Origin of the sequence: Microbacterium sp. 1.5R (genome assembly GCF_001889265.1) — a bacterium.
In the GTDB taxonomy this organism is placed as follows: domain Bacteria; phylum Actinomycetota; class Actinomycetes; order Actinomycetales; family Microbacteriaceae; genus Microbacterium.
Genome location: NZ_CP018151.1, coordinates 796,871 through 853,640 on the forward strand (window position 1 = coordinate 796,871; position 56,770 = coordinate 853,640).

Annotated in this window: 54 protein-coding genes and 3 tRNA genes (2 of these 57 cut by a window edge); 46 read left to right on the forward strand and 11 right to left on the reverse strand. The window is 67.6% G+C overall.

The window, feature by feature from the left end; translation table 11 throughout:
- The 8 genes from BMW26_RS03725 to BMW26_RS03760 all read left to right on the forward strand — a co-directional run.
- Positions 1-855 carry the 3' portion of an AMP-binding protein gene (locus tag BMW26_RS03725; RefSeq protein ID WP_072590813.1) on the forward strand. 306 nt of this gene lie to the left of the window's left edge, so only the last 855 of its 1,161 coding nucleotides appear in the window; its start codon lies beyond the left edge, outside the window; it ends in the stop codon at positions 853-855.
- Positions 856-898: 43 nt separating this feature from the next.
- Positions 899-1,690 (forward strand): class I SAM-dependent methyltransferase, encoded by a 792-nt coding sequence (locus BMW26_RS03730; protein ID WP_072590814.1) that lies wholly within the window; start codon positions 899-901, stop codon positions 1,688-1,690.
- Positions 1,691-1,753: 63 nt separating this feature from the next.
- Positions 1,754-2,929, forward strand: coding sequence for an ATP-binding protein (locus BMW26_RS03735; protein ID WP_072590815.1), 1,176 nt, complete (start codon positions 1,754-1,756; stop codon positions 2,927-2,929).
- Positions 2,926-3,561, forward strand: a complete 636-nt coding sequence (locus BMW26_RS03740; protein WP_053098884.1) for a response regulator — start codon at positions 2,926-2,928, stop codon at positions 3,559-3,561. Before BMW26_RS03735 ends, BMW26_RS03740 begins: the two co-directional genes overlap by 4 nt.
- Positions 3,562-3,655: 94 nt before the next feature.
- Positions 3,656-4,417, forward strand: a complete 762-nt coding sequence (locus BMW26_RS03745) for an ABC transporter ATP-binding protein (RefSeq protein WP_053098885.1) — start codon at positions 3,656-3,658, stop codon at positions 4,415-4,417.
- Positions 4,414-5,886 carry an ABC transporter permease gene (locus tag BMW26_RS03750; RefSeq protein WP_072590816.1) on the forward strand — a complete coding sequence of 491 codons (1,473 nt, stop codon included), beginning with the start codon at positions 4,414-4,416 and terminating at the stop codon, positions 5,884-5,886. Before BMW26_RS03745 ends, BMW26_RS03750 begins: the two co-directional genes overlap by 4 nt.
- An 80-nt stretch (positions 5,887-5,966) precedes the next feature.
- Positions 5,967-6,623, forward strand: a complete 657-nt coding sequence (locus BMW26_RS03755; protein ID WP_072590817.1) for a 2-phosphosulfolactate phosphatase — start codon at positions 5,967-5,969, stop codon at positions 6,621-6,623.
- A gap of 137 nt (positions 6,624-6,760) precedes the next feature.
- Positions 6,761-7,279: a DUF3054 domain-containing protein gene (locus BMW26_RS03760; RefSeq protein ID WP_157557400.1), complete on the forward strand. Its 519-nt coding sequence runs from the start codon at positions 6,761-6,763 to the stop codon at positions 7,277-7,279.
- A gap of 51 nt (positions 7,280-7,330) precedes the next feature.
- Here the strand turns inward: BMW26_RS03760 and BMW26_RS03765 are convergent, their stop codons facing one another.
- From BMW26_RS03765 to BMW26_RS03775, 3 genes are all read right to left on the reverse strand, one after another.
- Positions 7,331-7,819, reverse strand: a complete 489-nt coding sequence (locus BMW26_RS03765; protein ID WP_053098888.1) for a SprT-like domain-containing protein — start codon at positions 7,817-7,819, stop codon at positions 7,331-7,333.
- 66 nt (positions 7,820-7,885) lie between these two features.
- Complete coding sequence (locus BMW26_RS03770) at positions 7,886-8,413, reverse strand: hypothetical protein (RefSeq protein ID WP_056277172.1); 528 nt, start codon at positions 8,411-8,413, stop codon at positions 7,886-7,888.
- A 100-nt stretch (positions 8,414-8,513) separates the two neighbouring features.
- Positions 8,514-9,374, reverse strand: coding sequence for a spermidine synthase (locus BMW26_RS03775; RefSeq protein ID WP_053098890.1), 861 nt, complete (start codon positions 9,372-9,374; stop codon positions 8,514-8,516).
- A gap of 222 nt (positions 9,375-9,596) precedes the next feature.
- Between BMW26_RS03775 and BMW26_RS03780 the strand changes: the two genes are divergently transcribed.
- Genes BMW26_RS03780 through BMW26_RS03800 form a run of 5 tightly spaced genes read left to right on the forward strand, consistent with a single transcriptional unit; the run spans position 9,597 to position 15,100 of the window.
- Positions 9,597-10,889, forward strand: a complete 1,293-nt coding sequence (locus BMW26_RS03780) for a sugar ABC transporter substrate-binding protein (protein ID WP_053098891.1) — start codon at positions 9,597-9,599, stop codon at positions 10,887-10,889.
- A gap of 14 nt (positions 10,890-10,903) precedes the next feature.
- Positions 10,904-11,881 (forward strand): carbohydrate ABC transporter permease, encoded by a 978-nt coding sequence (locus BMW26_RS03785; RefSeq protein WP_053098892.1) that lies wholly within the window; start codon positions 10,904-10,906, stop codon positions 11,879-11,881.
- On the forward strand, positions 11,878-12,711 hold the full coding sequence (locus tag BMW26_RS03790; RefSeq protein ID WP_053098893.1) for a carbohydrate ABC transporter permease: 834 nt from the start codon (positions 11,878-11,880) through the stop codon (positions 12,709-12,711). Before BMW26_RS03785 ends, BMW26_RS03790 begins: the two co-directional genes overlap by 4 nt.
- Positions 12,708-14,219 carry a glycoside hydrolase family 3 N-terminal domain-containing protein gene (locus BMW26_RS03795; protein WP_072590818.1) on the forward strand — a complete coding sequence of 504 codons (1,512 nt, stop codon included), beginning with the start codon at positions 12,708-12,710 and terminating at the stop codon, positions 14,217-14,219. The genes BMW26_RS03790 and BMW26_RS03795 overlap by 4 nt, the downstream gene beginning before the upstream one ends.
- A 14-nt stretch (positions 14,220-14,233) precedes the next feature.
- Positions 14,234-15,100: a MurR/RpiR family transcriptional regulator gene (locus BMW26_RS03800; RefSeq protein WP_056277179.1), complete on the forward strand. Its 867-nt coding sequence runs from the start codon at positions 14,234-14,236 to the stop codon at positions 15,098-15,100.
- Positions 15,101-15,169: 69 nt separating this feature from the next.
- On the opposite strand, the gene BMW26_RS03805 is transcribed toward BMW26_RS03800, so the two are convergent.
- The gene (locus tag BMW26_RS03805; protein ID WP_053098896.1) at positions 15,170-16,090 is read right to left on the reverse strand and encodes a sugar kinase; all 921 of its coding nucleotides are present in this window, start codon (positions 16,088-16,090) and stop codon (positions 15,170-15,172) included.
- Between the two features lie 169 nt (positions 16,091-16,259).
- On the opposite strand from BMW26_RS03805, the gene BMW26_RS03810 reads away from it, so the two are divergent.
- From BMW26_RS03810 to rpoC, 6 genes are all read left to right on the forward strand, one after another.
- On the forward strand, positions 16,260-17,933 hold the full coding sequence (locus tag BMW26_RS03810; RefSeq protein ID WP_053098897.1) for an ABC transporter substrate-binding protein: 1,674 nt from the start codon (positions 16,260-16,262) through the stop codon (positions 17,931-17,933).
- Between the two features lie 86 nt (positions 17,934-18,019).
- Positions 18,020-19,024: an ABC transporter permease gene (locus tag BMW26_RS03815; RefSeq protein WP_053098898.1), complete on the forward strand. Its 1,005-nt coding sequence runs from the start codon at positions 18,020-18,022 to the stop codon at positions 19,022-19,024.
- 34 nt (positions 19,025-19,058) lie between these two features.
- The gene (locus tag BMW26_RS03820; RefSeq protein WP_053098899.1) at positions 19,059-20,024 is read left to right on the forward strand and encodes an ABC transporter permease; all 966 of its coding nucleotides are present in this window, start codon (positions 19,059-19,061) and stop codon (positions 20,022-20,024) included.
- Positions 20,021-21,721, forward strand: coding sequence for an ABC transporter ATP-binding protein (locus BMW26_RS03825; protein WP_053098900.1), 1,701 nt, complete (start codon positions 20,021-20,023; stop codon positions 21,719-21,721). The genes BMW26_RS03820 and BMW26_RS03825 overlap by 4 nt, the downstream gene beginning before the upstream one ends.
- A gap of 268 nt (positions 21,722-21,989) precedes the next feature.
- Positions 21,990-25,493: a DNA-directed RNA polymerase subunit beta gene (rpoB, locus tag BMW26_RS03830; RefSeq protein ID WP_053098901.1), complete on the forward strand. Its 3,504-nt coding sequence runs from the start codon at positions 21,990-21,992 to the stop codon at positions 25,491-25,493.
- 85 nt (positions 25,494-25,578) lie between these two features.
- The gene (rpoC, locus tag BMW26_RS03835; RefSeq protein WP_053098902.1) at positions 25,579-29,454 is read left to right on the forward strand and encodes a DNA-directed RNA polymerase subunit beta'; all 3,876 of its coding nucleotides are present in this window, start codon (positions 25,579-25,581) and stop codon (positions 29,452-29,454) included.
- A gap of 91 nt (positions 29,455-29,545) precedes the next feature.
- Here rpoC and BMW26_RS03840 read toward each other — a convergent pair whose 3' ends face one another.
- Positions 29,546-30,136: a hypothetical protein gene (locus BMW26_RS03840; RefSeq protein WP_072590820.1), complete on the reverse strand. Its 591-nt coding sequence runs from the start codon at positions 30,134-30,136 to the stop codon at positions 29,546-29,548.
- Between the two features lie 85 nt (positions 30,137-30,221).
- Between BMW26_RS03840 and BMW26_RS03845 the strand changes: the two genes are divergently transcribed.
- From BMW26_RS03845 to BMW26_RS03875, 7 genes are all read left to right on the forward strand, one after another.
- Positions 30,222-31,151 (forward strand): carbohydrate kinase family protein, encoded by a 930-nt coding sequence (locus BMW26_RS03845; protein WP_072590821.1) that lies wholly within the window; start codon positions 30,222-30,224, stop codon positions 31,149-31,151.
- An 86-nt stretch (positions 31,152-31,237) separates the two neighbouring features.
- Positions 31,238-31,322, forward strand: a tRNA-Tyr gene (locus BMW26_RS03850).
- Between the two features lie 284 nt (positions 31,323-31,606).
- Positions 31,607-31,825, forward strand: coding sequence for a hypothetical protein (locus tag BMW26_RS03855; RefSeq protein ID WP_157557401.1), 219 nt, complete (start codon positions 31,607-31,609; stop codon positions 31,823-31,825).
- Positions 31,826-32,169: 344 nt separating this feature from the next.
- Entirely contained in the window at positions 32,170-32,622 is a 453-nt protein-coding gene (locus BMW26_RS17575) for a hypothetical protein (RefSeq protein WP_072590823.1), read from the forward strand.
- 155 nt (positions 32,623-32,777) lie between these two features.
- Complete coding sequence (locus BMW26_RS03865) at positions 32,778-33,257, forward strand: RNA polymerase sigma factor (protein ID WP_053098910.1); 480 nt, start codon at positions 32,778-32,780, stop codon at positions 33,255-33,257.
- The gene (locus tag BMW26_RS03870) at positions 33,254-34,228 is read left to right on the forward strand and encodes a hypothetical protein (protein WP_072590825.1); all 975 of its coding nucleotides are present in this window, start codon (positions 33,254-33,256) and stop codon (positions 34,226-34,228) included. The genes BMW26_RS03865 and BMW26_RS03870 overlap by 4 nt, the downstream gene beginning before the upstream one ends.
- Positions 34,229-34,294: 66 nt before the next feature.
- Positions 34,295-34,954 carry a hypothetical protein gene (locus BMW26_RS03875; protein WP_157557402.1) on the forward strand — a complete coding sequence of 220 codons (660 nt, stop codon included), beginning with the start codon at positions 34,295-34,297 and terminating at the stop codon, positions 34,952-34,954.
- A gap of 228 nt (positions 34,955-35,182) precedes the next feature.
- Here the strand turns inward: BMW26_RS03875 and BMW26_RS03880 are convergent, their stop codons facing one another.
- Positions 35,183-35,776, reverse strand: a complete 594-nt coding sequence (locus BMW26_RS03880) for a fasciclin domain-containing protein (protein ID WP_072590827.1) — start codon at positions 35,774-35,776, stop codon at positions 35,183-35,185.
- A gap of 218 nt (positions 35,777-35,994) precedes the next feature.
- Between BMW26_RS03880 and BMW26_RS03885 the strand changes: the two genes are divergently transcribed.
- From BMW26_RS03885 to BMW26_RS03895, 3 genes are read left to right on the forward strand one after another with little or no spacing between them, the layout of a single operon-like run.
- The gene (locus tag BMW26_RS03885; RefSeq protein WP_053098914.1) at positions 35,995-36,261 is read left to right on the forward strand and encodes a hypothetical protein; all 267 of its coding nucleotides are present in this window, start codon (positions 35,995-35,997) and stop codon (positions 36,259-36,261) included.
- A 12-nt stretch (positions 36,262-36,273) separates the two neighbouring features.
- Positions 36,274-37,137, forward strand: a complete 864-nt coding sequence (locus BMW26_RS03890) for an FHA domain-containing protein (RefSeq protein ID WP_072590828.1) — start codon at positions 36,274-36,276, stop codon at positions 37,135-37,137.
- Between the two features lie 26 nt (positions 37,138-37,163).
- Positions 37,164-37,637 (forward strand): heme-binding protein, encoded by a 474-nt coding sequence (locus BMW26_RS03895; protein ID WP_072590829.1) that lies wholly within the window; start codon positions 37,164-37,166, stop codon positions 37,635-37,637.
- A 528-nt stretch (positions 37,638-38,165) separates the two neighbouring features.
- On the opposite strand, the gene BMW26_RS03905 is transcribed toward BMW26_RS03895, so the two are convergent.
- A complete protein-coding gene (locus BMW26_RS03905) occupies positions 38,166-38,681 on the reverse strand; it encodes a gluconokinase (RefSeq protein ID WP_372984381.1) in 516 nt (171 codons plus the stop codon).
- Between the two features lie 10 nt (positions 38,682-38,691).
- On the reverse strand, positions 38,692-40,101 hold the full coding sequence (locus tag BMW26_RS03910) for a GntP family permease (protein ID WP_372984322.1): 1,410 nt from the start codon (positions 40,099-40,101) through the stop codon (positions 38,692-38,694).
- A 138-nt stretch (positions 40,102-40,239) separates the two neighbouring features.
- Between BMW26_RS03910 and BMW26_RS03915 the strand changes: the two genes are divergently transcribed.
- From BMW26_RS03915 to BMW26_RS03960, 10 genes are all read left to right on the forward strand, one after another.
- Complete coding sequence (locus tag BMW26_RS03915) at positions 40,240-40,947, forward strand: FadR/GntR family transcriptional regulator (protein ID WP_072590831.1); 708 nt, start codon at positions 40,240-40,242, stop codon at positions 40,945-40,947.
- Between the two features lie 120 nt (positions 40,948-41,067).
- Entirely contained in the window at positions 41,068-43,710 is a 2,643-nt protein-coding gene (locus BMW26_RS03920; protein WP_072590832.1) for a LuxR C-terminal-related transcriptional regulator, read from the forward strand.
- Positions 43,711-43,971: 261 nt separating this feature from the next.
- The gene (locus tag BMW26_RS03925) at positions 43,972-44,463 is read left to right on the forward strand and encodes an FBP domain-containing protein (protein WP_053098921.1); all 492 of its coding nucleotides are present in this window, start codon (positions 43,972-43,974) and stop codon (positions 44,461-44,463) included.
- 45 nt (positions 44,464-44,508) lie between these two features.
- The gene (locus BMW26_RS03930) at positions 44,509-45,303 is read left to right on the forward strand and encodes an enoyl-CoA hydratase/isomerase family protein (RefSeq protein ID WP_072590833.1); all 795 of its coding nucleotides are present in this window, start codon (positions 44,509-44,511) and stop codon (positions 45,301-45,303) included.
- 78 nt (positions 45,304-45,381) lie between these two features.
- Positions 45,382-46,401 carry a hypothetical protein gene (locus BMW26_RS03935; RefSeq protein WP_157538099.1) on the forward strand — a complete coding sequence of 340 codons (1,020 nt, stop codon included), beginning with the start codon at positions 45,382-45,384 and terminating at the stop codon, positions 46,399-46,401.
- Entirely contained in the window at positions 46,398-47,192 is a 795-nt protein-coding gene (locus tag BMW26_RS03940) for an inositol monophosphatase family protein (protein WP_072590834.1), read from the forward strand. The genes BMW26_RS03935 and BMW26_RS03940 overlap by 4 nt, the downstream gene beginning before the upstream one ends.
- A 123-nt stretch (positions 47,193-47,315) precedes the next feature.
- A complete protein-coding gene (locus BMW26_RS03945) occupies positions 47,316-48,599 on the forward strand; it encodes a peptidoglycan DD-metalloendopeptidase family protein (protein ID WP_072590835.1) in 1,284 nt (427 codons plus the stop codon).
- A gap of 67 nt (positions 48,600-48,666) precedes the next feature.
- Positions 48,667-48,738: transfer RNA gene (locus tag BMW26_RS03950), tRNA-Thr, on the forward strand.
- Between the two features lie 34 nt (positions 48,739-48,772).
- A tRNA-Met gene (locus BMW26_RS03955) sits at positions 48,773-48,846 on the forward strand.
- Positions 48,847-49,044: 198 nt separating this feature from the next.
- Positions 49,045-49,227: a hypothetical protein gene (locus BMW26_RS03960; protein WP_053098926.1), complete on the forward strand. Its 183-nt coding sequence runs from the start codon at positions 49,045-49,047 to the stop codon at positions 49,225-49,227.
- Between the two features lie 59 nt (positions 49,228-49,286).
- Here BMW26_RS03960 and BMW26_RS03965 read toward each other — a convergent pair whose 3' ends face one another.
- On the reverse strand, positions 49,287-50,966 hold the full coding sequence (locus BMW26_RS03965; protein WP_056277215.1) for an MDR family MFS transporter: 1,680 nt from the start codon (positions 50,964-50,966) through the stop codon (positions 49,287-49,289).
- Entirely contained in the window at positions 50,967-51,578 is a 612-nt protein-coding gene (locus BMW26_RS03970) for a TetR/AcrR family transcriptional regulator (RefSeq protein ID WP_072590836.1), read from the reverse strand. It abuts the gene before it with no gap.
- A 65-nt stretch (positions 51,579-51,643) separates the two neighbouring features.
- Here BMW26_RS03970 and BMW26_RS03975 point away from each other — a divergent pair, with 65 nt between their 5' ends.
- From BMW26_RS03975 to BMW26_RS04000, 6 genes are all read left to right on the forward strand, one after another.
- Positions 51,644-51,943 carry a hypothetical protein gene (locus tag BMW26_RS03975; protein WP_056277217.1) on the forward strand — a complete coding sequence of 100 codons (300 nt, stop codon included), beginning with the start codon at positions 51,644-51,646 and terminating at the stop codon, positions 51,941-51,943.
- Positions 51,940-53,133 (forward strand): M20 metallopeptidase family protein, encoded by a 1,194-nt coding sequence (locus BMW26_RS03980; RefSeq protein ID WP_072590837.1) that lies wholly within the window; start codon positions 51,940-51,942, stop codon positions 53,131-53,133. The genes BMW26_RS03975 and BMW26_RS03980 overlap by 4 nt, the downstream gene beginning before the upstream one ends.
- Positions 53,134-53,292: 159 nt before the next feature.
- Positions 53,293-53,760, forward strand: coding sequence for an Asp23/Gls24 family envelope stress response protein (locus tag BMW26_RS03985; RefSeq protein WP_082586538.1), 468 nt, complete (start codon positions 53,293-53,295; stop codon positions 53,758-53,760).
- A 131-nt stretch (positions 53,761-53,891) separates the two neighbouring features.
- The gene (locus BMW26_RS03990) at positions 53,892-54,458 is read left to right on the forward strand and encodes an RNA polymerase sigma factor (RefSeq protein WP_056277222.1); all 567 of its coding nucleotides are present in this window, start codon (positions 53,892-53,894) and stop codon (positions 54,456-54,458) included.
- Positions 54,455-55,078 (forward strand): Asp23/Gls24 family envelope stress response protein, encoded by a 624-nt coding sequence (locus BMW26_RS03995; RefSeq protein WP_072590839.1) that lies wholly within the window; start codon positions 54,455-54,457, stop codon positions 55,076-55,078. Before BMW26_RS03990 ends, BMW26_RS03995 begins: the two co-directional genes overlap by 4 nt.
- Positions 55,075-55,428 carry a hypothetical protein gene (locus tag BMW26_RS04000; RefSeq protein WP_072590840.1) on the forward strand — a complete coding sequence of 118 codons (354 nt, stop codon included), beginning with the start codon at positions 55,075-55,077 and terminating at the stop codon, positions 55,426-55,428. The genes BMW26_RS03995 and BMW26_RS04000 overlap by 4 nt, the downstream gene beginning before the upstream one ends.
- An 85-nt stretch (positions 55,429-55,513) precedes the next feature.
- Here the strand turns inward: BMW26_RS04000 and BMW26_RS04005 are convergent, their stop codons facing one another.
- Positions 55,514-56,359 carry an SDR family oxidoreductase gene (locus tag BMW26_RS04005; protein ID WP_056277233.1) on the reverse strand — a complete coding sequence of 282 codons (846 nt, stop codon included), beginning with the start codon at positions 56,357-56,359 and terminating at the stop codon, positions 55,514-55,516.
- 94 nt (positions 56,360-56,453) lie between these two features.
- On the opposite strand from BMW26_RS04005, the gene BMW26_RS04010 reads away from it, so the two are divergent.
- Positions 56,454-56,770 carry the 5' portion of a winged helix-turn-helix transcriptional regulator gene (locus tag BMW26_RS04010; protein WP_053098935.1) on the forward strand. 58 nt of this gene lie beyond the right edge of the window, so 317 of the gene's 375 nt are visible here — the first part of the coding sequence; it begins with the start codon at positions 56,454-56,456; its stop codon lies beyond the right edge, outside the window.

Consider the following 56,770-nt stretch of genomic DNA (forward strand, 5'->3'; position numbering starts at 1 on the left):
CTGATGGCAGGCACGCACCCTGTCGCGCTGAGCGGTCGGTTCTCGCCCGATTCGTTCGCCGACGCGACGCTGTCGATGCTCCGCCCGCTGCCGGGCGGTTCCGCCGGCATCCCCGAGCTGTACACCTCGCTCGTCCCCGCGCAGCTGTCGACACTTCTCGATGCGGCTGACGACCGACCTGTGCGTGCGGCCCTTCAGGCGTACCGGGCGATCCTCGTGGGTGGCCAGGCGCTGCCGGAACCGCTGCGCGACCGCGCCGCCGATCTCGGCATCCGACTCGTCCGCACCTACGGTTCCACCGAGACCAGCGGCGGGTGCGTCTACGACGGTGTCCCCCTCGACACGGTCGCTGTGCGCACCGTGGACGGAGAGCTGCGCATCGCCGGTCCGATGCTCGCAGACGGCTACCTCGGCGACGGGGAGCTGACGGCGAAGAACTTCTCGCGCGACGAACACGGCATCCGCTGGTACCACACCGGCGATCTCGGGCTCTTCGACGACGGCGTGGTGCGGGTGCACGGCCGCGCCGACAATGTGATCGTCTCGGGCGGAATCAACATCTCCCTCGACCGCGTCGAACGGCTGGTTCGCAGTGTCCCGGGACTCACCGGCGCGGTGGTCGTCGGCGTACCGGACGAGCGATGGGGTGAGGCCTCGGTCATCGTCGCACCCAGAGGCGAAGCTCTGCGACGAAGCGAGTCGGAGCAGCTCGCGCACGCACGAGACCTCGTCGCCGAAGAGCTGGGCAGGCACGCGAGGCCGGCGCGGCTGATCATGGTCGACGAACTCGCCGTGCTGGCCTCAGGCAAACCCGACCGCGAGTCGATCAGACGGGCCGTCGTCGAACTGCACTGACGGTCGATTCGCCGGAGTGGGAACTCTCCTGCCAGAGTGAGGCATGGCCACCTACACGCACGGACATCACGAGACCGTCCTCCGCTCTCACAGCAGCCGCACCATCGCGAACTCGGCGGAGTACCTGCGCCCCCACCTCACCGCGAACACCAGGCTTCTCGACGTCGGAGCGGGGCCCGGCAGCATCACGGTCGACTTCGCGGGTGTCGTCGCCCACGTGACGGCGACCGAGATCGATGAGAACGCGCTCTCACTCTCGCGCGATCTCGCGTCGAGCAGAGGGCTCACGAACCTCGACTTCGCGGTCGAAGACGTGCACGCGCTGAGCTTCGCCGACGACACCTTCGACGTCGTCCACGCGCACCAGGTGCTGCAGCACGTCGGCGATCCGGTGCAGGCGCTGCGTGAGATGCGCCGGGTCGCAGCGCCCGGCGGTGTCGTGGCGGCACGTGACGCCGACTATGCAGGCTTCATCTGGTTCCCCATTCTCCCTGAACTCGACCACTGGCTCGACCTCTACCGGCGAGCGGCGAGGGCCAACGGCGGCGAGCCCGATGCGGGGCGCCGCCTTCTCGCCTGGGCCCGCGCGGCCGGATTCGATGACGTCACCGCGACGACCTCCAACTGGACCTACGCGAATCCCGAGGATCGCGCCTGGTGGGGCGGCATGTGGGCCGATCGCATCCTCGAGTCCGCGCTCGCCCGGCAGCTGGTCGACGGCGAGATGGCGACGCGGCGCGACCTGCAGGAGATCAGCGACGCGTGGAAGCGCTGGGCCGACGACGGCGACGGCTGGTACCTCGTGCCGCACGGCGAGATCATCGCCCGCGCCTGACCGGACCGCGGATACATCTGCAGGCGGATGCGAGGCGGATGCCGTGCCGCGTAGCGTGGGGGAGTGATCCGCCCGCTCTCCCGTACGGCGCTCGTGCTCGACATCGTCGGGGCGACGCTGCTCTTCGTCATCCTCACGCCGTTCTCCGTCGTCTTCTACGGCCCGGGGGCGGTCGGCGAGGGGATCAGCGGTGCGGCGGTCGCGGCGATCGTCACCGCGGGCATCCTGATGTTCGGCGGAGTCGCGATCGGCAGGCTCGCCCCCGGACTCGCGCTCGCCGCGGCCTGGGCGGGCGCGATCGTGCAGATGCTGTCCGGATTCGGTCCGCTGCCGATCGATGTGGCGATCCTCCTGGTGCTCTACGCGACCGCCGCCTGGGGGTCCCGCGCGGTGCTGTGGTGGGGTTTCGGCTCGGCGCTGCTCGGTGCTCTGGTCTCGGCGGTCTACCTGGTCGTCGTCACGGGCGTCACCTCCGGCGCCAGCGGGTGGGATCAGCTGACGACCGGCACGCTGCTCCTGGTCGTCTCGGTGCTCGCGCTCGGATTCGCGTGGGTCTGCGGTCTGCTGTGGCGGGTGGTGCTGCGCGCGCGGAGCACCCGTTCGGCGCAGCTGAAGGCGGAGTCGCTCGCGGCGGAGGAGCAGGAGCGTGTGCGGATCGCCCGCGACATGCACGACATCGTCGCGCACTCGCTGGCCGTGGTGATCGCGCAGGCCGACGGCGCCAGGTATGCGGCCGCCGCGAAGCCCGAGATGGCCACCGAGGCCCTCGGGACCATCGCCCAGACCGCTCGCAGCGCCTTGAGCGACGTGCGTCTGCTGCTCACGCAGCTGCGCCACCGACAGGGGGACGGTCCCCAGCCGACGCTCGCAGACCTCGAGTCACTGTTCGCGCAGGTGCGTCAGGCGGGAGTCGAGCCCCGGATCACCGTCGATCCGATGCCGCCGGGGGAGCCGCCGGGAGCCATCCAGCTCGCGGTGTACCGGATCCTCCAGGAGGCGCTCACGAACGCCATCCGTCACGGCGACGGCGCGGTCGACGTGCACCTCGCGTGGCTTCCCGACCGTGTCGACATCCAGGTGCGCAACACCGTGGGACGGGATCAGCCGCAGATCGGCGGCGGTCACGGGGTGATCGGCATGCGTGAACGGGCGCAGCTCGTCGGCGGTAGCCTTCAGGCGGAGCGCCAGGGAGCGCAGTTCGTCGTCCGCGCCTCGCTCCCGATCGGAGAAGTCGCATGATCAGGGTCGTCCTCGTCGATGATCAGGCGCTGTTCCGCGCCGGAGTCCGCATGCTGCTCGCCTCGCAGCCCGACCTCGACGTCGTCGGAGAAGCGGGCGATGGCCGCGAAGCCGTCGCTCTCGTGCACGCGACTCGACCGGACGTGGTGCTGATGGACATCAGGATGCCGGTCATGGACGGGCTCGCTGCGACCGCCGAGATCCTCGCTCAGCCCGACCCGCCGCGCATCGTCATGCTGACGACCTTCGACCTCGACGAGGCCGCCGCTCGCGCGATCCGTCAGGGGGCGAGCGGATTCCTCCTGAAGGACGCCGACCCCGAGTTCCTCCTCGCCGCGATCCGCACCGTCCACGCGGGCTCGAGCGTCATCGCCGCGTCGGCGACCCGCGAGCTGTTCGAGCACTTCGCCGAGGAGCCGAAGCCGGTGCCCGTGCAGTTCTCCGCGCTGACCGAGCGTGAGCGCGAGATCTTCGCGCTCGCCGCCCGGGGGCTCTCGAACTCCGAGATCGCCGCTCGCGAATATCTCAGCGAGGCGACCGTCAAGACCCACATCAGCCGCATCCTGACGAAGCTCACCCTCCGCGACCGGGTGCAGCTGGTGGTCTTCGCGTTCGAGCACGGACTCGCCTGAGCCGATTCCTGTCCGCGGGATCATCCTTGCGATGTAGGCGGATGCGCCGTCAGGCCGACGCGGCGGAGCAGCCGGCGTCCGTAGCGTCGAAGGCATGGAGATCACGACCACCGACCTCGGGCTCGCAGCCCGCGTCCAGCACCTCAAGAAGACCTACGGCGCCGGCGAGGGCACCGTCCACGCGCTGGACGACGTCAGCGTCGGCATCCGCCGCGGACAGTTCACCGCCATCATGGGACCGTCCGGTTCGGGCAAGTCCACGCTCATGCACATCATGGCCGGCCTCGACACCCCGACGCAGGGGAGGAGCTGGATCGGCGACACCGAGATCACGGAGCTCGGAGACCTCGATCTCACGATCCTGCGCCGCCGCCGGGTCGGCTTCATCTTCCAGGCGTTCAACCTCGTGCCGACGCTCACCGCCCTCGGCAACATCATGCTGCCGTTCGAGCTCGACGGGCGGCGACCCAGCGCGATCGAGAAGGCGCGCATCGATGGACTGATCCAGACGCTCGGGCTCGGATCCCGTCTGCAGCACCGACCGCATCAGCTCTCGGGGGGCCAGCAGCAGCGCGTCGCCATCGCCCGTGCGCTCGCCACGGCGCCCGATCTCGTGTTCGCCGACGAGCCCACGGGCAATCTCGATTCCCGCACGGGGCGCGAGGTGCTGCAGCTGCTGGCCACCGCGAGCCGCGAGCACGGACAGTCCATCGCCATGGTCACCCACGACGCGATCGCGGCGAGCCACGCCGACCGGGTGCTGTTCCTCGGAGACGGCCGGATCGTCGCCGACCACCCGCGCCAGACCGCCGAGGAGATCTCGGCCTACATGCTCGCCGCCGAGGTCGCGGCATGAGCGCCGTCATCGAGTCTCCGACTCTCGCCGTCGTACCGCAGACGTCCGCGACCGGTCCGCGCCTCGCCTGGCTGCGCGACCGGGGCATGGGCGCCAGCATCCTGGTCGCAGCGCTCTCGGCCGCTTTCGGAGTGGTGCTGGTCGAGACCACGGCCTACCTCGGAGCCGTGCTGCAGGCCGACCCCTTCATCGGCGACAGCGAGACGCTCGCGTTCATCGTGGGACTGCTCTCGGTTCTGCTCACGGGCGTCGCGATGTACGTCGCCGCGATCGTCACCGCGAACACGTTCTCGACGATCATCGCCGGGCGCACTCGTCAGATCGCCCTGATGCGCCTCATCGGCGCGACCGCGAGGTCCCAGCGGGCCGTGGTCGGCCGGCAGGGCTTCGCGGTGGGGGTCATCGGCGCGGCACTCGGGCTTCTCGCCGGCCTCGTGATCGCCGCGGTCGGCGTGCAGATCGGTTCCGGACTGATCGAGAACGTGCCGCAGGGGTTCTCTCTCGCCCAGCCGTTCATCGCCTTGCCGGTCGTCGGCGTCGCGCTCACGACCTGGGCGGCGGCATGGGTGGGCTCCAGACGCGTCCTCGCCGTCACGCCGCTGCAGGCGATCGGCGGGTCGGTCGAGCGCACTCACGAAGAGCTGTCCCGCCCCGGGCGGCACATCGGCGCATGGATCCTGCTGGCTTCCGGCACCGTGCTGCTGGCGGCAGGGGTCGTCGTCGGCCTCGTGCACCCGCTCGGGGTGGTCGTCGCCTTCGTCGGCGGACTGCTCTCCTTCACCGGACTCGCGCTCGGATCGGTGCTGTTCATGCCTCCCGTGCTGCGTCTGGTCGGGCGGATGTTCGGATCGAGTGCCACGGCACGACTCGCGGCCGAGAACGCCCTCCGCTATCCCGAGCGCTCGTCGCGCATGGCGATCGGCGTCGTGATGGGGGTCACACTGGTCACGATGTTCGCGGTCGCGCTCGAATCGGTCAAGCAGATGCTGATCGGTCAGGTCGAGGGTGAGACGCCTGCGGAGTTCTTCACCCCGTTCGACGCCTTCGCATCGGTGATGATGGTGCTCGTGGCGGTGTCGGCGGTGATCGCCGCGGTCGGTCTCGTCAACCTTCTGACGATCGGCGTCGTGCAGCGTCGTCGCGAGCTCGGACTCCTCCGGTCCATCGGCCTGTCCAATGGGCAGGTGCGCCGCATGGTGCTGCTCGAGGCGGCGCACATCACGGTGGCCGCCACGCTGACCGGGTTGATCCTGGGCATCGCCTACGGATGGATCGCGGCGCAGTCGCTGCTCGGCTCCGTGCCGACCCTGCCCGACTTCGAGGCCGCCGGGCTCGTCGCACCGCACGTGCCCTGGCTGCCCGTGGTCATCATCGTCGCGGCGACCGCTGTGCTGACCCTGGTGGCTGCCGCGACGCCGACCCGCCTCGCCACCCGCGTGGCGCCCGTCGACGCACTGGCCGCCGACTGACGACGACGCCCGGGGATGCCCCGATGACCGAATCCGTCATCGGGGCATCGGCACCCGGGCGGTCGTTCTAGGCTGGACGGATGCCGTCTCCGTTCGACCAGTCCACGTATCAGGTGCGTCTCGAGTGGGGCGTCGACGGGCTCGATCGCCTCGCGCCCGCCGATGTCGTCGTCGTGGTCGACGTGCTCCGCTTCTCGTCGACGGTGGCAGACGCTGTCGCGTCGGGGTCCGCGGTCTCGCTCGACGACGCGCGTGAGTGGTCCCGCAATGGCGCCGCGGTCGCCGCCCGCGCCGGCGACGCGGTCGTGCTGATCGGAAGTCTCCGCAACGCGGCGGCAGTGGCACGAGCGATCGCGACGCTGCAGGAGCGCAACCAGTCACGCACTTCCGTGAGCGTGATCGCCGCGGGCGAAGCCGACGCCGCGGGCGCCGTGCGCTTCGCGGTCGAAGACCACCTGGGAGCCGGCGCGATCGTCGCCGCGCTCACCGAACTCGGCATCGACCACACGGCGCCCGATGCGGCCGTGGCCGCCGAGGGATTCCGCGCGCTGAAGAGGGCGCTGCGCCACATGGTCAGCGCGAGCGGTTCGGCGCGTGAGCTCGCGGACGGGGTCGCCGCGACCGAGCGGATGCGGGCATCCGGTGCTGCGCCGACGACGGTGTCGGACGCCGCCGAGCTCGACGCCCTGGATGTCGTCCCCGTGCTGCGTGATGGGCTCTTCGTCGCCTTCGACTGAGCGGTCTGCGGTCGTCCCCGGCGCGCAGGTCATCCCCGCTCGGGGGTGAGGCGCCTGTGGATCTCGTCCCTGCACGCGCTCGGCAACAGGCCGTGCATCCGGCACGGGTTTCGTGTTCCGCGACGTAGGGTCATGGCATGAGGTTCGTCCCCGCTTTCATCGTCGATGCCGTCCTGGTGCTCGTCTTCGCCGTGATCGGCCGTGCCTCGCACGGAGAAGATCCCGGCGGGTTCCTGTTCACCGCCTGGCCGTTCATCGTCGCCCTCCTGCTGGGTCACGTCGTGGCGGCGCTTCTGCCGGCGAGGCCGCGTCGACCGTGGTCGCTGGCCTGGGGTGCCGTCGTCTGGCTCGTCACCGTGGTCGGCGGGCTGCTGCTGCGCGTCGTGGCGGGGGACACCGCGCAGATCGCGTTCATCATCGTCACGACCCTCGTGCTCGGCGTCTTCCTCGTCGGGTGGCGAGCCCTGGCAGCGCTCCTGCGTCGGCGTGCGGGGCGTGCGAGCGATGCCGGTGCGGCGCGCGGGCGGCCTGAGGAGCGGGAGGATGACGACACTCCCGTCGACCGGGACGCACCCGCCGACGCGGCAGCCTCGGATCGAGCGCAGGAGGAACCCTCGCCCGAGGCCGATCCGGAATCAGGTCCTCACGCGCGCTGACCACACTCTGTGGGTTCGCGGCGCTCGGGGCGGGTCGACGTCGTGCGCGGATCAGCGCGACATCTGCGCCGCGAGCCTCGTGTCGGCCGTGATCTCGCGCCGAGTCCAGTCGAACAGGTAGCGCGCGTCGTACGAGCGGGAGCACCGCGCGCACGATGTGGCGCGTGACGGACGCCGGTGGCGGTAGGTCACGTGACCAGCGGGGCACTGGCCGACCCACGGCGCGAGTTCGACCGCCGTCTCGCCATGGTGGGTGGTTCCGCCGACGTAGCCCAGGTCTCGGGCCACGCGCTTCCAGGTCGGGCCGTGGGCCGCTTCATGACCCGCGAGGGCATGCGCCACCTCGTGCAGCAGCACCTGATGGATCTCGTCGTCCTCGAACCGCGCAGCCAGATACCGCGACACGGTGATGCGCTTCTTCGTGTAGTCGCACTGCCCCGCCCGACGCTTCGCGTGGTCGAAGCCGAATGACCAGCTGTCGTCGAGGTGCAGCGTGATCAGTGCCTCGCCCCAGACGCGCACCCGGTCAAGTTCCGCCATGCGATCAGGCTAAGCCATACCGCCGACATCGCCCCTCAGCGGGGCACCGGCGGGCGTGTGCTGCCGTCAGCCCGCGACGAGCTGCGTCGTGCGGCGCCGCTCGGCGGCTTCGATGGCGAGCAGCACCGTCTCGAGCTCTCGGTCCTCGGCCCCGGCCTCGCGGCGCAGGAAGAGGGACTGCTTGAAGCTCTCGCGAGCGGTCTCGTAGTCGCCGGCCTCGTAGGCGTTCCTGCCGTGATGGTGGTGCGCGAACGCGGCGATCGACAGCCAGCGCTGTCCCTCGGCTTCGGCGGCGCACGTCGCGAGCTCCTGCTCGGCGGCGGCGTGGGCGCCGCGGTGCTGCAGGATCGTGGCGTGCAGCACCCTCGAGCGCAGGACGTCCTTGCGTGTGCCCGCCATGCGCGACTGGCGCACGGCCTCATCGGCGAGGGGGAGCGCTTCGTCCAGACGGTCGAGGACCTTCAGCAGCCAGACCCGCTCCAGCAGTGCCGGAAGGCTCCGCTGGCTCTCGATCTCCTCCAGCCGTGCGGCGCATTCACCGAGGTCGACCAGCTCGCGAAGGCTCTCCGGGTCGTATCCCTGGATGAAACTCATTGCTCTCCTTCCGCAGCGTCCCCCGTCAAGTGTGCCTCGCGTCGGCGCAGTCGTCGGGGCGGCACGCCCCACGGCCCCGCATCCGATCTCGATCGAGGCCTCAGCGGAGGAACAGCGAGGCGTCCGGACGAGGGGAGGCGACGGCATCCGCATCGGTCACCACGCGCGCACCCTGCACGAAGGCGGTCACCTCGGCACCCTGCGCGATCTTGGCGGGATGTGGCCCCGCGGCGAGCATCCTGGGCAGCCATTCGGTGGGCAGGGGAGCCGCCGATGCGGCGATCACGAGGTTGCCGAACCTGCGCCCCTTCAGCACCTGGGTGTCGGCGAGGACGCCGATCTCGGGCAGAACCTCCGCGATCGTCGCGACCTGTCGCCGGGCGAACGCGAGGCCCGGCCCGTCGGCGACGTTCACGAGCAGCACGCCGGCGGGCGCGAGCAGTTCGGCGAGTTCGCGGTAGAACTCGATGCTGGTGAGGTGGGCCGGCGTCTGGGCTCCGGAGTAGACGTCGGACACCACCAGATCGCAGGTGCCGACGATCGCCGGGGGGAGGCGGCGGACGCCCTCGCGGGCATCTCCGATGCGGAGCCGGATGGCCGCGCCTCGCGGCAGGGGGAGGTGCTCGCGCACGAGGGTGGCCAGCGGTGCCTCGAGCTCGATCACCTGCTGCCGAGAACCGGGGCGGGTCGCTTCGATGTAGCGGGGGATCGTCAGTGCGCCCGCGCCGAGGTGCACCGCCGTCAGGGGACCGGCGGCGAGCTGGTCGATCACGGCGCCCATCCGCACGATGTACTCGAAGTGCAGGTGCGTGGGGTCATCCAGGTCGACGTGCGACTGCGGGGTGTCGTCGACGATGAGCTCGAATCCGCTGGTGAACTCCGACGGCACGATGCGGGCGATGCCTCCGTGGTCGAGACGGACCTGCGGGTGCTCGGTGTCCTTCGCTCGCGTCCTGCCCATGCTCCGAGACTACGCGCTCACTCCGCCTCGACATCGTGTGGTCGGCTCACGCGATGGGAGGATTGAGGGCTGCTGACTCGCCGCGAGTCTGCCGCGGAGGCTCGATGTTACGGCCGCATGACGTTTCCGAGAATAACTTGCAGGGAATTAGTTAGTGATGAATACTTTTTCCTACGTGGTAGGCACCCGATGCCGCCAGGACGTTCAAAGAGGAGATCCCTGATGCACAAGCGCATTCTTCCGGTCGTGGCGCTGGGCGCCGTGGCCACCCTGGGCCTGGCGGCCTGTGCCGGCGGCGGAGCCGACACCGGCGGAGCCGTCGACGGAGAGGGCCAGGAGCTCACCGTCTGGATCATGAAGGGCACGAACCCGGACGCGAGCGCGTTCTACGACGAGGTCTCGAGCGCCTTCGAAGACGAGACCGGCGCCACGGTCAAGATCGAGGAGATCCAGTGGGCGGACGCTCACGATCGCTTCGTCACGTCGATCGCCGGCGGCACCACGCCCGACATCGCCGAGACCGGAACCACCTGGACCGCGGAGTTCGCTGACGCCGGTGCCCTCGAGCCGCTCGACGAGTACGTCGACGCCGAAGACGGCCTGCGTGACGACCTCGTCGAGGGCCTCGCGGTCGCCGGCACCTACGAAGACGAGCTCTACGGCATGCCCTGGTACGCCGGAGTCCGCTCCATCGTCTACCGCACCGACGTGTTCGAGGAGCTCGGTCTCGAGGCCCCGAAGACGTGGGACGACATCGTCACCGCTGGCGAGGCCATCAAGGCCGCCAAGCCCGACATGCTGCCGTTCCCCGTCGCGGGTGACGCGGAGTTCCAGGTGTACCCCTGGGTCTGGGGCGCCGGCGGCGAGGTCGCGACCCTCGACGGCAAGACCTGGACGAGCGAACTCGACAGCAAGGAGTCGCAGGCCGGCATCGAGTTCTACACCGGACTCGCGACCGAGCACGGCTTCTCCTCCGCCGGGGCCACGACCTGGAAGGAGACGGACCTCCGTGACTCGTTCACGCAGGGCAACGTCGCCATGATGCTCTCGGGCTCCTGGACCCCGAAGGCTCTGATCGAGGCCAACCCCGAGCTCGAGGGCAAGATCGGCGCCGCCGTGATCCCCGGCGAGGACGGCGGCATCGCTCCGTCCGTGCTCGGCGGCTCGCACCTGTCGGTCTTCAACACGACCGAGAACGCCGACCTCGCATGGGAGTTCGTCAAGCTGATGACCACGGGCGAGTTCGCCGAGAAGTGGGCTGACGAGACCGGATATTTCCCGGGAGTGCAGTCCGCGATGGAGGAGGCCCTGGCCTCGACCGACCCGCTCGTCGCTCCGTTCGCGCAGCAGATGGTCGAGGGCGGCGCATCCGTGCCGGTCACCCCGAACTTCGGTGCCGTTCAGGCGAAGAAGACCACCAACTCGATGATCCAGGCGATCCTCAGCGGGCAGAAGGACGTCGCCACGGCGACGAAGGACGCCGCCGCTGAGATGACCGATCTGCTCAACCAGTAAGGCTGTATCCCTTCATGTCGATGGTGCAAGCGCCACTGCCGGTCACGAAGGCGGAGTCCACCTCCGCCTCCGTGGCCGGCGGCCGGCCGCCCAAGCGGGGTTTCTCGCTGATCACGGCCCGCCCCTGGCTTCTTCTCGCCCCCGGGCTGGTCATCCTCGCGGTGCTCATGCTCTGGCCGCTCATCCAGGTCGTCATCTTCTCGCTGCAGGACTACGGTCTTCGCGAGATCAACACCGGCGAGAACAACTGGATCGGCGTCGACAATTACGTCGAGGCGCTCACCAACCCGACACTGTGGACCGTCGTCCTGCCGAACACCGTCGGCTTCGCCGCCGTCGCCGTGTTCGTCACGGTCGCGGTCGGCACGCTCGTGGCGCTGCTGCTCGCGAAGCTGGGCACGGTGTGGCGCACCATCGTCTCGAGCTGCATCATGGTGGCGTGGGCGATGCCCGCCGTCACCGGAACCTACGTCTGGACGTTCATCTTCGATGCCGACCGCGGCATCTTCAACACCGTCCTGCAGGATCTCGGCCTGATGGACGACCCGGTGAACTGGTTCACCAATCAGTGGTCGTTCTACGCGATCGTGCTGCTGAACGTCGTGCACCACGGCTTCCCGTTCGTCGCCATCACGGTGCTCGCGGGCCTGCTCGGCGTCTCGAAGGAGATGCTCGAGGCGGCCGCGCTCGACGGCGCGAACGCGTGGATGCGGTTCTGGAAGATCATCTTCCCCACTCTCAAGCCCGTCTTCTCGGTCGTGATCATCCTGTCGACGATCTGGGACTTCAAGGTCTTCGCGCAGGTCTACCTGATGCCCGGTGGAGGCGGCGGCAACCGGTCGGTGCTGAACCTCGGCGTCTGGTCGTACGTCGAATCCTTCGGCCAGAACCGCTACGGCTTCGGTGCCGCGCTCGCCGTGCTGCTCACCCTCGTGCTGATCGGCATCACGATCGTGTACATCCGCTCCCTCATGAAGGAGGACGAGCTGTGAACCCCCGCCCGTCTGTCATGTCGCGCGTCGGCACCGGCATCGCGATCGCCGCCGTCCTGATCTTCACGCTGTTCCCCGTCTACTGGATGGTCTCCAGTGCGCTCGACGCCAAGGCGTCCAGCGGAGGGCAGTCGCTGCTGCCTCAGGAGTTCACGTTCGACAACTTCGCCTTCGTCCTCACCGACGGCGGTTTCGGCACCTACCTCCGCAACTCCGCGATCGTGGCTCTCGTCACCGTCCTGGTCAGCGCCCTCGTGTGTCTGCTCGCGGCTGTCGCAGTCGCCCGGTTCCGCTTCAAGTTCCGCACGACCATCCTGATGATGATCCTCGTCGTGCAGATGGTTCCGCTCGAGGCCCTCGTCATCCCGCTCTTCCTGCAGGTCAAGAGCCTCGGGCTGCTCAACAGCATCCTCGGCCTGATGGTCGTGTACGTCGCGCTCTCGCTGGCGTTCGGGATCTGGATGCTGCGCGGATTCGTCGCCGCCGTGCCCGTCGAGCTCGAGGAGGCCGCGTACATCGACGGCGCCAGCTGGTGGCGGATGTTCCGCTCGATCCTGCTGCCGCTGGTGATGCCCGGTCTCGTCGCGACCAGCATCTTCAGCTTCATCACGGCCTGGAACGAATTCATCTTCGCCATGACGATCCTCGGCAGCGCGACCGACCAGTACACGGTCTCGATCGGACTGAAGTCGTTCTTCGGCCTGCACTCCAACGACTGGGGCAGCATCATGGCCGCGTCGACGATCATCACGATCCCGGTGATGGTGTTCTTCGTGATCGTGCAGCGTCGTCTCTCGGCCGGCATGGTCGCGGGAGCGGTGAAGGGATGACCGACGACCTCGTCCGCCTCGCCAACGGGGTGCTCTGGCCGGGGTTCCTCGGCACGGAGGCCCCCGAATGGCTTCTCGACGAGCTGCGCGACGGCCTCGCGGGTGTCATGTACTTCAGTCAGAACGTCGGCGAGGGACTTCCGGCTCTGAGCGACGAGATCCTCCGGGCCAATCCGGACGCGCTGATCGGGATCGACGAGGAGGGCGGCAACGTCACACGCCTCGAGTCCGCAGCCGGCTCCACGCTTCCGGGGGCGGCTCAGCTGGGCATCGTCGACGACGTCGAGGCGACACGGGCATCGGGTGCCGAGCTGGCTCGACGAGTGGCCGCGATCGGCGGCAACGTCGTGCTCGGTCCCGTCGCGGATGTGAACACCGATCCGCGGAATCCTGTGATCGGCGTCCGTTCCTTCGGCAGCGACCAGAAGCTCGTCGCCCGACACGTGCAGGCGGCGGTGGAGGGACTGCAGAGCACGGCGGTCGCGGCGTGCGTCAAGCACTTCCCGGGGCACGGTGACACGCACACCGACTCGCACCACGCACTGCCCGAGATCTCGCTGGGGATCGAGGAGCTCGAGCGCGTGCACCTCGAGCCGTTCCGCGCGGCGGTGGCCGCAGGTGTCGACGCCGTCATGACCGCGCACATCGTCGTTCCCGCCTGGGGCGCCGAGCCGGCGACGCTGAACCCCCGAGTGCTCGGGCTGCTCCGTGGCTGGGGCTTCGACGGCGTGATCATCACGGATGCCCTCGACATGGCGGCCATCCGCGAGACCGTCGGCATCGGCGAAGGCGCCGCGCGTGCCCTCGCGGCCGGAGCGGATCTGCTGTGCATCGGCAACCCGACGAACCGCGGTGAGGCCACGCTCCCCGACCAGGACCGTCGAGACTTCCTCGCCGCGCGCGACGGGATCCTCGCGGCGGTGGACGACGGCTCACTCTCTCGCGAGCGACTCGCCGAAGCGGCCGGGAGGGTCTCCCGCCTGGCTCAGACGCTGAGCGTCCGTGCCGAGACTGCGACTCCCGTCGACTACGACGGATCGGACATCGTCCGACGCGCGATCACAGGAGTGACGCGCGATGCCGAGGCGCTCGCCGTCGTCGACGCTCGCCGACGTTCGACGCTCGCGGTCGACAGCGCGTCGGCGTACGTGGCTGAGACTCTGGCGGCAGACGGTCATCGCGTGCGCGTCGACGTCGCACGGACGACGATCGACGAGCAGGATGGGGCTCTCGACGCGGCTGTCGCGGCAGACGGACTGACGGTCGTCCTCGTGGATCGTCCAGACACCGACGACGGGCAGCGTGCGCTCGTCGAGCGCGCCGCTCTGCGTGATCCCGACGCGGTCGTGGTCAACGTCGGACTCGCGGCACGGCGGCCTCTGCCCCTCGCGCTCGTGGAGGTCGGATCCGCGAGCCGGATCGGAGCCCAGGCCGCCAGAGATCGACTGATCGGGGGCTCGTCGCGCCGCGCCGATCCGTCGCCCGACAGCGCAGGTGCCGCCGACTGAGGCAGGATGACACCGTGGACGCCGATGTTCTCGCGCTGGTGCGCCGATCCGTTCCCCGACTGAGTGCTGCAGAAGCACGGGTCGCGGAGACGATCCTCGGAGACCCCACGCTCGTCGTCGACCTCGCCATCAACGACCTCGCCCAGCTCTGTCACACATCGCTGTCGACCGTGGCTCGCTTCGCGCAGTCGCTCGGCTTCAGCGGATACCGGGAGCTGCGGGTCGCGGTCGCCCGCACGATCACGCTCGCCCAGGCGCAGCAGGCGCGCTTCGGCCTCGACACCACGGCGATCGATCCCGATGACGAGCCGTCCGCCATCGCCGCGAAGCTCGCGGCACAGGAGATCGACGCGATCGAGAAGACGGCGCTCGGACTGGACGCCGACGCGCTCGACCGCGTCGCCAGGGCCGTCGTGGCGGCGCGACACGTCGATCTGTTCGGGCAGGCCGCATCGTCGTTGACCGCTCAGGACCTTCAGCAGAAGCTCGCGCGCATCGGGTGCTCGGTCGCGCACTCCGCCGATCCGCACCTCGCCCTCACGACGGCGTCGCTGCGGACCCCGGAGGACGTCGTCATCGCGTTCTCCCACGGGGGCGAGACGCAGGAGGTCGTCCGGGCTGTCGAGATCGCCAGAGATGCGGGCGCCTTGTCGGTGGCCATCACCAGCGCGCCCGACTCGACGCTCGCGCTCGCCGCAGACGTCTCGCTGATCACCTACGCGCAGGAGTCGCCGTTCCGCATGGCCGCGATGTCGAGCCGCATCGCGCAGCTGGCGCTGGTCGACATCCTCTTCGTCCGGGTCGTCCAGCACCGGGGCGAACCCGTGGTCATCCCGCTGCAGCTGACGCACGACGCTGCGGCGCCGCGTCGACGTCGCTAGAGGCAGGCGATGAGATACCCGTCGACCGTCACCGGTGCCCGTGTCGACCGGCAGGAACAGCGCCGCTGATCAGTCGATGTGGTCTCGGGTGCTGACCAGTGCCCTGGTCGCGATCCGGTGCGCGCGAGCGAGGCTGCCGGTGAGCGAGAGTCCCGACAGGACGCCGGCCAGGAATCCGGCGGCGAACGCGTCTCCGGCGCCGATGGACTCCACGACGGGGACATCGAGCGACCTGCTGTCGGTGCGCTCGGCGCCGTCGAAGGCCACAGCGCCGTCTGGACTCGTGGCCAGCAGGTACCTCGGTTCGGGGAACAGCTCGCGCAGTCGATCGGGCTCGCCGGTGCCGAAGACCGCCTCGGCGTCGGGGCGTGTGCAGAACGCGATGTCGGCGCGGCGGACGTAGTCCGCGATCACCGCGCGCCCCTCCTCCTGTCGCCCGCGCCACAGCGCAGGTCGCCAGTTCACGTCGAAGCTGAGCAGCCGCCCGTCGCGCGGCGCATCGAAGAGGGCGTTCTGCGCTGCGTGGGCGGTGTCCGAGAGAGCAGGCGTGATCCCCGAGGTGTGCACGAGGGCGGCCTGTGACAGCAGCGCGGATGCCGCGTCGGAGTCGAGCGTCGCCGGCGACAGGGCCGCGGCCGCGGAGCCCGAGCGGTAGTAGTGCATGGTCCCGTCGACGGAGCCGTCCGGACGCGGTGACAGCTCCTTGACGTAGAGGCCGGTGGGCGCCTCGGCGTCGATCTCCACGGCGGAGTCGTCGACCTCGTGCCGGCGCAGCTCGGCGGTGAGGAAGCGCCCGAACCCGTCGTCGCCCACACGGGAGACGACGGCGGTGCGGATGCCGGCCGAGGCCAGTGCGATCGCCGTGTTCCACTCCGCTCCGGCGAGCGAGCGGTGGAACGTCCGCACGTCCTCGAGGGGCGCGGCGATGGCCGGGACGAAGGAGACGAGGCCCTCGCCGACGCAGACGGCGAGGGGAGACGTGTCGGGCACGCTCTGGAGATTACCGGATCGGCCACACCCCCGGACATCCGTAACAGGAATGAAACCTGCAGGTGTTTGGCATCGGTCTGCGCACTGGGTAGTTTCAAGGAATCACCGTTTCCGAAGTCGACGATGTCTTCGGAACGCGCACAGCAGCGCTCGACAGGAAGGTCACACAATGCACCACTCAGTCATGCGTCGGCGAGGTCTCATCGCCGTCACCGGAGCGGCAGTCGCCGCGATGGTCCTCTCAGGATGCGTCGCCAGCGAGCGCGGCGACGACGGCGGAGAGGCGTCCGGCGATGTCGACGGAACCTTCGTGTTCGCGGCGTCCTCCGACCCCGCGAGCCTCGACCCGGCCTTCGCCCAGGACGGCGAGAGCTTCCGCGTCTCGCGTCAGATCTTCGAGGGCCTCGTCGGCACCGAGCCCGGCACGGCCGACCCGGCACCGCTGCTGGCCGAGTCATGGGAATCGTCCGAAGACGGCATGAGCCACACCTTCACGCTGAAGGAGGACGTGACCTTCCACGACGGCACGCCGTTCAACGCCGAAGCCGTATGCGCGAACTTCGACCGCTGGTTCAACTGGACCGGCCTCGCGGCCTCCGAGGCGTTCGGCTACTACTACAACAAGCTCTTCAAGGGCTACGCGGAGAACCCGGCTGACGCCGTCTACAAGTCCTGCACCCCCGACGGCGACTACTCCGTGACGATCGACCTGAACAAGCCGTTCGCAGGGTTCGTGGCGTCGCTGTCGCTGCCGTCCTTCTCCATGCAGAGCCCTTCGGCCCTGCAGGAGTTCGGTGCTGACGAGGTCAGCGGCTCGGCCGAGGCACCCGTCCTCTCGGAGTACGCGATGGGGCACCCGGTCGGTACCGGCCCGTACCAGTTCGACGAGTGGGCGCCGGGCGAGCAGGTCTCACTCAAGGCGTACGACGACTACTGGGGCGAGGCGGGTCAGATCGACGAGATCATCTTCCGCACGATCGACGACCCGACCGCGCGTCGTCAGGCTCTCGAGTCCGGCTCCATCGACGGCTACGACCTCGTCGGTCCGGCCGACACGCAGGCACTCGAGGACGACGGCTTCACCATGGTCTCCCGTCCTCCGTTCACGATCCTGTACCTCGCGTTCAACCAGGCGCTCCCTGAGCTGCAGGACCCGAAGGTCCGCGAGGCGCTCTCGTACGCGGTCGACAAGGATGCATTGATCAGCCAGGTCCTGCCCGAGGGCACCGAGAAGGCGATCGAGTTCGTGCCCGACACCGTCAACGGCTACAACCCCGATGTCACGACCTACGACTACGACCCCGAGAAGGCCAAGGAGCTGCTGGCAGAGGCCGGCTACGACGAGGCCAACCCGCTGAAGCTGACCTTCAACTACCCGGTCAACGTCTCGCGTCCCTACATGCCGGACCCCGAGCAGATCTTCACGGTCCTCTCGTCGCAGCTCGCCGAGGTCGGCGTCGAGACCACCCCGGTCTCGGAGGAGTGGGTCGAGTACCTCGACCGCACCACCGGCACGTCGGACCACGGCATCCACCTGCTCGGCTGGACCGGTGACTACAACGACACGGACAACTTCGTCGGCGTCTTCTTCGGGCAGCAGAGCTCCGAGTGGGGCTTCGACAACCCGGAGCTGTTCCAGAAGCTCAACGAGGCTCGCGGCGTCTCCAACCTCGAGGACCAGACGGCCCTCTACGAGGAGATCAACGAGATGGTCGCGCAGTTCATCCCCGGTGTCCCGCTCGCGCACCCGGCGCCCACACTGGCGTTCGACCCGCGTGTCGAGAGCTACCCCGCCAGCCCGGTGAACGACGAGGTCTTCACGGACATCGTCCTCACCGAGTAGGTCTGACCGACTGAGTTGCCCACCCGGGTCCCCGCGCTCGCCGCGGGGACCCGGGCCCGGCGTACCTTCTGATCAACGGAGACCTCTTGCTGCGCACCATCGGCAGACGACTGCTTTTCCTCATCCCCACCCTGATCGGCCTCAGCATCCTGCTGTTCGCCTGGGTCAGGGCCCTCCCCGGCGGCCCGGCCGTCGCGCTTCTCGGCGAGAAGGCGACACCCGAGGCCATCGCGAGGGTCAACGAGCTCTACGGCTTCAACAAGCCCATCATCGAGCAGTACTTCATCTGGGTCGGCCGCCTGCTGCAGGGCGACTTCGGCACATCGATCCAGACCAACCGGCCGGTCACGGAGGAGTTCTTCCGCCGATTCCCGGCCACGATCGAGCTGAGCGTCGTCGCGCTCATCTTCGCGGTCGGCGTGGGCATCCCGCTCGGATACTGGGCCGCTCGCCGCCACGGCAAGTTCACCGACCACGCGTCGGTCGTGCTGAGTCTCATCGGCATCACCATCCCGGTGTTCTTCCTCGCCTTCATCCTCAAGTACGTGTTCGCCGTGCAGCTCGGCTGGCTGCCGTCGGACGGCAGGCAGAATCCACGAATAGACGCCACCCATCCGACGGGGTTCTATGTGTGGGACGGCATCATCACCGGCGAGTTCGACGCCTCCTGGGATGCCCTCATGCACCTGGTGCTCCCGGCACTCGCGCTCGGCACCATCCCGCTCGCGATCATCGTCCGCATCACCAGGGCGAGCGTGCTCGAAGTGCAGAACGCGGACTACGTGCGGACGGGGCGGGCGAAGGGCGTCGGCTCGTCGACGCTGCGCAGTCGCTTCATCCTCCGCAACGCGATGCTGCCGGTGATCACGACGATCGGTCTGCAGACCGGGCTCCTGATCTCGGGGGCAGTGCTCACCGAGACCGTCTTCGCGTTCCCCGGCATCGGGTCCTTCCTCGCGAGGGCGATCTTCACACGGGACTTCCCCGTGCTGCAGGGGTTCATCATCTTCATCGCGATCGCCTACGCGCTGATCAACCTGGCCGTCGATGTGTCGTACAGCTTCATCGATCCGAGAGTGCGGGTGCAGTGATGATCCGTCTCGTTCTCCGAAAGGGGGTGGCGTCATGACCATCTCGCTCCCACCCGCGCAGGGACCGTCCGCGGCGAGCGGCTCGGTCGTCGACACGGTCGCCGTGAATCAGGCCGGCCTCAAAGAGGGGCCCGGGGGGTTCTGGCGCGACGTGTTCCGCCGCCTCCGCCGCAACCCGACGGCCTGGATCGGCGCCGGCATCGTGCTGGTGTTCGTCCTCGTCTCGGTGCTCGCGCCATTGCTCGCCCCGTACCCCGAGACGGCGTTGCCCGGCGCGAAGTACATCACGCCGACGCACATCCCCGGTCCGGGGGAGCTGCCGGAGTTCCCCCTCGGGCTCGACCGCTTCGGCGGCGATGTGCTCTCCAAGCTCATCTGGGGCGCGCAGGCGTCGCTGCTGATCGGTGTGATCTCGACCGCGCTCGGTCTGGTCGGCGGAATGATCCTCGGACTCCTCGCCGGCACGTTCGGCGGATGGGTCGACACCCTCATCATGCGCATCGTCGACATCATCCTGTCGGTGCCGAACCTGCTGCTGGCGGTATCCATCGCCGCGATCCTGGGTCAGACGCCCTTCGCGGTGATGATCGCCATCGGAGCATCCCAGGTTCCGATCTTCGCCCGCCTCCTGCGGGCGTCGATGCTGCAGCAGCGATCGAGCGACTACGTGCTCTCCGCCCAGACGCTGGGGCTCGGTCGCGGGCAGATCACCATGTCGCACGTGCTGCCGAACGCCATCGGACCTGTCATCGTGCAGGGCACGCTCACGCTCGCGACGGCGGTGATCGATGCGGCGGCGCTGTCGTTCCTCGGTCTCGGCGGCGGTCGCCCCGAGACGGCCGAGTGGGGCCGCATGCTCACCTATGCGCAGGCCGAGCTGGCCATCGCGCCATGGCTGGCATTCCTGCCCGGCATCTGCATCGCGGTCACCGCGCTCGGCTTCACCCTGTTCGGTGAAGCCCTGCGCGAGGCCATGGACCCGAGGACGAGAGCACGATGAACGCTGCGAAAGAGACACGGACCACGGACGCTCCGCTGCTGTCCGTTGAAGGGCTGGCGGTCGACTTCGCCACCATGGACGGCGTCGTGCACGCCGTCGAGGGAGTCGACCTCGAGATCGCGCCGGGCCAGACCGTCGCGATCGTGGGGGAGTCCGGGTCGGGCAAGTCGACCACTGCCATGGCCATCATCGGGCTGCTCGCCGGTGGCGGGCGCGTGGCCGGCGGCAGCATCCGCCTCGACGGCAAGGACATCACCCGCGCTCCCGAGAGCGAGCTGCGCACCATCCGCGGGCGCGACATCGGCCTCGTGCCGCAGGACCCCATGTCGAACCTGAATCCGGTCGCGAAGATCGGCACCCAGGTCGCCGAGACCCTGCTCGCCCACGGACTCGCCACCAGGCAGAACGTGCAGCAGAAGGTCGTCGAGGCGCTGACAGCCGCCGGACTGCCGGATCCCGAGAAGCGCGCGAAGCAGTACCCGCACGAGTTCTCCGGCGGCATGCGCCAGCGCGCGCTGATCGCGATCGGCCTGGCGTGCAAACCGCGCCTGCTGATCGCGGACGAGCCGACGAGCGCGCTCGACGTGACGGTGCAGCAGACGATCCTCGACCAGATCGGCGACATGACGCGCGAGCTCGGCACCGCCGTGCTGCTCATCACGCACGATCTGGGACTCGCGGCCGAGCGTGCCGAGCGCGTCATCGTGATGCACCGCGGCAAGGTGGTCGAGCAGGGGCCGGCGAAGCAGATCCTCGAGAATCCGCAGCACCCCTACACGCAGTCGCTCGTGCAGGCGGCGCCGTCGGTGGCTGCCGCGCGTCTGCGCCCGGAGGCGTTCCACGCCGAGGAGCGTCCGTCCGATCCGAACGCAGCCGAGGACGCCTCGAGCGCGCTCGCCCTGCCGACAGCGGACAACATCGTCGAGATCGAGAACCTCACCAAGGTCTATCCGGTCCGTGGGCAGAAAGAGGACTTCGTCGCCGTGGACGACGTGTCGCTCGCCATCCCGCGCGGCGAGACGGTGGCGATCGTGGGCGAGTCCGGTTCGGGCAAGACGACGACCGCGCGGATGCTGCTGAAGATCATCGAGCCGACGAGCGGTCTCATCCGCTACGAGGGAAAGGACGTCTCCTCGCTGACCCGTGCGGAGACCCGGGACTTCCGGCAGAAGGTGCAGCCGATCTTCCAGGATCCGTACTCGAGCCTGAATCCGATGTTCACCATCGAGCGCCTCATCTCCGAGCCGCTGGACTTCTACAAGCGGGGGAGCGGCGCCGATCGGCGCAAGCGCGTCCGGCAGCTGCTCGACGACGTGGCGCTGCCGCAGTCGATGCTGCGCCGGTATCCGTCCGAGCTGTCCGGCGGTCAGCGTCAGCGTGTCGCGATCGCCCGTGCGCTCGCGCTCTCGCCCGAGCTGATCGTGTGCGACGAACCCGTGTCAGCGCTCGACGTCCTCGTGCAGGATCAGATCCTGAACCTGCTGGGCGACCTGCAGACCGAGTATGGACTCAGCTATCTCTTCATCTCCCACGACCTCGCCGTGGTCCGCCTGATCAGCGACTACGTGTGCGTGATGAAGGACGGCTCGCTCGTCGAGGCGGCATCCTCGGAGGAGATCTTCACGAATCCTCGAGACCCGTACACGCGACGTCTGCTGGCGTCGATCCCGGGGAACGAACTCAACATCGCCTCCTGACGACGACGATGCGTCCCGCCCCGAGCGCGAGCTCCGGGGCGGGCGCACCGGGTCGACGGACGACGCTTCCGGGTGCCATTACCGCAGCATCCGAAGAAGGTCAAGGATTGCGCTTGCCATGTCGCAAGATCGCGCGTATAGTTGGTAGTTGCGCTCGCTTCTCCGTGCCCTCATATGGTGGTCGGCATTTCGTTGAGTCTTTGAGCGCACACTCCACCTGACGACAAAGGAATCGAGAAGCCCTGCGGGGCTCACGGAGGTTATTCCCTTGGCTGCTGCTCGCAACGCATCCACATCCACCACCACCAAGAACGGACGCGGAGCTTCCCGTCTTTCGTTCGCCAAGATCTCCGACACGCTGACGGTCCCTGACCTTCTCGCTCTGCAGACGGAATCCTTCGGATGGCTCGTCGGCAACGACGCCTGGAAGGCTCGAGTCGCAGAGGCCAAGAAGGCCGGCCGCACCGACGTGAACGAGAACAGCGGTCTCGGCGAGATCTTCGAGGAGATCTCTCCGATCGAGGACCTCGGCGAGACGATGCAGCTGTCGTTCACCAACCCTTACCTCGAGCCGGAGAAGTACTCGATCGAGGAGTGCAAGGAGCGCGGCAAGACGTACGCCGCTCCGCTGTACGTCGAGGCCGAGTTCATGAACCACCTCACGGGTGAGATCAAGACCCAGACGGTCTTCATGGGCGACTTCCCGCTGCAGACCGACAAGGGAACGTTCATCATCAACGGCTCCGAGCGCGTCGTCGTCTCGCAGCTCGTGCGTTCGCCCGGTGTGTACTTCGACAAGACCCCCGACAAGACGTCCGACAAGGACATCGTGTCGGCTCGCGTCATCCCGAGCCGTGGTGCATGGCTCGAGTTCGAGATCGACAAGCGCGACCAGGTCGGCGTGCGCGTCGACCGCAAGCGCAAGCAGTCGGTCACCGTGTTCCTCAAGGCGCTGGGCATGACCAGCGAGGAGATCCTCACGGAGTTCGCCGGCTACACCTCGATCGAGGAGACGCTCGCGAAGGACACGATCGTCACGAAGGAAGATGCGCTCCGCGACATCTACCGCAAGCTGCGTCCGGGCGAGCAGGTCGCCGCCGAGGCCGCCCGCGCGCTCCTCGACAACTTCTACTTCAACCCGAAGCGCTACGACCTCGCGAAGGTGGGTCGTTACAAGATCAACCACAAGCTCGGTCTCGACGCTCCGCTGACCGACTCGGTCCTCACGGTTCAGGACATCGTCGCGACGATCAAGTACCTCGTGCGTCTGCACGCAGGCACCGAAGAGACCTTCCCCGGCATCCGCTCGGGCAAGAAGGCCGACATCCGCATCGCGACCGATGACATCGACAACTTCGGCAACCGTCGCATCCGCGCGGTCGGCGAGCTGATCCAGAACCAGGTCCGCACCGGTCTGTCCCGCATGGAGCGCGTCGTCCGCGAGCGCATGACCACGCAGGACATCGAGGCGATCACGCCGCAGACCCTGATCAACGTGCGCCCCGTCGTCGCCGCGATCAAGGAGTTCTTCGGAACCTCGCAGCTGTCGCAGTTCATGGACCAGAACAACCCGCTCGCGGGTCTGACCAACAAGCGCCGCCTCTCGGCTCTCGGCCCCGGTGGTCTGAGCCGTGACCGCGCAGGCGTCGAGGTCCGTGACGTCCACCCGTCGCACTACGGCCGCATGTGCCCCATCGAGACCCCTGAAGGCCCGAACATCGGTCTGATCGGTGCTCTCGCGACGTTCGCGCGCATCAACTCGTTCGGTTTCATCGAGACCCCGTACCGCAAGGTCGAGGGTGGCGTCGTCACCGAGCACATCGATTACCTGACCGCTTCCGAAGAGGTCGACTTCAACATCGCGCAGGCGAACGCCCCGCTCGACAAGAACGGTCGCTTCCGCGAGAGCCACGTCCTCGCGCGCCCCAAGGGCGGTAGCGGTGAGGTGGACCTCTTCCTTCCGGAGGAGATCGGCTACATCGACGTCTCGCCGCGCCAGATGGTGTCGGTCGCGACCTCGCTCGTGCCCTTCCTCGAGCACGACGACGCACAGCGCGCACTCATGGGCGCCAACATGCAGCGTCAGGCTGTGCCGCTGCTCCGCAGCGACTCGCCGCTCGTCGGAACCGGTATGGAGGGCTACACGGCCATCGACGCCGGCGACGTGCTCACGGCTGAGAAGCCGGGTGTCGTCACCGAGGTCTCCGCAGACCGCGTCACCGTCATGCTCGACGAGGGTGGAACGCAGGACTACCACCTGCGCAAGTTCGACCGCTCGAACCAGGGCACGTCGTACAACCAGAAGGTCGTCGTCAACGAGGGCGACCGCGTCGAGGTCGGAGAGGTCATCGCCGATGGCCCCGCCACCGAGAACGGCGAACTGGCACTCGGAAAGAACCTCCTCGTCGCGTTCATGACGTGGGAGGGCTACAACTTCGAGGACGCGATCATCCTGAGCCAGGACCTGGTCAAGGACGACACCCTCTCCTCGATCCACATCGAGGAGTACGAGGTCGACGCGCGCGACACGAAGCTCGGCAAGGAGGAGATCACCCGTGACCTCCCCAACGTCAGCCCCGAGCTCCTGAAGGATCTCGACGAGCGCGGCATCATCCGCATCGGTGCCGAGGTCCGCCCCGGCGACATCCTCGTCGGCAAGGTCACGCCGAAGGGCGAGACCGAGCTGTCGGCGGAAGAGCGTCTGCTCCGCGCGATCTTCAACGAGAAGAGCCGCGAAGTCCGTGACACCTCTCTCAAGGTGCCCCACGGCGAGCAGGGCACGATCATCGCCGTCAAGGAGTTCAACGCCGAGGACGGCGACGACGAGCTCGGCTCCGGTGTCAACCGCCGCGTCGTGGTCTACATCGCCCAGAAGCGCAAGATCACCGAGGGTGACAAGCTCGCCGGTCGTCACGGCAACAAGGGTGTCATCGCCAAGATCCTCCCGATCGAGGACATGCCGTTCCTCGCGGACGGAACCCCGGTCGACATCGTCCTGAACCCGCTGGGCATCCCCGGTCGAATGAACTTCGGCCAGGTGCTCGAGACCCACCTCGGGTGGATCGCGAAGCAGGGCTGGAAGGTCGAAGGCACCCCGGAGTGGGCTGCGCGACTCCCCAAGGACGCGTTCGAGGCTGCCCCCGGCACCAAGGTCGCGACCCCGGTGTTCGACGGTGCGAGCGAGGAGGAGATCTCCGGTCTCCTCGACGCGACCACCCCGACCCGTGACGGCATCCGCCTGATCGACTCGACCGGAAAGACGCAGCTGTTCGACGGCCGCTCCGGTGAGCCGTTCCCGGCGCCGATCTCGGTGGGCTACATGTACATCCTGAAGCTGCACCACCTGGTCGACGACAAGATCCACGCACGTTCGACGGGTCCGTACTCGATGATCACCCAGCAGCCGCTCGGTGGTAAGGCGCAGTTCGGTGGCCAGCGATTCGGTGAGATGGAGGTGTGGGCCCTCGAGGCCTACGGCGCCGCATACGCGCTCCAGGAGCTCCTCACGATCAAGTCCGACGACATCCTCGGCCGCGTCAAGGTGTACGAGGCGATCGTCAAGGGCGAGAACATCCAGGAGCCCGGCATCCCCGAGTCCTTCAAGGTGCTCATGAAGGAGATGCAGTCGCTCTGCCTGAACGTCGAGGTCCTCTCGGCAGACGGCACGCTCGTCAACCTGCGTGACACCGACGACGAGGCCTTCCGCGCTGCGGAGGAACTCGGCATCAACATCTCCAGCCGCTTCGAGGCCGCCTCGATCGACGAGATCTAAGGTCCAGGCCGCCGACCGCGCGTCACGCCCGGTCGGCGGCCCACCTCCCCGATTTCTTCAGAAGAATTCCTACACAGGAGAATTTGTGCTCGAGTCAAACACTTTCGATGAGCTTCGCATCGGCCTGGCCACCGCGGACCACATCCGCGCCTGGTCCTACGGCGAGGTCAAGAAGCCTGAAACCATCAACTACCGCACCCTGAAGCCGGAGAAGGACGGTCTCTTCGGAGAGCAGATCTTCGGCCCGTCCCGCGACTGGGAGTGCGCCTGCGGCAAGTACAAGCGTGTCCGCTTCAAGGGCATCGTCTGCGAGCGCTGCGGCGTCGAGGTCACCAAGTCCTCGGTCCGTCGTGAGCGCATGGGTCACATCGAGCTCGCCGCTCCCGTCACCCACATCTGGTACTTCAAGGGTGTTCCCTCGCGTCTCGGGTACCTGCTCGACATGGCGCCGAAGGACCTCGAGAAGGTCATCTACTTCGCCGCCTACATGGTCATCTCGGTCGACGAGGATGCTCGTCACCGCGACCTGGGCACGCAGGAGAACAACATCCGTCTCGAGCTGAAGACGCTCGGAGACCGCCGCGACGCGAAGATCGCCGAGCGCCTGGCTCGCCTGGAGGAGGAGCTCGCTTCCCTCGAGGCGGAGGGCGCCAAGGCCGACGCGAAGAAGAAGGTCAAGGACGCCGCCGAGAAGGAGATGTCGCTCATCCGCAAGGGTGCCGACGAGGCGATCGCCAAGCTCGAGCGCGTGTGGGAGGACTTCCGCACGCTCGAGGTCGGCGCACTGCGTCCCGAGGACGACGTCTTCCACGAGCTCCAGGACCGCTTCGGTCAGTACTTCGAGGCCTACATGGGCGCCGAGTCGATCCAGCGTCGCCTCGCGGCGTTCGACCTGGCAGCCGAGGCGGAGAGCCTGCACCTGCAGATCTCCGAGGGCAAGGGCCAGCGCAAGATCCGCGCGATCAAGCGTCTGAAGGTCGTCAACTCGTTCCTGGAGACCGGCATGAGCCCGGCCGCCATGGTCCTCGACGTCGTTCCGGTGATCCCGCCGGAGCTGCGCCCGATGGTGCAGCTCGACGGTGGCCGCTTCGCGACCTCCGACCTCAACGACCTCTACCGTCGTGTGATCAACCGCAACAACCGTCTTCGTCGTCTGATCGACCTCGGTGCTCCCGAGATCATCGTCAACAACGAGAAGCGGATGCTGCAGGAGGCCGTCGACGCACTGTTCGACAACGGTCGCCGTGGTCGTCCCGTCACCGGTACCGGTAACCGTGCCCTGAAGTCCCTCAGCGACATGCTGAAGGGTAAGCAGGGTCGTTTCCGCCAGAACCTGCTCGGCAAGCGCGTCGACTACTCGGGCCGTTCGGTCATCATCGTCGGCCCGCAGCTGAAGCTGCACCAGTGCGGTCTGCCCAAGCAGATGGCTCTGGAGCTCTTCAAGCCGTTCGTCATCAAGCGCCTGATCGACCTCGGTCACTCGCAGAACATCAAGGCGGCCAAGCGCGCCGTCGAGCGCACGCGTCCCGAGGTCTGGGACGTGCTCGAGGAGATCATCCGCGAGCGTCCGGTGCTGCTCAACCGTGCGCCCACGCTGCACCGTCTCGGCATCCAGGCCTTCGAGCCTCAGCTCGTCGAGGGCAAGGCCATCCAGCTGCACCCGCTCGTCTGCGCGGCGTTCAACGCCGACTTCGACGGTGACCAGATGGCTGTCCACCTGCCCCTGTCGGTCGAGGCTCAGGCCGAGGCCCGCGTGCTGATGCTCGCGTCGAACAACATCTTGAAGCCGTCCGACGGACGCCCGGTCACCCTGCCTTCGCAGGACATGATCATCGGTCTGCACCACCTGACCACGGTCAAGGCGGGCGCAGCCGGTGAGGGCCGTGCATTCGGTTCGGTGGGCGAGGCGATCCTGGCGAAGGACGAGGGAACCCTCGACCTGCAGGCCAAGGTCCGCATCCGCATCCCGGGTCTCACGTTCCTCGAGGGCGAAGCTCCCGAGGGCTACGAGCGTCACGGTCTCGTCGACGCATCGCTCGGTCAGGCGATCTTCAACGACACGCTGCCCAAGGGATACCCGTTCGTCCGCGAGCAGGCTGACAAGAACAAGCTGTCGCAGATCGTCAACAAGCTGGCCGAGGAGTACCCCAAGGTCGAGACGGCTGCGTCGCTGGACCGTATCAAGGACGCAGGTTTCTACTGGGCCACGCGCTCGGGTGTGACCGTCGCCCTGAGCGACATCCTCACGCCGCCGAACAAGGCTGAGATCGTCGCGGGCTACGAGAAGCAGGCCGCGAAGGTCCAGTCCCAGTACGAGAAGGGCCTCACGACCGACGTCGAGCGTCGTCAGGAGCTCATCAAGATCTGGACCGAGGCGACCGACGAGGTCCAGGCTGCGATGAAGGCCAACTTCCCCGAGGACAACACCATCAACCGCATGGTGTCGTCGGGTGCTCGTGGTAACTGGCTGCAGATCCGGAACATCGCCGGTATGCGTGGTCTGGTGAACAACCCCAAGGGTGAGATCATCCCGCGTCCGATCATCTCCTCGTACCGCGAGGGTCTGTCGGTTGCGGAGTACTTCATCGCGACGCACGGTACCCGTAAGGGTCTCGCCGACACCGCTCTGCGTACCGCCGACTCGGGTTACCTGACCCGTCGTCTGGTGGATGTCTCGCAGGACGTCATCATCCGCGAAGAGGACTGCGGCACGTCGAAGGGCCTCGAGCTCCCGATCGCCGCTCCGAACTCGCAGGGTGAGCTCGTGCGCGACGCGAACGTCGAGAACTCGGTGTTCGCTCGTACGCTGGCCTCCGACGTGGTCGACAGCAAGGGCGAGGTCCTCGCCTCTGCCGGCGACGACGTGGGTGACGTTCTCATCGACAAGCTGGTCGGTCTCGGTGTCGAGAGCATCAAGGTGCGCTCGGTCCTCACCTGCGACTCCGCCGTCGGTGTCTGCGCGCAGTGCTACGGCCGTTCGCTCGCGACGGGTAAGACCGTCGACATCGGCGAGGCCGTCGGCATCATCGCGGCACAGTCGATCGGTGAGCCCGGTACCCAGCTGACGATGCGTACGTTCCACACCGGTGGTTCGGCGTCGGCAGATGACATCACGCAGGGTCTGCCCCGCGTGCAGGAGCTCTTCGAGGCTCGCACCCCGAAGGCCGCATCGCCGATCGCCGAGGCCGATGGCCGCATCACGATCGACGAGACGGACAAGGCCAAGAAGGTCATCCTGACGCCCGACAACGGTGACGAGGAAGTGATCTACCCGGTCCTGAAGCGTGCGACGCTTCTGGTCGAGGACGGTCAGCACGTCACGGTCGGTCAGCCTCTCCTGGTCGGAACGCTCGACCCCAAGGAGGTCATGCGCGTCATGGGTGCCCGCGAGGTGCAGCGTTACCTCGTCGGCGGCGTCCAGGGCGTCTACCGCTCGCAGGGTGTGCCGATCCACGACAAGCACATCGAGGTCATCGTCCGTCAGATGCTCCGCAAGGTCACCGTCGTCGATCACGCCGATACGACCCTGCTCCCGGGTGAGATGGTCGACCTCAAGCGCTACCAGGCGATCAACCGCGAGGCTGTGGCAGAGGGCAAGCGCCCCGCGTCCGGCCGTCCGGAGCTGATGGGTATCACGAAGGCGTCGCTCGCGACCGAGTCGTGGCTGTCGGCCGCTTCCTTCCAGGAGACGACCCGCGTTCTCACGCAGGCCGCCATGGAGGGCAAGCGCGACCCGCTGGTCGGTCTCAAGGAGAACGTCATCATCGGAAAGCTCATCCCCGCCGGAACCGGTCTCTCGAAGTACCGCGACGTCACGGTCGAGGCGACGGAGGAAGCCAAGAGCGAGCGCTACCCGAACCGGATCTTCGCATCCGACGGTGCGTACGCCGACGGCGACTTCGGTTACGTCGACTTCGACGCGTTCTCGACGGACGACATCACGCCGGGTACGTACAACTGATCGAGTGAGTGAGTGAGAAGGCCCCGGGCGATTCGCCCGGGGCCTTCTTCGTGCCCGGATCCGGGGTGCCTGCCGTGGACAGGGGGACGGATCAGTCGAAGAGGTGCGCCACGATGCTCGAGGTGTATCCCTCGGGCGCGAGATTCGAGTACTGGGAGTCGATCAGCACGTCGTCCCGCCAGAAGAGGGTGCGACCGTCGGTGACAGGGTACTGCTCGTTCTGCCAGGTCTTCTCGCAGCGCGTGCCGCCGTCGGGAGTGAAGCACGTGTAGCCCTCGTCGGCCACGAGAGCGTTCAGCATGTCGAGGGCCGGCCCTCGGTTCATCAGGGAGACGGTGGTGACCAGCCGGGTGGTGTCCGCCTTCGGATCCGCCCAGATGCAGGTGAGCTCGCCGTCGTCTCCGACCCCGGACGGTCCGAACGCCGCGTCATTGAGTGGCACTCCCTCGAGCTGTGCGAGCACGTCGTCCGAGAGGATCGCCCTGCAGTCGGTCGGCAGAGCGATCGGAGTCTCTGTCGGTGTGGGGGAGGGCGACGGGCTCTCCGATTCGTCCGGTCCCGGACTCGACGACGGTTCAGCGGAATCGTTCGACGGAGTGGTGCCCGAACCGGTCGGATCGCAGCCGGTGAGCACGGCGAGGAGCAGGAGAGCCGCAGCGCCGGCGGCGATTCGAGCGTTCATGCGCTCACCGTAGCGCTGTGCCCAGCCCGCGCAGGGAGGCTGACCGAACCGCCGAAGAAGCCGCTCTCGCGGTAGTGTCGGCGGAATGAGTGATGATTCCTCCCGTATGCCCGGTGCAGTCGTCGTCGGAGACGCGCTGATCGACGAGATCCACGACGTCGGCGGGGTGCGTGAGCTGGTCGGCGGCGCGGCACTGAACGTCGCCGTCGGTCTTCGCAGGCTCGGCGTGCCGACCACCCTGATCGCGATGGTCGGGGACGACGAAGCGGGGGCGCACATTCGCGAATACCTCGACGATCACGACGTGCGGCTGATCGCCAGCGAGGCGCCGCTGGGCTCGTCCCGGGCGATCGTGCAGCGTGGTCCCGACGGCGAGCCCGTCTACGTGTTCAACGAGGCCGCGCAGCGGCGCAGCATCCGCTATTCCGACGAGGCTGTCCGTGCGATCGCCGATTCGGATCTCGTGGCCGTCAGCTGCTTCCCCTTCGACGTGCCCGGTGAGGTCGACGCCCTGCTCGACGCCGTCGGCGACACTCGCCTCGCTGTCGACCCGAACCCACGGTCGGGGATGCTGAGCGACGGTGCCGAGTTCGTGCAGGGCTTCGAGCGCGCCGCCGCAGGAGCGTCGATCGTCAAGATCGGCGCCGATGATGCGGCTCTCCTCTATGACGGCGATCTCGATGCGCTGAGGGCGCGGCTGCGCGCGCTCGGGGTGAGCGCGGTGCTCGCGACCGCAGGCGCCGATGGTGCAGCCCTCGAGTCGGATGCCGGCATCGTCACGGCGCCCATCTCGACGCTGCCCGGTCGCGTCGTCGACACCGTGGGAGCCGGAGATGCGACTCTCGCGGCCGTGGCGGCCGGCCTTGCTCAGGGGACACCCTCCGATGCGGAAGGCTGGCAGCACCTGCTCGATCGAGCCATGGATGTGGCCGCTGCGACGTGCCGGGCCGAGGGCGGCCTGCTCCGGACTCCGGAGTCGATCGCTGACGCCGATCGCGGCGTGTTCGGCAGCTGAGCGTTCGATTTCTCACGCTTGCCCTCGGCAGGTATGATTATCTATCGTGCCCCCGGTTGGCTGTCGAAGTCGGACGGGTGCGCTCTGGCGAGTTACCCAAGCGGCCAAAGGGATCTGACTGTAAATCAGACTGCTCAGCATTCGGGGGTTCGAATCCCTCACTCGCCACCATGGGGTATTCCCGGATCTCGAGGATTTTGTTCTCGTATCTCAGAATGCCAGGTCAAACGAGGAAAGCCCCCGGGAATACCGGGGGCTTTCCTCGTTTCGGTGCCAGTTCTGCTTCTTGCGTGAGCTGTCGGCAGGCCGCCCAGAGGTCCCTGGGCTGGCTGGGTCGCACTGTGCGCGACCGTCGGGCAGTGGCAGCTCACCCGATCAGACAACAAGCACGACGAGAGCGTCGCAAGGCGAGCTCAGTCTCGACGTAGCAGGTGTATGAAGCGGAGGGTGTCGAGGTGGAAATCAATCCGGCGGCTTTGCCCTACCTGCGTGTCCTCACTCCCACGAGAGCGCTCCTGTTCGGCTTCGTCGTCTGCGCGGTTCGGAGCCCGGCACTGACCGGCGCCCTCGAGGTCGCGTTCCGTGGCGAGAGCAAGGAGACACGAGACATCGTGAGGGGGATCGACGCGGAGCTGGACCGTCTCACGGGAGGCCTGTTTCGGTTCCCGGCTTGAAGACCGCGCCCCCGGTGCGTCGAAGCTGACGCTTGCAGGCAGCACAGCGCTCGCCTTGGACGAACGACTCACCGGACGAGGCAACCGTGTTGCCGCCGCGGATCCGATTCTGGCTTTTCTCACAGAACATCGTGTCGAGATGGGTTTTAGCGTCCCAGGTCTTCTCTGGACCGTTGTCCGGGGTGACACCCTCCGAAAATGTTTGTAAGGATTCTGCGGCAGCTGCAAGGGCGCCTCCTAGCCACCGGCTGCGAACACGCCTCGGCAGATACTGAATTCACGGGCGCACCCACGCCCTGACCCGTGTGTGTACGAGGTCCACGCCCGCCTGCCTCGGAGGCATCATGAAACGAATCCTCAGCGTCGCTGTCGCAGTGCTCGTCGCCGCGACTTTGAGCCCTGCCGTCGCGCACGCGTCCGACGACGTCCATCCCGATGTCGATTATGCGCTGGAGGCTGTGCCGGGCGGTATCGCCCTCAGTGACACCACGGTCGTGTGGCCCGAACTGGGGATGACACTCACCACCGAGTCGACCTCAGCCCGCGCAGTGGGAAACTGCGCCACGGGCACGTACTGCGCGTACAGCGGGAGCGGGATGAGTGGATCGAAACTGACGTTCACCATCTGCACGAACGTGAACACCTCGGCGCTTCGGTCGGTCGGGTCTATCGCGAATGGGCGCAGTTCTGGTTTGGTTCGCGCGCGCAACTCCGCCGCGACCGTCCTCGGGACCGCTGGTCCGAACAGTTCAACCGATGTGGGAACCGGCACGACGAACCTCCTCTGCACTCTTTAGTCGGGTTAGCCTGAAAGGTACGTGCGATGAGTGAGGCGGCTGCAGTGATGCGATGGGGGTTCGGGGACGGACTCCGTGTCGTCTTCGCTGTCGCTGAAGAGTTCCCATTCGTCCCGACACATATTGCTGCAGGTGCACCGGCCCCGAACAAGGCCGTGGTCTTCCGGTCGCTGTTCAACGAGTACTGGCCGAAGGTGCACCGGCATCTCGAGTGCTACCTCGACAACTCCGACGAGGTCAACGAGATCGCAGCTGAGGTGTTCGTCATCGCATGGCGGAAGTTGGACGCGGTGAAGCCGATGGGCTTGCGATGGTTCATCCGCACCGCCGACAACAAGCTACGTGACGTCGACCGAAAGGCTCACTCTCGCGCGCGGGCGATGGAAGCTCTCACCCGCGGACTGCGCAGCGCAGCTGACACCATCCATCCGCTGGACGCGTTGGCGCTGCAACAGGCGATGAAGTCGCTCAGCGCCCGAGAGCGACAGGTCGTTGTCCTCACCTACTGGGATGAGCTCAGCGCCGGAGAGATCGCCGATGTCCTTCGTTCCAGTCAGGCGGCTGTGTGGACGACCCTCACTCGCGCACGAGCGAAACTGCGGGCACAGCTTGAACCGAGGGAGCGGAGATCGTGATCATTCCTGACGACGAGATCGACCGCCTGCTCCGTGCTGTCAACCCCGCCACGGCGTCCGCTGACGAGCTCAGTGTTCAGGCCATCGCTGTGCGCGAGAGCATCATCCGAGGCACGTACGCCCCCGCGCGACAACGGCGAGGATGGGCGTGGGGGCGCTTTGCCGTCGCAGTGGCGGCCATCGTGGCCATTGTGATCGTCGCGACCAACGTTCTCGCACCGGCCCAGCGGGCCACAGCGCTCACACCTCCGCCGTTGCAGTATGACAACGCTCAGCCGCTTGCGACAGTCGTGCAGGAGGCGAAGGAGCGCCTCGGGTCGACGGTGAGCGTGGTCCAGGAACGTCGAGTCTCCTCGCTCGTGTGGGGGTGGAGTATCGACCTGGCGAAAGAACGCGTCGAGTCTGTGCCCCAGAGGGTCACATTCGAGTGGGCGCCCGAGACCGGGTCCCGCAGCAGCATCATCGCCGGGGAATCTCACTGGCCAGCCGGTGTGCGACCCGAAGGCATCGAGGAGAGCCCGTATCAACCGGGTGACACCATCACACAGCTGGTGACGGCACCACAGGATCTGAAGATCCCCGCCGATGTGATGAACCTGAATGACGGGTCTCGCGAGTCGATGGACAAGGCACTCACCAGCCTCGGCGCGACGGAGTCCTCATCATCGGGCGAGGTCCTCGTCGTCATCGGCCGGCTGTTGAGCTATTGGACCTTGACGAATGAGCAGCACAACATCCTCATCGACCGGCTGGTCGAGGCCGGTGGTGTCACCGTCCTGGGCGAGTCAACGGACCGACTGGGGCGCGATGTCATCGGATTGCGCGTCGCGGACCCGGCAACGACCTACCAAGACACGGTTCTCATCTCCCGCGACACCGGCCGGATCGTCGGCATGGAGAACGAGCTGACGGCTGCTCAGGATTTCATCCCCGCTGGCGTCATTGGATACACACTCTGGGACGCCAATTAGGCGCCTCTCGGTGACCGGTCCGGTTTCCTACCGAGCAACTACGGGACTTCGGGCATGGTGCTGCCGATGACTCTCAATCCGAACTTCGCGTTCTGGGAGCCCGAGATCGGCGACATGACGACCGCCAGTCACGCGGAGGTGTACTTCACCATCTCGTCGGTGCTGCATCGCGCACGTCACACAAAAGACGCCAAGTTCTCACTGTTCGAACAGCCCGGGTTCGGCCATGTCCTGTCGCCGGCGAACTTCGACCGATTCAACGACCCTGTCATCCAAGCTGCGATCCTCCACGGTGCCCGGGGAACAGAATTGCATTTCGACAACCTGGAGCAGCAGAGCCAACACATGGCCTCAGTCATCGAGCGCTCGCCCAGCTACACGGAGCTGGCGACCAACCTCCTGGAAGCGGCGGCACCAGACAATGGATCTCGCACCCGTTACTCCCAGCTGTCGGGTGTTGCCCACGGTGAGCTGAGTGCGCTGCAGATGTTCCTCACCACCGAAGGCTTCGTTCTGCCACGAAACCTGCTGGTGGAGGCCGCCGCGATGGTGAGCGCGGCCTGCATTCTGGTCGGTGACAAGCTCCGCGATGTCGCGACATCGTTCGGGTCGCAAGAAGCGGCGAGGTGGACGGCCGCCCGAGACCGTGCCATCGCTGCGGCCCTCGCGCTGCAGCCCTGGGGAGAGCCAGAACCTGAGGACGACGGCACCGCGGCCGAATCCTGAGTTTCGCCCGCTGGCACCTCAAGCAGGAGTAGGGCAGTCGGGGGTATCCGTGGGAATCGCGAAAGGAACGCGTGGGAAACGCGTAGGAATCGCGGGCCCCGATCCCTGTAAAGGGTAGGACTCGGGGACACGGGAAAAGCCCACCCTCTGTTCGTTGTTCTCGATCACGAGATCCACGAGCCGGAGAAACGCCCCCGTCCTCGGGGGCGTTTCCTTTTCACGGCGTGCTCACATCGCAGGAACCAGGACGCGATCGATCGTGTGGATCACTCCGTTGTTCGCGGTGATGTTCACGCGCCACAGCACCAGGGCCGGGTCCCGCAGGGTGGGGCTCTCGTCACGCAAGAAGACGCCGCGCGGCCGGACGACCCCGCCGTTGGCCATGGTGAGCGACTTCGACGTGATGACCTTGATCGGGCCCAGCTTCTTGCCCGCGACGACGTGGTACAGCAGGATGTCGGCGATCTGGTCGGTGGTGAAGGCGGTCGTGAGCGTGGTCAGTGCCGCCACCTCGGATGCGGGTGCGGTGCCCGTCAGGTCGGACACCAGCCGCAGGAAGGCTCGATCGTTCGGAGCGAAGACGGTGAACGTTCCCGCCGGATCTGCGAGCGTGCTGTCGAGGCCGGTGGCGAGCACCGCCTGGACGAGCAGGTCGTAGTCGTTGGCGTTTCGGTCTGGAGCGCCTCCTCCTGAGGCGGTGGCGAGAACATCGACGATGTTCCCCGAGGGGCGTGCTGTCTCTGCGGCCTGTGCGGGCGCGGCGGTCAGGACGAGGGCGAGTGCGGCCACCCCTGCGAGGGAGGCGCGGATCTTTCCAGTCATCGTTCAACTCCATTGTCGATCGGAGTCACGGCGAGGGTCGTGACACAGGGTTATTCCGCTGGTCACCACCGTTCGGATGCACCGGCCGCGAAGTTTCTCTGAGCTGCCTCGGAGAGCGGAAGAGAGTTTCTGGACTGTATTCAAAAACATATGGACAGAGTGATCGGGGGCGCGCATAATCGCTTCAACACCACCGGGCACCAGCGAAGGAGCACCCCATGAGTGATGAGAAGGAAACGTCCGAACTGTTCTCCGAGGCCTCGGGGCCGAGTGGAGCATCGATCACGGACTGGACGGATCTCGGCCGAGAGATGTGGGCCTATCTGACCGGTCGCGGAGCGGCGGTCAACTACACGTTCGAGGACATGACCGTGGAAGTCCCTCGGGATATCGGGCCGGATGCGCCTCGCGCGACGTGGAAGTTCAACGGCACGCTGCGCGTGACGACCAGCGACAGCGAGTCCGGCGAGAGCCGGCCGGCCTGACGGCCTGCCACCATGATCCGTCTCGATATCGACCTGAAGGTCGAGCACGTCGCTTCGGACGGCGCATCTCCGACTCGCTTCACGGTGCGTGCCGCGGGTCGGGAGGTCGTCATCTCGTTCGAGTCCACTGCGGGCCTCACCGGCATGGGTCGCCGCGAGCTCACGCAGCTGGCACCTCTCGCCGATGCCTTGTCGCGACGAGGCCTCAGCGTGCGTGTGGAAGGGCCGAAGGGGACTCTGCTCCAGCTCGGCGACGTCAGGTCAGGGCCTGTCGGCCGTGCGATCGCCGGGTCGTCGCACATCAGGCTCGGACATCTGTCGGCGCTGCTCTCGGAGGTGAAGCAGCGGGACGATGGCAGCCGGTTCCGCCTCCCCGCCCCGCCGACCACTCTCTTCCCCCTCGTTCCCACGTTGGCACGTCGGGTGCCGCGGCGGGTGACGACCACCCACTACCTTCCCGGATCCGGTCGACCACGGCTGATCTTCGCGGTCGGGAACGGCGACTGGAACAGCACCAGGCCGCGTGAGTTCGATCTCCTTCCCGGACGGACGACGATCGGCTCGGGCAAGGACGCCGACCTGCGGCTCGAGGGAGTGGAGGCGCTGCACGCCGAAGTCCGCCACAACGAGGACGACGAGTACGTCCTGTATTCGTACGCCCCCACCGGCGGCGGGCGGCCCAATCTGCCGCACAGCTCGGAGGATGCCCGGATTCTGCGCACCGGATCGCGGATCGAGATCGGATCCTGGCGGCTGGCGTTCTATCGTGAGGAGTTCGCCGATCACGGACGCCCCTTCGGAGGGCGTCAGGGTGGCGAGTACGCCTTCCAGAGGCAGCAGCCGATTCGACCGTACGGATCGGGGGAACTCGGCTGAACAGACGCACACGAGAGGTACCGGACATGAGTGACCAGACACGGATCGCGCAGCTCGAGAAGGAGCACGTGGAACTCGTCCTGCGCCGCTTCGACCGCAGGGACGCATGGGAGCTGGGTCGCTCGATCGCAGAACGGGCATTGGCCGAGGGCCACCCGGTCGCCGTGGACGTGCGCACCCCGTCAGGGGTCCTCTTCCACGCATCTCTGCCGGGCGCGACGGCCGACAACGACGCATGGGCGGCGAAGAAGGCGGCGACCGCTCTCAGGTTCGAGACCAGCACGGCTCTGCTCGAAGCGCGCATCGAGCAGGGCGGCCGGGACATGTACGAGCCGGGATGGCTCGATCCGGTCGTCTACGCGGTCGCGGGTGGGTCGGTGCCGATCCGCGTCGACGGTGTGGGTGTCGTCGCGGTCGCGACGGTGTCGGGACTTCCGTCATCGGACGACCACGACCTGGTCGTCGAGGGGATCGCAGGGCTGGGTCTGCTCACGGAGTAGCGGCGCGGATCTCGATCTCCGCGTATCGCGTATGGATAGTGGCAGTCGCCGGTCGCACCTGATCGCTCGCAATCGAGATCGGGTACGAGCATCAGCATCGGCGTCCCCGTGAGATCGGGCGGCACCTCGACCGACACCGAGGTCGCTCCGACCTCGAGACGTGAACCGGTGCGCAGATCGCCCTCGGGGGAGCGGATGATCACCTCGCCCGCCCAGAGCTCGTCGAGGCACTCGGGGGGATGCACTGACACGGAGACCGTCTGCCCGGCGGTGGCTGACAGCGGATCGACCGTCAACATCACAGCCACGCCATCGCAGCTGAGAGGGCTCGCACGAGGGGCGTCGCTGACCGAACCGGCGCCAAGGGTCGTCTCAGCAGTCGACGCATCGTTCGCAGGCTGAGTTCCGCCGGAGGAGGGCGAGCAGCCGGTCAGCCCGACGCTGAGCGTCGTCGCCGCGACAAGGATCCGCACAGCGCGCCGCATCGAGTTCTTCATGACTCAGAGTGTCGCGGGCCGAGGCATCGTCTCAGTAGTCCGGGTGCAACCGCAGCCGTGACGCGATCTGAGCGGCCTGCTCAGCCGGCGTCAGAGCGATGTCGATCTCGATGGCCCGCTCGTCCGCCTCCAGGGGTTCGAGCGTCGCGAACTGCGAGTCGAGCAATGTGGCGGGCATGAAGTGCCCCTGGCGGCGCAGCATCCGCTCGAGGATCAGCTCGCGCTCGCCGGCGAAGTGCACGAACGTGACGGCATCCCGGCGAAGCACGTCGCGGTAGCTGCGTCGCAGAGCGGAGCAGGTCACGATGCCGGGCTCGCCGGCGTCGATGCGCTCATCGATCCACTCGGCGATGCGGTCGAGCCAGGGCCAGCGGTCCTCGTCGTTCAGAGCGTGGCCGGCAGCCATCTTGGCGACGTTCGCCTCGGGATGCAGGTCGTCGCCCTCTTCGAACGCCCAGCCGAGACGGCCGGCGAGCATCGCTGCCACGGTCGACTTTCCGGTGCTGGCGACGCCCATGAAGACGAGGACGGGTGCGTTGACGGACATCATGGCGCGCTCAGACGAACATGCTCAGGACGAGGACGCCGGCGAGACCGGTGACGGAGATGAGGCATTCGAGTACTGTCCATGACTTCAGAGTCTGCGGGATGCTGAGGCCGAAGTACTCCTTGATGAGCCAGAAACCCGCATCATTGACGTGCGACAGGAACACCGAGCCCGAGCCGATCGCGAGCACCAGCAGCGCGACCATGGGGGAGTCGAGGGTCTCGGTGAGCGGCTGCAGGATGCCGGCGGCGGTGATCGTCGCGACGGTCGCGGATCCCGTGGCGATGCGGATGACCACGGCGACCAGCCACGCGAGGATCAGCACGGAGACGGACGACCCGGAGACGAACTGGGCGATCACGTTGCCGATGCCGGTGTCGACCAGCACCTGCTTGAATCCGCCACCCGCGCCGACGATCAGCAGGATGCCGGCGATGGGGCCGAGCGACGAGCCGACGATGTCGTTGATCTTTGTGCGGTCGAATCCGGCGCCGCGGCCGAGGATGAAGAATCCGGCGAGCACGGCGATGAGCAGGGCGATGACCGGCGTGCCGAGGAAGTCGAGCGCGACCTTCCACGGGGCGTCGGAGCCTGCGGCCGAGATGTCGGCGACAGCCTTGGCGAGCATGAGGAACACGGGGAGCAGGATGCTGAAGAGCGTCGCGCCGAACGACGGGCGGCGACGCTGCTCGATGCCCTCGTCCTCGTCCGTCACGAACAGCTCGGGGACCGGGACGTCGACCCAGCGCTCTGCGAAGCGGGCGAACAGCGGCCCAGAGATGATCACGGCGGGGATCGCGACGATCACACCGAAGGCGAGGGTGAGGCCGAGGTTGGCTCCGAGCGCGTCGATCGCGGCGAGCGGGCCCGGGTGCGGCGGCACGAGGCCGTGCATGGCCGAGAGGCCGGCGAGCGTCGGGATCGCGATGCGCATGAGTGGCGCCCCGGAGCGCCGTGCGACGAGGATGATGACCGGCACGAGGAGCACGAGGCCGACCTCGAAGAACATCGGGAGACCGATGACCGCACCGATGAGTCCCATGACCCACGGCAGCGACCGTGCGCTGGCACGGCTGACGAGCGTATCGACGATGCGGTCGGCACCACCCGAGTCGGCGAGGAGCTTTCCGTAGATGGCACCGAGGGCGATCAGGATTCCTACGCCGCCCATCGTGGTGCCGAATCCGGTCGAGAAGCTGGTGACCGATGCCGCGATGTCCATGCCGGCGATCGCGCCGGTGGCGAGCGCGCCGATGGTGAGCGACAGGAAGGGATGCAGCTTCACCCACGTGATGAGGACGATGATGATCGCGATCCCGAGCACTGCGGCGGTGATCAGCTGACCGGCGGGGCGGTCGGGGGCTGCCGTGTCGGCGACTGCCGTCATGAGCGCGTCGGCGGCGGGGGTGAAGAGTGCCATGAGCTTCCTTGATCCGGGCGTGGTTTACGACCTTATGCCGTACATAATAAGCACGCATACCACGTCATGCGCAACATAACCGAAACAATCGCCTGAGACGTCCCACGTCAACGACCCTGTGGCGGGCATACTCGACATATGACCGTCGCCGGCCCTGCAAGCCCTGTCCACGACTCGCTCGTCGCCGAGCTCGGTCGCGCGATCGTCGACGGCGAGCACCCCCCGGGGTCGCGGATGCTGACGGTGGAGCTCGCTCAGGAGCGGGGAGTGTCCCGCTCCGCCGCCCGTGAGGCGGTGCGGGTCCTCGAGTCCTTCGGTCTTGTCTGGGTGCGGCGGAAATCGGGTGTCGAGGTGCGGCCGCGCGCCGATTGGAACGTCTACGCGCCCGAGGTGATCGCGTGGCGACTCGCGGGCCCCGGTCGCGATGAGCAGCTTCGGGAGCTCAGCCAGCTCCGTTCCGTGATTGAACCGCTCGCTGCACGACTCGCTGCGGTGAACGCGACGTCGGAACAGAAGGTCGAGCTCGTCTCACTCGTCGTCGCGATGCGCGAGGAGGACCACGAGGCCGACCGAGAGCGCTACCTCAGCGCGGACATCAGGCTTCACCGTCTTCTGCTGGATTCGTCCGGCAATCGGATGCTCGCCGCTCTGGGCGGCATGGTCGAGGCGGTGCTCAGGGGGCGCACAGCGCATGACCTCATGCCGCACGTGGCCAATCAGAGCGCTGTGCAGTGGCATCGGGATGTCGCGTTCGCGGTTGCGGGAGGAGATGCCGATGCCGCCGCGTCAGCGATGCGGAGCATCGTCATGGAGGCCGACGAGGCGATGCAGCGCGCTGCCGAATAGCCGAAGAGCGGCATGCTCAGCCGATATCTCGGTATACGTCGGCTTTCGCAGTATTCCGGAATCGTTCGCAGACCTACGATCGGATCGCGGAGAGTTTCGCGTTCTCGGGGGAGGCCGGCGATGGAGCAGGGGACAGGCGGACGTGCGCGCGGCGCGCGTCTTCCCCTGCACATGCTCGATCGTCCGCGGCTGACGGAGATCTTCGATCGAGGGCATGCCCTGACGGTCATCAGCGGCCCCGCCGGAGGTGGGAAGTCGGTTCTGCTGAGCCAGTGGGCGACGATGCAGGAAGAACGAGCGGCTGCTGCGGTGCGACTCGGGTTCGACGAGAGCGTCACGAACGAGCACCTCATGCTTCGCGAGATCCTGACCAAGGTCATCGTCCAGGACTTGATCGCTGATCGGAGCACCGCTCGCTCGGCGCTGCGTGGGTTCGACAGCGTCCGGGATCCGGGCGGCGAACTCGGGCGCCTGCTCGGCGACCTGAATCGACCGTGCGTCCTACTGATCGACAATGCGGAGCGGGCCGATGAGCGGTCGCTTCTCGGGCGGGCTCTCGATCTTCTCGACGCCGCACCGCTCCTGCGGATCGTCGTGGCGACGCGCCGCTCGACGGTGACGCGGACGCTGCAGATGCTCGCGTCCGCGGACGTGTGCGTCGTCGGACCCCCGCATCTCTTCTTCACGTGTGACGAGGCTCGGGCGGTGGTGGAACGCGTATCCGGTCAGGCGCTCCCCCCGCATCCGCTCGGTGAGGAGAGCGCACTGCCCCTCGCAGCCCGAGCGTTGGGGCTTGCTCTCGCGACCCATCGGGAACCGGTCGAGATCGCCGCCGTCGAGGTGCAAGGGCTCGCTGATGCTCTGATGGCCAGCCTGATCGGTCCGGATGCTCCGGCCGACTTCCAGGAGTTCCTGCTTCGGACTTCGGTGCCGGGGAGAGTGACGCGCGAGATCGTCCGGCGTCTCGGATGGCCGGATGGCGGGGACGAGCACCTCGATCGGGCCGAGCTCTACGGACTGGGCATGTGGGAACCGGCGGATGACGGTCTCGGGTTCGTCTACACCCCGCTGCTGCGCGAAGCGCTCGCGCGCCGACTCGATCAGCGGCCACTCGACGCCGTGGCACCGATCCGCCGAACAGTCGCGCTGTGGGCTTCCGAGCACGGCCGCCATCTCGAGGCGCTGACCAACGCGATGAGAGCGAGGGACTACGTCCTCGCGGTGCGCCTCGGGCGCAAGTCGTGGTTCATCCTCTCCCGGTCGAGTCCGCGCGAAGTCGAGACGCTGCTGCGTCGCGAGAATCCTCTCGTGCTCGCGCGTCATCCGCTGCTCGGCATGCTGCTGGCTTTGGTCCTGCTGCGTCTCGGTCAGCGGCTGCGTGCGTTCGCCTATTTTCAGGGCGCCGCGCTGTCACTCGGCCGCCGGGGCGTCGACGATGACCCCGTCGAGCGGTTCTGGATGCTCAGCGCGAAGGCGCTGGCCGAGCGGTTCGCCGGGCAGTTCCGGCGATCCGGGATGTCCGCCGATCTGGTTGTTCAGGTCTTCCACACGATGGATACCGAGCAGCGTGCGGAGTGCACCGGATTCGCGGCGCTGCTGCTCAGCAACTGCGGGCTCAGCTTCTTTCAGCTGGGTCGGATCTCGGATGCCATCGAGGTCCTGGAGCTCGGCATGACGATTCAGGTCGCGCATACCGTCATGATCCTCGAAGACGGTGTCGGTCTGCGGATGCCCGATGACGACGGCGGCTGGTATCACTGCGCTGCGACTCTCGCCGGCGTATACGCCCTGCGGGGACGGCTGTCCGATGCGCGGCGGGTCCTCGACGAGATCGACGGCGTCGATCCGCCGCCCGCCTGGCGATCGGAGCAGTTCGGGATACTGGAGCAGATCGCCCACGCCGTCATCGCCATCGCGGCGCTCGATCTCGACGAGGCCAGACGCCGTACGGATTCGATCGCACACCACCTGGGAACGACGGAGCTCTGGCCCTACCTCGTCTGCGTTCAGAGCGAGATCGAGGTGCGCGAGGGGCGCGCGGCCGAGGCATCGCTGGCCATCGCCCATTCGCTCGGGCGGGGCGTGAACTCGGCGGTCTCCGACTACGGATCGTCCCGGCTGACTGTCGCGCAGGCGATGGCGTCGCTGGCGCTCGGCGACCAGACGGCGGCCCGACGGACTGCGGCCGGGCTCCCCGGCGATGATCCGGCTCGGCTCGCCGTCGAGGCGTTCGTCGCGCTCCTCACCGGTGACGACGCGCGTTCCTACGCCGCGGCCGAGGTCGCCCAGGCCGAACGCGACCCGGACCTCGACCGGCTCTGCCTCGCAGCCATCACGTCCTCAGCCGCGGCAGCACGGTTGGGCAGGCGTGAGGCGTCTGCCCGCGCGATGTCTCGCGCCGTCGCCGTGATGCGGGAGCAGCGCTCTCAGGCTCCGCTCGCGCTCTTCGCCACTGACGTGCTGAGCGAGGTGCGCGAACTGTGCGCGCCGACCGAGCAGGAATTCCTCGACTCCTATCTCGCGCGCGCCTCGGACGGATGCCCGTTCCCGGCGCTGCCGCCCCCGGTCAGGCTCACGTCGAGAGAACTCGCGGTGATGCGAGAGCTGCTTAGGACGTCGTCCACCGACGCGCTCGCCGCGGCACTCTTCGTCTCACCGAACACGGTGAAGGTCCAGCGTCGCAGCGCGTATCGCAAGCTCGGTGCGTCGAACAGGGAGCAGGCTCTTCTGCGCGCCGCAGAGCTGGGGCTGCTCGAGGAATGAGCGACTGACCGGTCGATCGAGGCGCACCCCGAGTTCGGGTGACGCGCGGTGCGCCTCAGAGTCGGGAGCGTGGGAGGGGTGAACCTGGGGGTTCGTGCTCTCGTCGACCTGTGTTCACGATAGGTGCGGGCGCGTCGGGGTCGTGAGGGAGCGCATCCAACACGCGGTATTTCGCCCTGGAACTCACCCTGGCCGCGCCTCGCCGCGATCTCGGACGCCTGGCCGCGACCCCATGCGCACCGGTGTTCATAGACTGGAGCGATGCGAGCGCTCACCGAAGCAGACGTCCGTGCCTCGTTCGTCAATGCGGATGCCGACGAGCTGCGGGTCATGGAGATGCCCCACGACTTCGTCCTGATCGACTGGGACTACCTGGACTTCTTCGCGTGGCGGGACCCGAGTGCGGGTCGGCGCGGCTACGTGCTCACTCAGCACGACGGTGAGGTCTCGGGGTTCGTGCTGCGAGTCTCGGACCCCGGCCGGGGTCGTTCGGGCATGTGCAACATCTGCCACACCATGCAGCCGGGAAACCAGGTGGCGCTCTTCTCAGCACGGCTCGCCGGTGAGGCCGGTGAGCGGGGCGACTCCGTCGGCACCTACATGTGCGCCGATCTCTCCTGTCACGAGAACGTGAGACTCGCCCACCCGCTCGCCCCGAACGAGATCCTCGCCCCCGGACAGGTGGACGTCCGTCTCGATGGCACGAGGCGGCGAATGGAGGCCTTCGTGGGCCGCGTGAGGCAGCAGGCCTGATCACGGTTAGCCTGGTCGCATACGTCTGCGCTCGAAGGAGAAGCCATGAACGATGCCATCCTGTTCACCGTCGATGAGGGGCTGGCCCGGCTCACACTGAACCGTCCCTCACGGCTCAATGCCTTCAACTCCGATCTGGCGCACGCGTGGCGCGAAGCGACGGCCGAGGCGACGTCGCGCACGGATGTGAAGGCGATCCTGATCGATGCGGCGGGCCCCGCGTTCTGCGCCGGCGGTGATGTCATCGAGATGGCGACGACGATGGGATCGGGTGACGAGATCACGGCCCTGGCCGAAGTCATCAATTCCGGGATCCGGTCGCTGACCGAGTCTGCGGTGCCGGTCGTCGCCGCAGCCCACGGGACGACCGCCGGCGGCGGGCTCGGCATCCTCCTCAGCAGCGACTACGCCGTGGTCGGCTCACGCTCTCGGCTGGGCAGCCTCTATGCGAACATCGGGCTGACACCCGACCTGTCGGTCTCGGCTCAGCTCGCTCGAGCGGTCGGACAGCGCCGCGCGCTGCAACTGGTGCTGCAGGACCGCCTCCTGACGGCCGCGGAAGCCGTGGAATGGGGCCTCGTCGCAGAGGCCGTCGACGGGGCCGACTCTGCGGACGAAGCCGACCGGGTGAGAGCGCGTGCGGAAGAGATCGCCCGCTTCTGGCTCGCCGGTGCGGCTGAAGCGTACGGTCACGCGAAGCGCCTCGTCCGCTCTCAGCCCGAGCGGACGTTCGCCGAGCAGCTGAGCGAGGAGGCGCGCTCGATCGGCGCCTCCCTGGCGACCCCGGACGCTCAGGCCCGGATCGCCGCGTTCGCCGCGGCATCCGCACGCAAGGGCTGATTCCCGCGGGAGCCGGTTCGCCCCGATGTATCCACGGATCATGTCGACGCTCCTGCCTCCGCGCCGGCGCATGCAAGGATGAACGCAACGCCGCTCAACGAGAGGAACGCGATGTCGCAGCCGGAGATCACCCAGCAGCCCCCCGCGCTGGTCGAGAAGAAGAACATGTCCCTTCTCATCAGAGGGGCGATCTGGATCGCCATCGGCGCACTCATCGCCGCGGCGCTCGTCTGCGTCGTCTGGGTTCTGATCGGTGATCAGGACGGGCTGATCGGGCGGGCATTCCTCACGATCCTCCTGCTCGCCGCGTTCGCAGGGATCGCGATCCTCGAGGCGGGACTCGCCCCCAACCGTCCCGACTGGCTCGCGCTGTCGAGCATGGTCAGCTGGATCGTGGCTCTGCTGGTCGGAGCGGTCAAGATCTGGCTACCCGAGGACGACGCGTTCTTCACCGGTGCAGAGCGCTTCTTTCAGCTGCTGCTCGTGGTGGGAATCCTCCAGCTCGCCCTGCTGCATGTGAGGCTGTTCACTCCGGCCGCGCAGCGTCACGTGACGACGTTCACCCGCATCATCTACATCGCGACGATCGTGTTCCTCGGCGGCCTCGTGGCCATGCTGATCTTCTTCCTCACCTTCCCGCACACCTTCGACTACGGCGAGCTGTACTGGCGAATCGTCGTCGCACTCACGATCCTGGCCGCGGTCGGAACCACGCTGATCCCGCTGCTCAACGCCCTGTTCGCTCCTCGCAAGCCGGCCGGCGCTCGTGCCGCCGCCGCGGCGCAGAGTGTCGCAGCCGCTCCGGCATGGCCGACCTACGCAGACGGTGTGACGCCGCTGCCGGTGCTGCCCGACGGCTCGCCGGACTGGAATGCCTACTACACCGGCCACCCGTCGCCGCAGCCGCAGCAGGCGCTCCCTGTCGCTCCCGCGCCGCAGGGATTTCCCGTCGCGCCGTTCCCGACCGCGCCTGAGCCGTACTCGCAGGGCCCGGCGACGCCTCCGGCTCCGCCCGCGCCCGCGGCTCACGACGCCTATCCGCCGGCTCCCACTGCTCACGACGCCTACCCGCCGGCTCCGCCGCTGCCTCCCCAGTGAGCATCGAACTCGAACTGGCTGACCTCGCCCGCCGGATCGCACGCGAGGCAGGCGACCTGGCGCGGCACCGTCGCGACGAGGGCGTGCACCTCGCCGCCACGAAGTCGACGCTGGCGGACATCGTCACCGAGGCCGATCGCGAAGTCGAAGCGCTCGTCCGCGACCGGCTGAGGGTCGCTCGACCCGGCGACGGCTTCCTGGGCGAAGAGTCGGAGGCTGAACCCGGCGTGACCGGCATCACCTGGGTCGTCGATCCGATCGACGGCACGGTGAACTACGCCTACGGAATCCCCTCCTATGCCGTGAGCATCGCGGCAGTGAGGGGCAGCGCAGTCGCGGGGGAGTGGGAGGCGCTCGCCGCTGCCGTCTACGCGCCCGCAACCGCCGAGATGTTCACCGCCGCTCGAGGTCATGGCGCCTTCCTGGGCGACGTGCGGCTGTCGGTCACGACCGAGACGCCGGCGGGAGCGCTGCTCGCCACCGGATTCGGCTACGACCCCGCGACGCATGACGGCGACCTCGCGACCGTGCGCAGGATCATGCCGATCGCGAGAGACCTCCGCCGCGCAGGCTCTGCCGCCCTCGACCTCGCTTTCGTGGCCTCCGGGCGGCTGGACGGCTACTTCGAGCGCGGCCTGAAGCCGTGGGATCACGCGGCAGGCGCGCTGCTGGTCACCGAGGCGGGGGGCGATGTCTCGCTGATCGACCGTGCCTCCGCGAGACCCATGCTCATCGCGGGTGGCACTGAGGTCCATCAGCGCGTCCTCGATATTCTTCGAGATGAAACGTGAACGATTCATGGCATTCACAGGTGGATCAGGCTAGGGTTTATCCGATCGTTACTTTCATCGGCCCGAATCGGTGAAGGTCGTAAGCGCCCCCGAGCTTGACGTTTGAACCCGAGAGAATCTGATTTGCCCTTCGAGAATCCCCAGGCTGCCTCTGCGCCCACGCGCCGCTCCAGCCGTCCCCGCACTGCGGCCTTCGAGGCCTCCGCGGCAGGAGTGACGGAAGCCGTCTCCGAAGCCGCGCCCGTCTCCGAAGCCACGGCCGTCCCCTCCGAGGCTCCCCTGTCTCGCCGTGCCGCCCGCCAGCGACTGAACACCGCAGAGGTCTTCATCGCCGCGACCGCGGTCGCGGCGGCGTCAGCAGCATCCGACTCCGCCGACGTCGTCGTGAGCGAGACCGATGAGGCTCCCGCGGACGTCGCCGAGCCGATCGTCATCGAGCCGATCGTCGCCGAGCCGATTGCGATGCCCGCAGCAGCCGAGCACGATCAGCCCGACTCGGAGCGCGCGGACGACGCAAGCCACCGTTCGAGCGACGAGGATGCCTTCGAGACGGCTGCCCGTGCATTCCGTCGCGTGGCACCCGAGGCCGCGGCCGAGCCCGCCGAGGACCCGACTGAGGCCGCCGAGGCTGACGAGACTCCGGTCGAGCATGTCGTGCGCCGTCGCCCGTCTGCACGCAAGTTCCTCGCCGTCGGCGCGACCGTCGGCGTGATGAGCCTCGCCGGTCTCCTCGCCGTCGGCATGACCCTTCCTGCCGAAGCCGTCGCCGCAGTGCAGGGAACGCCGTCGCTCGCGGCGACGTCCCTCGTCGCTGCATCGGGTACGGCGTCGAAGGCTGCATCCGACGACGAGATCCAGGCGTTCGTCACGTCTTCCGACGTGCAGAACGAGCCGCTCGCGCGCTCCGACAGCTTCTCGAGCGTGTCTCTCATCCAGGTGGCATCGGAAGAGGGCATCAACTACTCGAACGAGGTCTTCACCAACGACGCCGAGGCTGCCATCCAGTGGCCGTTCAAGGTCGGCGTGGGTATGAGCTCGGGATACGGCATGCGCTGGGGTCGTCTGCACGAGGGAATCGACTTCGTCCCCGGTGAGGGAGCGCCCATCCAGGCGATCGCCGACGGCGTGGTGCGCATCGCCACCGAGCAGGGCGGCGCCTACGGCGTCACCGTGTACATCGACCACGTGATCGACGGACAGATCGTCACGAGCCACTACTCGCACATGCAGTACGGCTCGCTGCAGGTCAAGCCCGGGCAGACCGTGAAGGTCGGCGACGTCGTCGGCCACACCGGAAACACCGGTCGTTCCTACGGAGCGCACCTGCACTTCGAGATCATCATCAACGGCGGCACGATCGATCCGCTGCCGTGGTTGCGCGAGAACGCGGGTCGTACCTCGTACTGACACCTCGATTTCATGAGGACGCCACAGTGATGGTATTCTCGTGTGGTTGCCCCGCGAGGGGCAGCACGCCCCGATAGCTCAGTGGCAGAGCACTTCCATGGTAAGGAAGGGGTCGTCAGTTCAATCCTGACTCGGGGCTCACAGCGTTCGTATCTGCGATGCGGATGCGGTGTGGCAGGGTAGCTCAGCTGGTCAGAGCGCACGACTCATAATCGTGAGGTCGCGGGTTCAAGCCCCGCTCCTGCTACAGATGAAAACCCCCGGGATTCCCGGGGGTTTTTGCGTACCCGGGCTCACGATCGACCGACACGCACTCCGGGCACGATGTTCGCACGGTGCCCACCCGACCGGGTGAGGTTCGGCGTGCGCGATGTCAAGGGGATGCCGTGGCGAGGCCTGCGGCGGTCACACTGGTCGTCCAGTACCCGGACGATAGGAGCGACTCATGTCAGACCCCCAGGCAGCACCGGACGAAGGCGCCGAGATCGACGCGACCGGCGTGGACGCCGACTTCGTGACGAACGACCCGGACCCCGAGGTCGACCCCGCCACCCCGGGTGAGAGCCAGAAGGCCGACGGCGACAATGCGGATCACCCGGACGAGCTCGAGGTCGGCGACCTCCCCTGACCACGCACGAAGACGGGCCCGCTCCTCATCTGAGGAGCGGGCCCGTCTTCGTGAAAAGGTCAGCGACCGGCGGGCGGGATGTCGCGCCGACCGGCTGCGATGCGGTCCTCGTCGCCGGGGGCGGCATCACTTCGACCGGAGCCGCCGCGCTGCTCCGCCTCGAGACGCTCCGCCTCCTCGCCGCTGATGGCCTCGCCCCGAGCGACGAGCCCCGCCTGATCCGACAGCGGGATCTGCTTGAGGAACAGCGAGAGCACCAGAGCGAGAGCGATGAAGGGCACCAGGTACCAGAAGACCGGTGCGAGGGCATCCGCGTAGGCCGTGACGATGCCGTCCCTGACCTCGTCCGGCAGCGAGTTCAGCGTGGCGGGGTCGATCGTCGACGCCGCCTGCGAGGCGGCATCCGGTGATGCTCCGGCGTCGGCGAAGACGCCGAGCAGGTTCTCGGTCAGGCGGGTCGTGAAGATCGTGCCGAAGACGGCGGTTCCGAGTGATGCACCCACTTCGCGGAAGTAGTTGTTCGTACTCGTCGCTGTGCCGATCTCGCCGGCGGGGACGGCGTTCTGCACGACCAGCACGACGACCTGCATGATCAGGCCCAGACCGGCGCCGAACACGAAGAGGAAGGCGCAGATCAGCCAGATCGGCGTCTCGGCCGAGAGGGTGGTCATCGAGATCATCGCGATGCCCGTCAGGATCGTTCCGACGATCGGGTAGATCTTGTACTTCCCCGTCTTCGAGATCGCGATGCCCGAGAAGATCGACGTTCCGATCAGTCCCACCATCATCGGGATCATCAGCAGACCGGATGCGGCGGCCGACGTGCCCGACGACATCTGCAGGAACGTCGGGACGAACCCGATCGCCGCGAACATCCCGATGCCGAGCACGAGACCGATCGCGGTCGCGTTGACGAAGATCGGATTGCGGAAAAGGCTCAGCGGGATGATCGGGTCCTGCACCTTGGCCTCGGTGATGACGAACGCGGTCGCGGCAACGATGAGCCCGGCTCCCCAGGCCCATGTGGCGAGCGAATCCCAGCCGAACTCCTTGTCGCCGCCGAAGTCGGTGAAGAAGATCAGACAGGTCGTCGCCATCGAGAGGAAGATGACGCCGAAGATGTCGATCGGCTTCTGGGCCTTCTTGCTGGGCAGCTTCAACGCGACGAGGGCGATGATGAAGGCGGCGATTCCGACCGGGATGTTGATGTAGAACGCCCACTGCCAGGTGAGGTGGTCGACGAAGAACCCGCCGAGCAGGGGGCCGGCGACGGCCGACAGACCGAAGACGGCGCCCAGGGGACCCATGTACTTGCCGCGCTCGTTCGCGGGGACGATGTCGGCGATGATCGCCTGCGACAGGATCATCAGACCGCCGCCGCCGAGGCCCTGCAGTGCGCGGAAGATCACGAACATCCAGAAGTCGGTGGCGAAGGCGCAGCCGACGGACGCGAGCGTGAACAGCGCGATCGCGACGAGGAAGAGGTTGCGTCGGCCCAGGACGTCACCGAACTTGCCGTAGATGGGCATGACGATGGTGGTCGCGAGCAGATAGGCCGTGGTGATCCAGACCTGGTGGTCGACGCCGCCGAGCTGTCCGACGATGGTCGGCATGGCGGTCGAAACGATCGTCTGGTCGAGGCTCGAGAGCAGCATGCCCGCTATCAGGGCGCTGAAGATGATCCAGATGCGGCGCTTCGTGAGCAGGAAGGGCGCATCCTTGGTGGCGGTGGCGGACATTCAGTGGGCTTTCTGTGATGGTGCGAACACGGAGCGAGCGATCTCGAGGCGTCGGCTGACGAGGTCGCTGAAGGAGTCGGTCGAGTGGTGGTGCAGCAGCTGGTCCATGCACAGGCGCACCAGGGCGCCGACAGTGTGGACCATGACCTCGGCGCGCAGCTCGGCATCGTCGCCTCCACCGCTTCGCTGAACGACGAGCTCGCCGTCGCGCCTCTCGTTCTTCGCCAGCTGCTCGAATGCGGCCTTGAGCAGTCGAGGCTCCTGCTCGATCACCGCGAACAGGGCCGGCGCGTCGTCGAGGGGATTGAAGAGCTCGAATCGCGCGATCGTCAACCCGATGAAGTCGTCGAGCAGCTCGCCGTCCTGCGCGACGAAGGCGGCCTCGAGCGCTTCCTGTCGCGAGTCGATCGCGGCGAACCCGAAGACGGCGTTCTCCTTGCTCTCGAAGTAGTTGAAGAACGTACGCCGCGAGACGCCGACCGCAGAGCAGAGCTCCTCGACGGTGAAGCCGGCGAAACCGTGCTCGGTCGTCAGTCGGCGAGCCTCGTCGGTGAGTGCGCGGGACGTCTCCCTCTTGCGCTGCTCTCGCAATGAATCTGCACTCTCGCTCATGAAGTGCAATCTTGCACTCTGAACCTAAGAGTGCACTGTGAGCTCCGTGCTCCGATCGTGTCGGTATGGGCTTCCTCCTCGGAGCTCTCCCCGCGCTCGTCGCCGAACTGGCCCCGAGCGATTCGACCGGGATCGCGGCCGGGGTCTACAACTCGCTGCGCACCCTCGGAGGGTCGGCTGCCGGCGCGGTGTTCGCCGTGCTGCTCGCGGGCTTCACCGCATCCGGATCCCTCAGCTCGTCGATCGGCGGTTACATCACCATCTGGAGCGTCTGCGCCGGCGCGTTCATCATCTCCGCCCTCGCGCTCGCATTCATGCGGATGCCGCGCCTCACCGACTCCTCCGCACGAAAGGCCCACTCGTGAGCGCCCCCGATTTCGCGGCCGATGCCGTCGCGATCCTGCCTGACCTGGTCGCCCTGCGACGAGCTCTGCACGCCGACCCCGAGCTCGGACTCGACCTGCCGCGCACGCAGCAGAAGGTTCTCGACGCGCTCGAAGGACTGCCCCTCGAGATCACCACCGGCACGCGCACCACCTCGGTCGTGGCGGTTCTGCGCGGAGGGCGGCCGGGGCCCGCGGTGCTGCTGCGCGGTGACATGGACGCCCTGCCGATCGAGGAGACGACCGGTCTGGAGTTCGCCTCCACCAACGGCACCATGCACGCGTGCGGGCACGACCTGCACACCGCGGGCCTCGTGGGCGCGGCGAGGCTTCTCTCGGAGAGACGCGACGAGCTGCACGGCTCGGTGATCTTCATGTTCCAGCCGGGGGAGGAGGGACACGGGGGCGCGAAGGTCGTGATCGAGGAGGGGCTGCTCGACGCGGCCGGTGAACGTCCGGTCGCCGCGTATGCGATCCATGTCGCACCCGGTCCGCGCGGCCTCTTCGCGACGAGGAGCGGAGCGGTGGCCGCAGGATCCAACCAGCTCTTCGTCACGGTCAACGGCAGGGGAGGGCACGGTTCGCAGCCTCATCAGACGCTCGATCCGGTGCCCGCCGCGGCCGAGATCGTGCTGGCGCTCCAGAGCTTCGTGACGCGGCGGTTCGATGCCTTCGATCCCGTGGTGCTGTCGGTGACCCGGCTCTCGACGGGTGAGGGAGCGGTCAACGTCATCCCCGAGCAGGTCGAGCTCGCTGCGACCGTCCGCAACATGTCGCCCGCGTCGCTCGCGACCCTCCAGGAGGGGCTGCCTCGGGTGATCGAGGGGGTGGCGGCCGCGCACGGCCTCACCGCCGACGTGCGCTTCGACACGATGTATCCGGTGACCGTGAACGACCCCGCAGAGACGGCCGAGACCGTCGACGTGCTGCAGGGTGTCTTCGGCGAGCAGCGCGTCGTCATCATGCCGACGCCGATGATGGGATCAGAGGACTTCGCCTTCGTCCTCGACGAGGTGCCCGGCACGTTCATCGCGCTGATGACCTCGCCGCCCGACGCGGACCCGAGCACGATCGAGTGGAACCACTCGCCGAGGGTGCTGTTCGACGACGCGGTGCTCGGCGACCAGGCTGCGGCGCTGGCATCCGTCGCATTCGCCCGCACGGCTCGCTGACGTCCCCTCTCAGCGGAGGCCGCTCCCCGTCGGGGAGCGGCCTCCGTCATGAATGACGACCAATTTGTGACGAATCGTTCGTAGCATCCGTCTTAGTGGTGTCGCTGCACTGCGGCCCTCCCCGCAGGGGATCGGAACACACTGACGAAGGAGCACATGATGGCGAACGTCTCGAACGCACAGCAGCCCAAGGTCCAGGTCGCCCCGGCAGGTTCGACCGTCGCCTCGACGGGTGCGACGATCATCGAGAACGGCGTGGTCGCGAAGATCGCGGGAATCGCGGCTCGCGAGGTTCCCGGTGTGTACGCGCTCGGTGGCGGAGCCGCTCGCGCCGTCGGAGCCATCCGTGATGCTCTCAACTCCACCGACCTGACCCAGGGTGTCAGCGTCGAAGTGGGCGAGACGCAGGTCGCGGTCGACGTGACGATCGTCGCCGAGTACCCGGCGTCGTTGCAGAAGGTCGCGGACGATGTCCGCGCGGCGATCTCCGTCGCGATGAGCGAGTTCGTCGGCAAGCAGGCGGTCGAGGTCAACGTCACCATCAACGACGTCCACATCCCCTCCGATGACGCGTCGGACGACGACGGCGCCGCCGCCGACGACGCCGTGGAGACGCGTGTCCTGTGATCCATCGAGATGCGAACGAGTGATCGGATCAGCATCTCGTGACCTCGTGACCTCGTGATCGGGTCGATGATCCGATCCGATCACGGGTCCGCTCCGAATCTATTCGGGGGAATGGAAAAGGGAGTCGACGCATGGCTGGGGAACGCTTTCGCTCTGCACTCGAGCAGGCCGACGACCGGATCGTCGCCGGTCGGGCGATGGATGGGGACGTCGCCGCATTCGCGGTGCTGGTGCGCAGGTACACGCCGATGATGCGCGCGTACACGCAGCGGATGCTGAACGCCTCGGCCGATGTCGACGACATCGTCCAGGAGACGTTCGTGACCGCGTGGCAGCGGTTCTCCGAACTGGACGACCCCGCGAAGGTCAAGAGCTGGCTGATGCGCATCGTGAGCCGCAAGGCGGTGGATCGCATCCGCGCACTGCGACCGATGATCGACGTCGACGACGTGGAGCAGGCCGCGCCGCCGCAGGGTGCTCCGGCGCGCGTCGTCGAGGCCCGCGCGGGGATCGAGGCGCTGGGGGCGGCGTTGCAGGAGCTGCCGGCCGCCCAGCGGGAGTGCTGGGTGCTCAGGGAGATGGGCGGGTACTCGTACGACGAGATCGCCGCCGAGCTCGACATATCGGTGTCGACGGCGCGTGGCCTTCTCGCCAGAGCCCGCAAATTCATGATCGTGCGAATGGAGGCCTGGCGATGAGCGATGATCAGGCGACCCCCGACGTCCGTCAGCTCGGTCTCGAACCGGGCGATCTCGACGGGCACACGCTCGAAGAGCTGAGCGACTATCTCGAAGCAGGGAGGGTTCCCCTCGACCCGTCGATCGAGGGCTCGCCGGGATGCCAGCTCGCTCTCGACGCACTCGAGCGGCTGCACGGCCTCGGCGGTCAGCTGATCGACGCCGATGCCGCCGCCATGCCCGAGGTCGATGACAGCTGGGTCGATCGCATCCTCTCGGGCATCGCCCTGGACGCCCGCGCCGGGCGTCGGATCCCGTTCGCAGAGACCGACCCCGCGGTCGACTTCGGAATCACCGAGGGTGCCGTCCGGGGCCTCATCCGCTCGGCGGAGAACGCTGTGCCCGGCATTCTGGTCGGCCGGTCGACACTCGACGGCGACGTCACCGCCGTGGGCGAGCCGATCCGCATCACGATCGAGGTCAACGCCGTCTACGGCGAGTCGATCCCGCAGGCGGTGGACCGGCTCCGCGAAGAGGTCGCCGAGCGTCTGCGGCGGCAGACGTCCCTCACGGTGACTGCGATCGACGTCACCGTGCGGGACATCCAGAGAATCAGCAGCGCGGCGGAGGAGACACCATGAGCGTTACCGATCCCACGGGACTCGCTGAGAGGATCGAGGCGGCCGTGCTGGCCACGCCGGGTGTGCGCAGCGTCTACCGGGCGGGCTCACTGGTGTCGAATCTCGTCGGAGAAGGTGCGGTCGCGATCGGCATCAGCCGGGTCGACGAGCCGCTCGTGGCGGTTCGCGTCGCCGACGAGGGCGTCGTGGTCGAGGCATCGCTCGGCATCGAGTACTCGGCGAGTGCCGTCGAGCTGCTGCAGGACGTCCGCGCGGCCTTGGGGAAGGTCCTGGCGGAGGACGGGCTGGGGCCCGTCGAGATCGTGCTCACGATCGCGTATGTCCATCCTCGGGAGGCATCGTCGGACTGAGTCCGCGTGAGCGCGCTGAGGCGCCGGTCCTGGGTGAGGATCGGCGCCTCCTGGTGGGGCGGCCGGCCTGATGCCGAACGGCGGATCAGGCGATGGCGCGCAGGCCCTCGACGAGAGGCGTCGTGGGACGGCCGATGAGGCGCGCGAGCGTGCCGTCCGACTCGGAGAGCGCGCCCGACGCGATGCCGGCATCCAGAGCGACGACGAAGCCCGCCGTGCCCTCGTCGAGACCGGCCGCCTGGAGTCCGGCGAGCTGCTCGTCGGCCGTGAGCGGCTGATAGGTCACGTCGCGGCCGGAGACCTCCGCGATCGCGGCTGCGAGCTGGGTGTAGTCCCACGCGACGTCGCCGCCGAGTTCATACACCTGCCCGATATGACCGTCTTCGAGCAGCACGACGGCTGCGGCCTCGGCGAAGTCCTTGCGGCTGGCCGACGCGACGCGGCCGTCGCCGGCTCCGGAGGCGAGCACTCCGGTCTCGGCTGCACGGGCGAGGTCAGCGGCGTAGTTCTCGGTGTACCAGTTGTTGCGCAGGATGACTGCCGGGAGACCGGACGCCGTGATGAGCTCCTCGGTGGCCTTGTGTTCGGGGGCGAGCACGAGATCGCTCGTCGTGGCCTTCGGAGCGCTGGTGTAGACGAACTTCGTGACACCGGCGGACCGGGCGGCGTCGATGACCGCCTGGTGCTGCGCGACGCGCTGCCCGACCTCGGAACCCGAGATCAGCAGGACGCTGTCCACGCCCTCGAGGGCGGAGGTGACGGAGGAGGGGTCGGTGTAGTCGAGCCGCGCGACCCGCACGCCGAGATCCTCGGCCTTCGCGACATCGCGGGCGCCGGCGATGATCGACTGCGGGTCGGCGCCGCGCTCGAGGAGGCTGGCGATGACGAGGCGTCCGAGGTTGCCGGTCGCACCGGTGACGAGGATGGTCATGGGGTGTCCTTTCGTAGGTGACAGAGGCGATAACCTGGCCACCGTGTCGGAACATTCCATACTGCGGGTACCCACTTTGAAGTAAGGTACCTACATGACGGTTAGTTATGCACAGATCCGCGAGTCGACTCCGCAGATCTTCGAGCCGGGATGCAGCACCCGCGTCATCCTCGACCACGTGATGAGCAAGTGGGGCGTGCTCGTGCTCTCGTCCCTCTCCGACGGCACCCATCGCTGGGGCGAACTGCGCCGCGAGGTCGGCGGCATCAGCGAGAAGATGCTCGCCTCGACCCTGCGAACCCTCGCCGACGACGGGCTGGTGCGTCGTGAGTCCTTCCCGACGGTGCCTCCGCACGTCGAGTACAGCCTGACTCCTCTCGGGCGGGATCTCATGGGGCGGATGCTGCCGCT

Excerpts from the sequence above, each read along its gene's own strand:
- BMW26_RS03730 (WP_072590814.1), top strand. The coding sequence starts at position 899 with ATGGCCACCTACACGCACGGACATCACGAGACCGTCCTCCGCTCTCAC.
- BMW26_RS03740 (WP_053098884.1), top strand. The coding sequence starts at position 2,926 with ATGATCAGGGTCGTCCTCGTCGATGATCAGGCGCTGTTCCGCGCCGGA.
- BMW26_RS03745 (WP_053098885.1), top strand. The coding sequence starts at position 3,656 with ATGGAGATCACGACCACCGACCTCGGGCTCGCAGCCCGCGTCCAGCAC.
- BMW26_RS03750 (WP_072590816.1), top strand. The coding sequence starts at position 4,414 with ATGAGCGCCGTCATCGAGTCTCCGACTCTCGCCGTCGTACCGCAGACG.
- BMW26_RS03755 (WP_072590817.1), top strand. The coding sequence starts at position 5,967 with ATGCCGTCTCCGTTCGACCAGTCCACGTATCAGGTGCGTCTCGAGTGG.
- BMW26_RS03760 (WP_157557400.1), top strand. The coding sequence starts at position 6,761 with ATGAGGTTCGTCCCCGCTTTCATCGTCGATGCCGTCCTGGTGCTCGTC.
- BMW26_RS03765 (WP_053098888.1), bottom strand. The coding sequence starts at position 7,819 with ATGGCGGAACTTGACCGGGTGCGCGTCTGGGGCGAGGCACTGATCACG.
- BMW26_RS03770 (WP_056277172.1), bottom strand. The coding sequence starts at position 8,413 with ATGAGTTTCATCCAGGGATACGACCCGGAGAGCCTTCGCGAGCTGGTC.
- BMW26_RS03775 (WP_053098890.1), bottom strand. The coding sequence starts at position 9,374 with ATGGGCAGGACGCGAGCGAAGGACACCGAGCACCCGCAGGTCCGTCTC.
- BMW26_RS03780 (WP_053098891.1), top strand. The coding sequence starts at position 9,597 with ATGCACAAGCGCATTCTTCCGGTCGTGGCGCTGGGCGCCGTGGCCACC.
- BMW26_RS03785 (WP_053098892.1), top strand. The coding sequence starts at position 10,904 with ATGTCGATGGTGCAAGCGCCACTGCCGGTCACGAAGGCGGAGTCCACC.
- BMW26_RS03795 (WP_072590818.1), top strand. The coding sequence starts at position 12,708 with ATGACCGACGACCTCGTCCGCCTCGCCAACGGGGTGCTCTGGCCGGGG.
- BMW26_RS03810 (WP_053098897.1), top strand. The coding sequence starts at position 16,260 with ATGCACCACTCAGTCATGCGTCGGCGAGGTCTCATCGCCGTCACCGGA.
- BMW26_RS03820 (WP_053098899.1), top strand. The coding sequence starts at position 19,059 with ATGACCATCTCGCTCCCACCCGCGCAGGGACCGTCCGCGGCGAGCGGC.
- BMW26_RS03825 (WP_053098900.1), top strand. The coding sequence starts at position 20,021 with ATGAACGCTGCGAAAGAGACACGGACCACGGACGCTCCGCTGCTGTCC.
- BMW26_RS03840 (WP_072590820.1), bottom strand. The coding sequence starts at position 30,136 with ATGAACGCTCGAATCGCCGCCGGCGCTGCGGCTCTCCTGCTCCTCGCC.
- BMW26_RS03845 (WP_072590821.1), top strand. The coding sequence starts at position 30,222 with ATGAGTGATGATTCCTCCCGTATGCCCGGTGCAGTCGTCGTCGGAGAC.
- BMW26_RS17575 (WP_072590823.1), top strand. The coding sequence starts at position 32,170 with ATGAAACGAATCCTCAGCGTCGCTGTCGCAGTGCTCGTCGCCGCGACT.
- BMW26_RS03875 (WP_157557402.1), top strand. The coding sequence starts at position 34,295 with ATGACTCTCAATCCGAACTTCGCGTTCTGGGAGCCCGAGATCGGCGAC.
- BMW26_RS03880 (WP_072590827.1), bottom strand. The coding sequence starts at position 35,776 with ATGACTGGAAAGATCCGCGCCTCCCTCGCAGGGGTGGCCGCACTCGCC.
- BMW26_RS03885 (WP_053098914.1), top strand. The coding sequence starts at position 35,995 with ATGAGTGATGAGAAGGAAACGTCCGAACTGTTCTCCGAGGCCTCGGGG.
- BMW26_RS03890 (WP_072590828.1), top strand. The coding sequence starts at position 36,274 with ATGATCCGTCTCGATATCGACCTGAAGGTCGAGCACGTCGCTTCGGAC.
- BMW26_RS03895 (WP_072590829.1), top strand. The coding sequence starts at position 37,164 with ATGAGTGACCAGACACGGATCGCGCAGCTCGAGAAGGAGCACGTGGAA.
- BMW26_RS03905 (WP_372984381.1), bottom strand. The coding sequence starts at position 38,681 with ATGTCCGTCAACGCACCCGTCCTCGTCTTCATGGGCGTCGCCAGCACC.
- BMW26_RS03910 (WP_372984322.1), bottom strand. The coding sequence starts at position 40,101 with ATGGCACTCTTCACCCCCGCCGCCGACGCGCTCATGACGGCAGTCGCC.
- BMW26_RS03915 (WP_072590831.1), top strand. The coding sequence starts at position 40,240 with ATGACCGTCGCCGGCCCTGCAAGCCCTGTCCACGACTCGCTCGTCGCC.
- BMW26_RS03920 (WP_072590832.1), top strand. The coding sequence starts at position 41,068 with ATGGAGCAGGGGACAGGCGGACGTGCGCGCGGCGCGCGTCTTCCCCTG.
- BMW26_RS03925 (WP_053098921.1), top strand. The coding sequence starts at position 43,972 with ATGCGAGCGCTCACCGAAGCAGACGTCCGTGCCTCGTTCGTCAATGCG.
- BMW26_RS03930 (WP_072590833.1), top strand. The coding sequence starts at position 44,509 with ATGAACGATGCCATCCTGTTCACCGTCGATGAGGGGCTGGCCCGGCTC.
- BMW26_RS03935 (WP_157538099.1), top strand. The coding sequence starts at position 45,382 with ATGAACGCAACGCCGCTCAACGAGAGGAACGCGATGTCGCAGCCGGAG.
- BMW26_RS03960 (WP_053098926.1), top strand. The coding sequence starts at position 49,045 with ATGTCAGACCCCCAGGCAGCACCGGACGAAGGCGCCGAGATCGACGCG.
- BMW26_RS03965 (WP_056277215.1), bottom strand. The coding sequence starts at position 50,966 with ATGTCCGCCACCGCCACCAAGGATGCGCCCTTCCTGCTCACGAAGCGC.
- BMW26_RS03970 (WP_072590836.1), bottom strand. The coding sequence starts at position 51,578 with ATGAGCGAGAGTGCAGATTCATTGCGAGAGCAGCGCAAGAGGGAGACG.
- BMW26_RS03975 (WP_056277217.1), top strand. The coding sequence starts at position 51,644 with ATGGGCTTCCTCCTCGGAGCTCTCCCCGCGCTCGTCGCCGAACTGGCC.
- BMW26_RS03985 (WP_082586538.1), top strand. The coding sequence starts at position 53,293 with ATGGCGAACGTCTCGAACGCACAGCAGCCCAAGGTCCAGGTCGCCCCG.
- BMW26_RS03990 (WP_056277222.1), top strand. The coding sequence starts at position 53,892 with ATGGCTGGGGAACGCTTTCGCTCTGCACTCGAGCAGGCCGACGACCGG.
- BMW26_RS03995 (WP_072590839.1), top strand. The coding sequence starts at position 54,455 with ATGAGCGATGATCAGGCGACCCCCGACGTCCGTCAGCTCGGTCTCGAA.
- BMW26_RS04000 (WP_072590840.1), top strand. The coding sequence starts at position 55,075 with ATGAGCGTTACCGATCCCACGGGACTCGCTGAGAGGATCGAGGCGGCC.
- BMW26_RS04005 (WP_056277233.1), bottom strand. The coding sequence starts at position 56,359 with ATGACCATCCTCGTCACCGGTGCGACCGGCAACCTCGGACGCCTCGTC.